We start from the raw sequence: 47209 nt of genomic DNA, 5'->3' as shown, positions 1-47209 counted from the left end.
ACTCTATTGCCTGAATTACCTTCTGGCGTAAGTCGTAACTGTAAGGTTTTGGCATGAGCTTTCCTTGAGCTGAACGCTTCATCTGTATCTAGTTTTACTTTACTCACTAATTATACTGTTTGTCCTAACCGCCTTGGCGCTTGCTATATGTCCTTTTTTATCCCTTGTGGTGATCCTTGAATTCGACCGATAGGGTGAAAAACAATAACATGATATCAACTTGACACTTTATTAGCAAAGCAAGTAAAGTAGCGATGTCTACAACGGGCTACGCCTACGCAATTACTATTTTAGTAATTACAAACTAATAAAACTTTTTAACCCAATCATAAAGCAAGCTTAATAAATGTAAATTCTTCAATAACTTTTTTATAAAAAATAGAAAGATTTTATAAAAAATATAATGAAAATGTTGGCATATTTTCCGTAAATTTACTAACGTAGACTGGAGACATAATTGACAGAAAGCTCCAGGATGAGAATTGAAACCTAAGTTATGAAACTAAGTTTGGTTTTTGCGACTGCTATATCTAGTGTTCTTGTAGCTGTAACCACAGGATTTGGTTTCTCTAGTCAAGCACACGCTTTAACTTTTGCTGGTATCTCTAGTGGGACATGGGGAGAACCTACTCCAGAAAGCACGGATACTAATCCCGTATACACAGGTGTGGGAAATAACACATTTACTTGGGGCGATTCTAATGTATGTCCACCAAGTGCAAATGCTTCTAATGGGTGTCAAATAACAGGTTCAAATAAACTTAACTTTAATGGAAACTCATTTTCAACTGGCATTGATTCTGAATTCAAAATAGGAGATTTAAGTTACTTTAACGGAACAGTACTTAAAGGTACAGCCGTTGAATCTGTACCTTTAAATATTAATGTATCCTTTAACCCTCTTGTTGGAATCAACGAAGTTTTTGACTTCAAATTGTATCTAGTAAATACGCCTAATAACGCAACAGCAACTCCTGAAGACAATGCAGACTTTGTATTTATAGACACAAATTTGAGTAATCGCATTTTCACCTTTGAAGGTAATAACTATACGCTTGAACTAACGGGTTTTAATCCAGACGTTAGTCAGAAAAGTGTTGAGGCCCTTGAAGGAGCCACAACTACCACAGCTGTTTATGCGAGAATCAAAACTATACCCGAATCTTCGCCAGTTGTGGGTTTATCACTTTTAGGGATATACCTGATATCTCGTAAAAATTTTGGGAAAAGAACTATTAAGAGGATAAAAATGTAGAGACGCGATTTATTATCGCGTCTCTACAAGGGTTTACCGTTTTTTGAAACTATGCAGGGTTCGGTTGAGTTCGGCTTTGAAGTAACTGTATAATTGCAGCTTTTTCTAAGATTCCAACTAGCACACCATTCTCACGAATTACGGGAAGCACAGATAGCTTTTGTTGTTCAAGTAGCTGCATAACTTCCAGCAGAGGTTGATTTGATTGGACTGTGGTAGATTCAGTAATTGGTCGCATAACTTCTTTGACTTGAGTTTCTGACCATAGTGCTGTGGGGATGGTTCGCAAATTATCAACTGCGATCGCACCTACTAATTGTCCATCATCATCAGTCACTAAGAACCGATGCCAGTTTTGCCCACTTATGACTCGCTCATCGGCAAACTCTCTGAGGGTAAGATTAGCAGCGACAATCGGGCTATCATGAGTCACTGCATCTTCAGCTGTCAAACCTGTGAGTTTTTCTTGCACTCTGGCAAACTGAGCCGCATTACCAGCATTTTGCAACAAGAAGAAGCCAATTAACAAGTTCCAGAAATTACCGAAGTTGCCAAATAATACTAGGGGAAGTACACCTGAAAGAATTGCTACCCAACCAAAGATTTGCCCAACTCTACTCGCAAAGGTTACACCTTTATAAGGATTACCTGTAATTTTCCAAACAAGAGCTTTCAGTATATTTCCACCATCTAAGGGCAAGCCAGGAATCAGGTTAAACAGAGCTAATGCCAAGTTGACAGAAGCTAAAACACCAAGGATTGCAGCTAACGGCCCTGATGCAGCAGTAGTAACACCAATCGCTGTAACGATACCGCAGAGTAGTAAGCTTACCATTGGCCCGGCGATCGCAACCCAGAAAGCTTCACCTGGGGTTTTCGATTCTTTTTCTAAACTCGCCAAACCGCCAAATATAAACAGTGTGATGGATTTGACATCAATTCCCTGACCAATCGCAACAAAACTGTGGCCTAATTCATGGGCGACGACAGAGGCAAATAACATCAGCGCTGTCATCAATCCTAGTAGCAAAGCTAATCCCGCAGACAATTGGGGAAATTGCGCCGCCAGTCCACTGCTATAGCTCCAAGTTACCAAACCCAGAACTAAAAACCATGACGGATGGATATAGAAGGGAATTCCGAAGAGATTACCAACGCGAATTGTGCCATTCATGTCGTTCACCTTTGATTTCAGCTTTGAGAAGTTTGCTTTTTTCCTTCTCGATGTCTCTAGTGTAACGAAAGGTTAAGAGATTTTAATCTTGATGACGGTAGTGGTGTCCGTCCGTAAAGGTGTGGTTATTGGTAATATTATCCAATAACTCTCACTACGTCTCGATTGGTACATCAGGCAGGCGACTCCATTCATTCCAAGAGCCATCATAATTGCGAACATTGGGATAGCCCAATAAATATTTCAAGATAAACCAGGTATATCCAGAACGCCCTCCGATGGCACAGTAGGGAAACACTTGTTTATCAGTCGTGATGCCTTTACTCTCATAAAGATTTTTCAATTCATTGAATGATTTAAAAGTTCCATCCTCGTTGAAAGTTAAAATATGTTCAAGATGCACTGCACCGGGAATATGTCCAGTACGTTCGCCTGCTTTTGGTGGCTGATTGAAAAACCACTCACCGCAGTATTCTTGCAGTGTTCGGACATCCAACAACACCCTATCGCTTTTACCTATCGATGCTTTAACTTCATCATGTAATACTCTCAGACTAGCATCAGTAGCTTTGACACGGTAATCAGTAGCAGAAAACGTGGATAACTCAGTTGCTAGCGGACGACTTTCTGATTTCCATTTTTGGTAGCCGCCATTGAGAACTCGTATATTCTCATGCCCAAAGACTTTCAATAACCAGAAAATCCAGGCTCCCGTTCCCGGATAACTGCCATAAGCAATCACTGTGGTGTCATTGGTGATGCCTGAACGTGCCATCAGCTTTTCAAAAGCGATCGCATCCCAATTCATCTTTAAATCCGGTAATAGTAAATCTCTAAAGAAGTTCCAGAAGACAGCACCAGGTATGTGAGCATTTTTGTACAGTTCGGGACTCGTATCCACTTCAATAATGCGGATGTTTGGATCGTTGAGATGATTTGCAAGCCACTGGGTATCAACGACAACGGACGGATCAGCGTATTGAGACACTTTTATTTCTCCTGTAATAGCGCGAAAATAATTGAAACTTGTGTTTCCGCAACGATTTAGTCTTGGTTATAGTTGGGAAATACGATGTGCGATGTGCGATGCACTAGGGTTGTGGAAATAGAGAATAAAGAAAAGCCGATCAATGGGTGAAACACTGCTAGAGGGAAAGAAGTCTGCAAATGAATTGTGAGAAATTGCAGTCCCAGTAGCACTGGCATACTTGCTGTAAGGTTTCGCACTCTTCGAGGAAAGGGAATTAAAAACACCCATACCAACAAAATTAGTGAGAGTCCGCTATATCCTCGCACGAGCCAAATATGTAGTTTCCACCAATCAGAGTTGTAAAAGTAAGCCAGTCCAACACTGAATATTTGGATTATTAAACAGAGATTGAAAAGCACTGCTGCGATCAAAAAACTGATTTGAATCCAGCGCCCGGATATCTGTGTGTCATCAATGCCAGAATTTACAGTCATAGTAAAGTAATCCAAAAAACCAAATAAAGGATTTGACTTGATGTGACTAAAGCTAAGATAGGTCTGGTTGCGATACTGCGCCTAGACCTCGAACGAGTACACTTTGCAAATCATGGTTGCCTTACAATCTCTATTTCATGGAATTGCTCAAGCTCAAGATGAAGAGACGTTGCGATCGCACATATCCGTAAAAATGAGTGAGTATTTTTCAGCTACACGATGCGGGCTGTTTTTCTTTGCCCAAATTTCTTTAGTTGACAGCAAGATTCAAAAAGCACTGCAAATTGCATTATCACCTCAACACAATCCAGTTGCACGCTACTTGCTAGAACGCCATGCCCCTGTTCATGAAGCTTTGGTAGTCGAACCTAAGACATGGAAGTTGATTTGTCCTCGTGCTGATCACAGGCACGTTATGGCAGGGCCAATTGTTAGCAATGGTGAATTAGTGGGTGTAGTAGGTTTGACGCGTCAGCAAGGAATGCCTGCATTTGATTCACAAAATCTTACAGATTTGAGTGCGCTTTGTCTACACATTTCTACTTGGGTGGCAATGGCGCGATTGCAACAACCACTATTACAGACAAAGCGTTTAACGCCTCGTGAAATGCAAATTGCTTCCTTAGTGGCTCAAGGACAAACCAATGCAGAAATTAGTGCTGAACTTTGGATTACTGAAAACTCTGTCAAGCAAGCCTTAAAAAGAATGTTTCGTAAGCTTGAGGTTTCATCTCGTGCTCACATGGTTGCAAAGCTTTCCACAGTTTTAAAATAAATGATCTTTTATGTCCTCATTAATCCCGGCTCTCTCTCCTTATCTCACCCTGCCCCCTGATAACGATTTCTATGAAAATTCAAGTGAAACGCTATCAGGGGGGTATTTTCTGGCTTAGGCATTCATGCTGTAATTATTTCCATCTGCTGAGAAGTTTTCTGCAACATCGGGGCAATTATATCAGCAGGAACAGGACAACTGAAGTAAAAACCTTGACCTTCATCACATCCCTGCATTCGCAGGTAGTCGAGCTGTTCTTGGGTTTCCACACCCTCTGCCGTGATACTCAACCGTAGGCTCTTCGCTAAGGCAATAATCGCATTAGTGACGGCAGCGCTATCAGGATTGGACATGACATCCTGTACAAATGACCGATCAATCTTGAGCATATTCACAGGAAAGCGCTTCAAGTAATTCAGGGAGGAATAACCGGTACCGAAGTCGTCTAAAGCCAACCATATACCCAGTTCTCGTAATTGTTTTAAGGTTTTAACTGATCGCTCAATGTCACCCATCAAGAAGCTTTCCGTTACTTCCAGTTCTAGATCAGATGCTTGGAGTCCAGTTTCCTCAAGAATTTGGTTAATGACCTCAACCAGATAAGGTTGTTCAAACTGTCGAGCTGACAGATTCACAGATATCCGAATTGGGGTAAAGCCAGCAAGCTGCCAAGCACGGTTTTGGGCGCAAGCAGTTCGCAAAACCCATTCACCAATTTGTACGATCGCACCATTGGCTTCTGCAATCGGAATAAACTTTGCTGGAGAAATCATACCTAAAGTAGGATGCTGCCAGCGAACCAACGCTTCCATAGCTGTAATGTGTCCGCTGTGTAAATCAATCAAAGGTTGATAATAAACCAGCATTTCGTTGCGCTCAAGCGCTCCATGTAATTCATTTTCTAATGTCAGTCGCTCCTGCAACTGAGTATTAATTTCTGGCGAATAAAATTGGTATTGGCTACGCCCTTGCTGCTTCGCCTGATACAGTGCTATATGAGCCTGTTGCAAGAGTTGATCTACACTATTGCGATCATTTAGTCCGTTAATTGTGATGCCGATGCTGGCGGTGATATGAATCAAGTTACCTTCTAGAGAAAAGGGTTTGCTTAGGGTACTCAAAAGCACCTGAGATAGCTTAATCACATTTTCAAAAGAATGAATCTCCATTTGCACAAGAGCAAATTCATCTCCATTCAAATGGGCAAGAATATGTGTTTGTGTTATGCAGGTTGATAACCTCTGGGCAACTGCTCTTAACAATAATTTTATTGCCTCATGCTCCAACCCATGACTTATAACAGTGAAATCATCAATACTTAGCAAAAAGACAGCTACAAGACGCTGGTTGTTTTCAGGTTTGGATAGAATTTCATAGAGGCGATCGCGGAATAAATCACGATTGGGTAATCCAGTTAGATCATCATAATTACTGATGTAGTGAATTAACTCATCTAATTTGTGAAGAGTTTGTGAGGTATCTGCCATCAATGTACCGGCTTCATCAGCAAATTCCGTAGGCAATTCAGGTAGGGTTTTGGTACTTAGATAATTTTGCAATGCAGCTGATGTCAAAATAACCGGTTTGAGGAGGTGGTGTAGGGCGTAGAGAGTGACGGCCGTACCCGCTAATGTAGCCAACAGAGCAATGATCATAACTCGGATCGCCATCTCTAAAGAATAGGAGTTTGAGATGACGAAACTCAAAAGTAAGGTCAAAAGCGGTACGTGAGTGCCCAAAAATGCCACCAACATGATTTTAGCGGTGTAACTTTTCTTGAGCCATCGGAAACGAGCTAGGAACGAGTAGAGGTAGAGGTTCTGATTGAGTTTCATAAATTCTGTTCAATAGTTGGCAAATTAGTTCCGAGCCATCCTGACAAAAGAATGTTTTGATTCACAATTCTGTTGAATTAGCTCTCATGGAACCCAACCTTGATAAGGTTATATATTTATGCTTCCCAATATAGTTTTCTACTTAATATCTATAACGATAAAGTTTTTGTAAAATTGCACCAAAAAAATCGTCATTTAAACCAACTTGTACTGATGATTATACTGTCAGTATTTATTAGTTTTTCTTCATCTGATATTAAAGCAAATATAGAATTCCGGCTGGTATTTTGAAAGCATACTGAGACTAAACCAGTTCTTGTCCCTTCTTGATTCTCATTTTGTGATAAATTCAGCTTAAGCTCTAAGCCTGATTTTGTGCAGCTTCTTAGATAATTGGCATTATTCGGATTTGCGTAAAAAGTCAATTTTATTGAGTAAATTATAAATATTTTTTAATTTTAGAGATTTTTTGATTTACTCGTATCCATAAAACTTTATTCTTAGAAATGTTGTTTATAGCGAGTCAACTTGTATGAGTAGCGAAAAAACCACAGAATTACCACTCTGGGTACAAGATAGAGATATCGTGATTGCTCATGATGAAGAAGTACAGTGGCGAGAAGGAAAACGCCCGGATTATTCTTACACCAATGAATTTCTTCATCAAGAGAGTAAATTTCAGCATCCAGAAGGTTCTTTAGAAGCCATAGCTCAAAACTTAGTCCGAAATTTTGAGATGGAAGCTTCTAATAAATCTAATCCTCAACAGTGGCTTTCGATTGTTACTGATAAGTTTAAGATGAGTACCAATGGAGGACAACAATACACTGCTGAGGATGTCGCGCTCGAAGGTACTTATAATCTCTTCCTGGGTGAAAGTGAGCAGTATAGCTCGGAAACAGAAACCTTTGAATCTTCATTTCAGGTTTTTCATAATGCTTTTCCTCATGGTTTTCTTTGGGAATTAACAGAAGTTCTTTCGGGGCCACCTAATGTTACTTTTAAGTGGCGGCATTGGGGAACATTTAATGGTTCCTATAAAAACTATGCACCCACAGGAGAAAGAGTAGAAATCGTAGGAATTAGTATTGCTCGCGTGAGTGATGATTTGAAGATTGAGTCTTTAGAACATTATTTTGATAATAATGTTTTTCTTCAGAAATTAACGGCAGGGGGTTGTCCCTTCCATTCCCAAAATCAGTAGCCCTAGCTTGGCTACACGAGGCAAAATCTGCCTTAAAAACTTTAGACTGCGTAGGTTAGTTTGCAATACAGTTCAGTTAAGCATTTCTTTATTCTCTCAGTGCCGCGCCAGTTGCTTCAAGTCGGGGAACCCGCCCAACGCACTGGCTTCTCTGCGTCTCTATGGTTCATAAAAAAAATTGACTTTGGCAAAGAGTTTTAGCCTTAGTTTTAGCCTTAACTGAACCGTATTGGGTTAGTTTGAGGACTGAAACCCAACATTTTCGGGCATTTGTTGGGTTTCACTTTGTTCAACCCAACCTACTATTATCCTTAACCCAAGCGTATTGTCATATAGATGATTTTTCTTCACTTATGAAAACTCCGGGTAAGTGTGCCATTAATTCTGCAACAAAATTATTGCCTATTACCAGAAAAGAGCCGATTTGTAACTTGCTCTAACACCTTTAATGCTGTTAATGAACCTCGAATCAGCCGAGTAGCAGCAAGGGGTTGTCGAAGCATTGCGATCGCTAAAGGGAAAGGCTTTAGGGAGCCATCAGAGTTAATTGCTGGTGTGAGATCGGGGATATTGTGCTGACAATCGTCGCTGACTACTCGCAGCATTGCTACTGCAACTCCAGCCGCATTGAAAAATTCTAAGGCGGTAAATCCTTCCATATCAACAACATCAGCCGCCAAAGTCTTACCTAAATGGCGTTTTTCGACCGCAGACCAAATCACGCGATCGCTTGTCAGACACTTGACTAAAGATACTTTTTGTGATTCTAAAAAGTGCAATTGTGTTGTAAAAGTGCGATCGCACTCTTGTTGCTTCCCCTGATAAATACAATCTTGATACAAGACAATATCGCCAACTGTGTAGCGATCGCTCAAGCTCCCACATATACCCATAATCAGCACTCTCGATGGAGCGATAAATTGTCCTTGTTGCAGATATTTGAGTAAAGGCTTCATCCCAACAGGTATGGCTACTACCGTTGGGATGGAGTCGGTAATGCCGCTTAATCCGCGACACACAGCTTTATATTCTGCTCCTTGAGGCACCAGAATTGTGTTAATGGGCAAAAAATTAGGCACTAGTCTCAATAGTTTCCAGTTTACGTTTGGGTATTAACTCCAAGGTACGGAGGGCGATATTAGCAAGTCTAGGTAGTAATTGCGGTCGGAGTAGTCGAGGATCATACTTGCTCATGCGGCGCTGATTTTCTGATAGACAAATGCTGAGAAATTTTTCGAATGTCAGGTCTTTGGTAAAAATGTCAGTACCGGTGGCAGCAAAGCCAGTCTTACTAGAGTCAGCATTGCCAAAGACGGCAATCAGATTGCTGAGTGCCTTGCCGTAATGCCAGAGGGTTTTTACGCTCCGTAGTGGGGTAAATCCTTGACCACGATGAATTTGTGTATATGTAAACCAGTTGACAAAAAAGACAATATGGCGTGTCTCTTCGTCTATGATCGGATCAAAGATAGTGAAGATAGACTCTGGAAAAACATTAGCTTCACGAGCGATCGCAAATAGCCCGTAAGCAAAGAAAGTATCCAGGCACTCTTCAAAGCCAAAGCGCGTAAAAATTGGCTCAATATTTTGGGGAACTTCAATAGGCTGACGTTCTGGTATTTCGATACCGTAACGGTCAATTAATGTTTGTAGTAGGCGGGCATGGCGCAATTCTTCCTTACCTTGAAGGGCGATCGTAGTTTGTAAAAGGGGATCACTCACCCTTGCTGCGTAACCACTAACTATTGCTCCGGCTTGTCGCTCTGCATCCAGAGCTTTCTCCCAGAAAGGGATACTGCGTAGGAAAGTTAAGGCTGTATCGTCCATATCTGGCCACGGAAGATTTTCAGGCTCGTATTCCCTGTAGCTTTCTATAAAGCTCTGGCAGAATAATTCCTTATGCTCAACAGAACCAAGTTTCATCTTGAAGTTTCCTTTTGTATTAAAGATCGGGTCATATCTGAGTGACAATAAGTAATATTGCTGTTTAGTTGTAACCAGAACTCGCAAACCGAAGGTGATTGCTGTAGCATGACTAAATAATTGTGTCACCCACACGATAATTTTCCAAGATGGTTAAGCTTAATAACTCCAAATCCGCACGAGAACTCTTCAATATTTCCAAATTGGCGATTCAATTTTCGTGGCTGACGGTGAGTTTTTGGATTGCCGTAACAGTAGCTGGCGTTCTGGCTTTCAGTTCTCTTAAGTATGCCTTGTTTCCAGATATTACTTTTCCAGTGGTGGTTGTGAATGCTACAGCCCCTCTAACAACTGCCCTGGATACAGAGACGAAGCTCACTAAACCCCTGGAAGAACGCCTCCGATCTTTAGAAGGACTGGAGAATATTCGCTCATCCACCTATCCGAGTCAAACTGCTGTTGCCCTTTCTTTCGCCGTTGGAACGAATTTAGAAACATCGACCAAAGAGGTTGAAGCTGCCCTCAAGCAGTTGACTCTACCTCAAGGAGCAACTTCCAAAATTATTCCCCTAAATCTAAACGAGTCAGCGGCCATTAGCTATGCCATAGAGAGTCCCAAGCGGAATCTTACAGATTTGACGAAGTTGGCGCAAGATGAGATTGTGAGTGCGATCGCTAAACTCCCAGGAGTCCTAAAAGTCTCACTATTGGGCGGTGCTACTGCAACTCCCCTAAATCCAGCGAATGTAAGTGCAGCAGCCATTCCCCAAGCAGGGGCAACATTAGTCAGGTTTAACGGTCAAGATGCACTCGCATTTCAGGTAATCAAACGCGGTGACGCTAACACCTTAGAAGTAGTGAGTCGAGTTGAAGAAGAAGTCCAAAGACTACGCTCTACCCTCAAGGATGTTAACCTCACCTTAGCTGCCACGCAAGCCGAATATATCCGCCAAGCTACCCAGTCAACAATCGATGCGCTGATGGAAGCCATCGTTTTGTCGATAGTGGTAATTTTTCCTTTTTTATGGAATTGGCGGGCAACTCTCATCTCTGCTTTGGCAATTCCAACATCTTTGTTGGCAACGTTTATCGTCATGGCGATTTTTGGCTTTAACCTAGAGACAATTACGTTGCTGGCTTTAGCTTTAGTCATTGGTAGTGTCATCGATGATGCAATTATCGATGTCGAAAACATCATGCGGCATATTGATGAGGGGGAAACTCCCCGCCAAGCCGCCTTTTCAGCTACAGATGAAATTGGCTTAACAGTTATCGCCACCACTGCTACAGCAGTAGCGGTTTTCTTACCCATTGGTTTGATGGGAGGAGTAATCGGACAGTTCTTCAAGCCATTTGGGATCACAGTTTCAGCAGCCATGATTGCTTCGACATTGGTTGCTCGTACATTGTCACCAGCCTTAGCTACCTACTGGTTAAAACCTGCTACTTTAACTCCCCAACGCCAAAAAGCCAACATCTGGGGGAATTTTACCCAATTTTATAGAAACTTACTTAACTGGTCTTTAAACCACCGCAAAACAGTCATTGCACTAGCCATACTTAGCTTTGTTGCAGGTATGGCACTGAGTCTATTCATTCCCAAAGGGTTTATTCCTAAATTAGATCGCGGTGAGTTCAATATTACCTATACCGCACCCTTGCCGGCTATTCCAAGTGGAGCAGAGGGACAGGCGAGAAATTTCAATCCCCAGTCTCCAATCCCCAATGCCTCATTCCCCATCCCCAATCCATTAAACGATTCTCTAGAGGTTGCCAAGAAACTAGAAGATGTAGTGAGAAAATCTCCAGTAGTGGAAACAGTGTTTACTACTGTTGGTTCTCGTGAGGGTGAGCCAAATAAAGGTACGCTTTATGTGAAGCTCAAGGAAGACCGCAACATCAAAACGGGGGAAGTACAAGACCAATTACGTTCGTCTTTGCCTAATCTGCCTGGTGTGAGTACTAGCGTCGAAGATATTCAATTTGTTGACACTGGTGGACAAAAACCTTTACAGGCATCACTACGAGGCGATAACCTCCAAAGCCTCAGCAAAGCTGCCAAGGCAATTAAAGAGCGGATCGAAAGATTACCGGGATTTGCTGATGTCACTGTGACAAGTGAAACAAACCCGCAGGGTACAGTTTTTCAAATTGAGCGGCTCAACAATCAAAGAGTAGCCTATATCAGCGCCAATCTGGGCAAGGATTTGTCTTTGGGTAGTGCCACAGACCAATTAGTAGAGGAAGCAAAAGCAGTGTTACCTGCTGGTGTAACTTTAGACTTGGGAGGAGATTCTGCCCGTCAAGGTGAAGTCTTTAGTAGTTTTGGTACTACTTTGCTTTTATCAGCACTGTGCATTGTCGTAGTACTAATTTTGCTGTTTAAAAGCTGGATAGACCCGGTAGTTATTGGTGTTTCTTTGCCCTTATCAATTGTCGGTGCCATGTTGGCTTTACTCTTCACCAAAAGTGACTTTGGGATGATATCGCTAATTGGCTTCGTATTTTTGTTGGGACTAGCAAACAAAAATGCCATTTTACTGGTAGATTACATTAACCAACTCCGCAAATCTGGCTTAGACCGCACAGAGGCAGTTCTGACGGCAGGGCCAGTGCGCCTTAGACCAATTATGATGACCACTGCCTCCACACTTTTAGGAATGCTACCGATCGCCTTGGGTTTTGGTGCTGGTTCGGAATTGCGATCACCTATGGCCGTTGCGATCGCAGGTGGACTAGTAACTTCAACTATCCTCAGTTTGATAGTTGTGCCGGTAGTATACACCATTTTGGATGATTGGTTTCCCCGATTTAAGAAGAGGGGGGCAGCTTAATGCAAGCTTTTGTCACAGGAGGTACGGGTTTTATTGGTGCCCACTTGGTACGGTTGTTGCTGCAACAGGGTTACACAGTCAAAGCACTGGCACGCTCAAGCAGCAATTTGGAGAATCTCCGCGGTTTGGATGTGGAAATTGTTAAAGGCGATTTGAACGATCCAAATCTTTGGCAACAGATGGCAGGTTGTCAATATTTATTTCATGTGGCAGCCCATTATTCCCTCTGGCAAACAGACCGAGAATTACTGCATCGTCACAATGTTTTGGGTACGCGCAATGTGTTGGCAGCCGCTCGTAAAGCTAACATTGAGCGCACCGTTTACACAAGTTCAGTTGCGGCAATTGGGGTAGGATCATCTGGGGAAGTTGTCGATGAAAGACATCAAAGTCCCGTAGAAAAGTTGGTGGGTGAGTATAAAAAGTCTAAGTTTCTGGCTGAACAAGAAGCCATGCAAGCCGTTGCTACAGGTCAGGAGGTAGTTATTGTCAATCCCAGCAGCCCAATTGGGTCATTGGATATCAAACCTACCCCTACAGGTGATATAATTCTACGGTTTTTACGAAGGCAAATGCCTTTTTACTTGGATACTGGTTTGAATTTTATCGATGTGCGTGATGTGGCATGGGGGCATTTACTGGCTTTGCAGCGAGGGAAATCAGGCGATCGCTATATCTTAGGTCATCAAAACCTCAGTTTAAAGCAACTACTCGAACAACTCGCCGATATCACAGGTCTAAAAGCACCTCACCAAACTGTTCCCGCTTGGTTGCCCCTTAGCGTTGCCTGGGTTGATGAAAAGATTCTTGCCCCCCTGGGAAAATCGCCCTCAGTGCCATTGGATGGCGTTCGGATGGCGAAACAACCTATGTATTATAATGCTACAAAAGCTGTCCGAGAATTGGGTCTACCTCAATCTTCGCTGAACGCTGCACTCAAGGAGGCTGTGGATTGGTTTGTGGCTCAGGGTTATGTCAAATGAGAAATATAGCAATTAATGTGTAGATGGAATAGGCAGTAGGGGCGCACAGATGTACTCCCCTACGAAGGTTTTATGTTTTCCTGTGGTGTATTTATATCTAAAAGAGGAGCGATCGTAACAATGGCAGTTAATCTACAACAAGCGATGGATATTGGGAAGTATCTGGTTACGCAGCGTTTGAAAGGGCGTAAACGCTTCCCCTTGGTATTGATGTTGGAACCTCTTTTTCGTTGTAATTTAGCTTGTACTGGTTGTGGTAAAATCCAACATCCAAAGGAAATTTTAAAGCAAAATCTCACTCCCGAACAGTGTTTTGCCGCAGTGGAAGAGTGCGGCGCACCGGTTGTCTCAATTCCTGGGGGAGAACCTCTGCTACATCCCCAGATTGATGAGATTGTCCAGGGATTAATTGAGCGCAAGAAATATATTTACTTGTGTACCAACGGTTTGTTATTAGAAAAGAGTCTGGATAAGTTTCAACCTTCCCCTTACCTAACTTTTAGTGTGCATTTGGATGGGATGCGGGAATTGCACGATCAATGTGTCGATCGCAAAGGTGTTTTTGATATTGCTGTCAAAGCCATTCGCGCCGCTAAAGCTAAGGGCTTTCGTGTCACCACTAACACCACCATCTTTGAGGGTACTCAACCCCAAGATATGCAAGAGTTCTTTGACTTTCTGGAAACACTAAATACTGACGGGATGATGATTTCTCCTGGTTACAGTTACGAGTGGGCGCCAGATCAAGATCATTTTCTCCACCGCGAACAAACACGCGCCCTCTTCCGGGAAATTCTGGCTCCATACAGAAGTGGCGAAAAAAACTGGAACTTCAATCACAATCCGCTCTTTCTAGATTTTCTCACAGGTGAAAAAGACTACGAATGCACACCTTGGGGTAGCCCTAGTTATAGCGTTCTCGGTTGGCAAAAACCTTGCTATCTGCTGAACGAAGGTTATTACTCTACTTTCAAGGAATTACTAGCACAAACTGACTGGAGTCAATATGGCCAGAAGAGTGGTAATCCCAAGTGTGCCGATTGTATGGTTCACTGCGGTTACGAACCCACCGCCGCGATGGATGCGATGCAGCCGCAAAATATGGCGCGTGCCCTTGGTAGTGTGTTTGGCAGGAGTTAGTAATTCGTCATGACGCTCGATAGCGTAGCGTTAGCGACGTAGGAGCGTCTGACTCGCTACCGCTACGCTAACGTAATTCGTAATTATGTTTTGTGACGCAATACAGTTCACAATGAGCAACAAAACCCAGATGTAGAGACGCGATTTATCGCGTCTTAAAAAACCAATCATCTACACCAATAACCCTGAACCTAAGCGTATTGTTTTGTGACGGGGTTTTAATCCCCGTCACAAAACAAGCTGTTTATATAAATTGTGGTAAGTAAATGGGCGTAAATAAATATAATATGTTCCGTCATTGCGAGTGAAGCGAAGCAATCGCAAAGTCTCTGGGATTGCTTCGCTTCACTCGCAATGGCATCTTATATTTAATCATGCCTACCTACTTATCAGTTACTGAAAAAGAAAGAATCGGCTACACTTAAATCTGTTGAATAATCTGCATTGTTTCCACGCTGACGGTGCAGACTCTTTGTAATAAATCTATTACCTGTTCTTTGTAATCTGCAAAGCGATATGTATTGAATTTTTCAGCAATTGTCGGGTCTTTAGGTTTCTTTTCTTTGTATTGATCTAATATCCACTCTAAAGCACAACGGTTGCCAAGGCGATATTCCCAAGCAATTTTGGGGACACCTTCTAGGGTTGTGACATCATCTAAAATAATGGTTCCATTGGCTGCATCGGCTTTGAGTTTTGCCTTTGGTATCCTATTTGTAGCGAGAGGTAAATCAATTCGTTTTAAAGGATAGGGTTCGACAGTTTCATAATTGATGTGCAAATCCATCAACTGTTTACCCCAGTTAACCCATTGATGAAAATCATCATAGAAGGATATGCGGGGAAACTCTCGTTTTAGGTTGAGTTCGTATTTGGTGCGATAAGCGGGATTGTGCAAGACTGCGTAGGTGTAGTGGAAAATATCTAATTTGCTAATTGTGGAGTCCTTGTAATGGGTTTGAAATTGGGTTAATCCCCAGTCGGTGATATTGTCGATGCGGTTTCCATCTTTATCGTAATAGTAGAGAGAAAAACACTGAGTTTTCTCAAGAAAATCAAGACAGGTAATCTGATTTGTCATTAGGCATTGAAAGGGTTTTGATGCACCAATTCCAGGCAGACAAATATAGTAATTATTTTCATCTTTTTTGTAAATACTAAACCATTGATAGGTTCTACCATTAAAGTGTTTATCAAAGTACAGTTTTTCTTTATAAAAAGGTCTGTAGAGGCTGGATTTGAGGTTTGCAGCATCAAAATTTTTATTTATTCCTCTTTTCAAATAACTTATTAAATCTTCATCCCATTTGATTTGTTGCGAAACTTCATCACCTTTATGAGCTAACTGATGTTGATAAACTTTGACAAAGTACTTCATTTTATCAGTTAGATTATGCTCACATAAATCATATACCCATTCATCTCTTTGGGTTGCAACTCCTCTAGAAAATAACTTAAAAACTGCTTCCTGTACTTTGCCAGCTTTTACATCTTTATCAACTAATGGTAAAAGATTATCAAAATCATTATCTGTCTGGTTAATCCAGTTATGATTTTTATCCGGTGTAATATGTTCAAAATGAATATCAGTAAATTTAGTTTCAGCTAAAAATTTTAACTTTTCTTCTACTGTATCAAAATCTGGGCGGCGAGTATGAAATATTTTGCAAGGTGTACCGTTATTTACTTGCCTCTTTATCATAAAAATAATCGCAACTCCAGTTTGAATACCAAAAACATTATGTGTCGTACCTGATAGCTTAGGATTTTTCCTAACGTCTCCATGCAAATCAACAATATAAATATCACTAAATTCATCACTAACAACTTTTCTAAGTCCGTCGAATGTTCTAGCATCAATAAAAGATGAATTAGTAATAAATGCTAAAATTCCATTGTGACTTAATCTATCAGTTGCCCAGCGAATAAAACGAGTATACATATCATAAACAACAATTTTATTCTGAGCTTTACTATATTTGATGTAAGTATTTTTTATTAGCTTATCTATTGCTCCATAACAACGATTAGAATTATTGTCGTTAAAATTTTCTTGTTTAGCATTATATGGAGGATTACCAATAATTACTGATATTTTACTTTCATTTTGCCGTTTAATTCGCTCTGTATTCTCTACACTCATAGCATTTTTATTAACTAAATAATCTACACTTTCAATCATGAAGCGCACAATTTCATTTGGCGTGTAAACAATACCTAGCCTGTCAGCCGCTTTCGGATTATATGCTTTATAGAAGTTCTCATAAAGCACTTTTAAAAACTTCTGCTTTTCATGATGATTGTAAATATTCGCAGCAGTTCTTCTAATAACTCCATAGTAACGTTCAATAGTACCAAGAGTATTCTTTTTAGTGCTACCTGTAAAAAAGGTATCGATGATAGTTTTTAATTCACGAGCAATATTATTTTCTCGATGAAACTGAGACTCATTAAAAATGCTGATAAAGATATCTTCAGTTAAAATATGCTGAATCATCATTTCTCTAACATCCAGCAAAGTGACTTCAGGATTAATTGATTCTTTGCAGATACCCCAAAATTTAGCCCTCGCTGTTTGAAAAGCTGCGTTTGTTTCGATTTGACTATCAATTAAGTCACGCAAAGCATTTAAAACAGTCGGTAAGTCTTGCTTAAAAGTTTCAATTGCCTCACGAAAATCTTTAACTTCTGGGCGAACATAATTTATAAAATATGTAATTATCCCATCCAGCGCGTCAGCATCTTTCATCGGGACGCGCATAGTTTCTTGTCCACCCTGAATTAAAACTGCTGTTTGCGAGTCTTCAAACAGAATGTTACTATCTGGATAGCCTTTTATGAGCTTTTTCTCAATTTCTTGGTCTAAATTGTCATATTCATCTTTACTTTCCCAGTAGCCCCAATCTAAACGCAAAGCATCTTTAACAGTGCCATCTGGATAAACAAGTCTGCCACTAGGTGTTTTATAATCTAATTCAGGGATAAGCCTAAATTCTCTAGGTTTGCAATATTCATTAACTAAGTTTTGAAATGCAACCCGAATCGATGTTTCCTTACGTGAACCGCCATATTGGATAATTCTTTCTACTTCTGTGTGATATTGACTAACCAGAAGTTTGGACATACTTTATCAAACTTTTATAATTTTCTAATCTGCCCAATTTAGCTGCTATATCACTTATATAACCTCAGTTTAAATACGAAGAAAAATTCTAGTTGTTTTGGGATGTCCGTAAAAACTAAGAGACGCGATTAATCGCGTTTCTGCAAAAGATATCTATATAAATACACTCAAAATTTTAATGGTCTTGAGTTTTCGTATTATGTCTGTCACACAAACCGTTTTGTGAAGCGATCGCTTTAGCGTTGATAGTGAAAGAAGCCGTCATTTCTATCTTATGCTAGGTGCGAACTTAACATCAGCCGTACTAATCTACCCCTATTGGAACAGGCTTCGCTGTGTTTAGTTGAGCAAAAGATGGATTTTAGTCAGACTCTAATTGCAAAAAGTGATGCCATTCTTGATCAATGGGTAGAAGCAGTTTACCAAGATCAACAAATTGAAGCTACTAATGAGCTTACTTTCAAAGCTGTACGGGATAGCTTACCCCGCGTTTTGAAAGCATTAGCAACAGTACTTTCTGAATCTGAAACAAGCGATTTGCAGACAGTAGTAGATGCAAGTTTAGAACACGGCACACTTCGTGCTGAACAAGGATTTGAACCAGCAGAAATTGCACGCGAGTATCGCTTACTGCGGTTTGTGATTTTTTCTTTTTTAGAAGAAGATTTATTACAGGGATCTGCCCAAGAGGTGTTGAGAGCTGTTCGCCTAATTGATACAGTAATTGATGAAGCGATCGCTCGTTGTTTTAACAGTTACACCCAAGGAAGGCTGCAAGAGCTTGAACAACTCCAAAGTCAGTTGCGGTTGACTAATCAAGAGCTAACTCGTTTGGTTCGCGCTAATAAAGATACCCTCTCTCATTTAGCTCATGAGTTAAAAACGCCTCTAACTTCAATCATTGGTTACTCAGACTTATTTCTGCGCCAGCATCGTGAACAACCGGAATTTAAGGACACGTATTCAAATATTGAAAGTATTGAGCGAGTTCTCAGGAATGGCAGGCTTCTTCTGCGCTTAATCAACGATACTCTCGAAATTTCTCGTTATGATGCTGGAGCGATGAAATTACACCCCACTCTCACTAATGTACCTGAGTTAATAAATTCAGTTATAGAGATGATTGAGCCGCTAGCGCGTGCTAAAGAATTATCCTTAGTTGTAGATTGCGATCGCGCTCCAGAGCAAGTTACCACAGATCCACTCCGGCTTCAGCAAATTCTCACAAATCTGCTGAGTAACGCAATTCGCTACACAGAATTTGGTTCAATTCATTTGCAGTCCTGGACGGTATCTCAACAGCAATGGGCTATCTCCATTATTGATAGTGGTATTGGTATTTCTCTAGATGCTCAAGCACAAATCTTCAATGCCTATTTTCGGGAGATAACTGTTCCCCAAGTGCAAAGTTCTGATGGTACAGGATTAGGTTTAGCAATAGTCTCTCGATTGGTTCAGTTAATGGATGGTGAAATTAAAGTAGATTCACAGTTAGGAAAAGGGTCTACATTTACAGTAATTTTGCCATTAGAAGCAATTGTCCAAGGCTGAATATTTCAGCGAAATTTGAAATTAAAATCGCCGCTTAAAACGGTGCGTTAACGAAGTGTAACGCACCCTAACAATCACCTACTCGTCAATTTGACCAACGCGGCAGATATTCAAAATGTCGCTCATTTTCTTAATTTGGACGAACACTTGCTCTAATTGCGAGCGATCGCGTATATCTATTCCTAAGTCTATCAATGCAGGTTGACCAGCACAGGTTTTCACCTGAGCATGGCGGACGTTGATCCCTTGGTCACTCAACCGTGACAAAATATCTTTTAGCACTCCTACGCGATCCAGGGCTTCAATTTGTACATCCACTGGGTACGTATGCGGACGACCACTATTTTCGGCGACTGGGTTCCACCTAACTGGTACTAAGCGCTCATACTCCACAGTCTCCAGATTATGGCAGCCTTGGCGATGAATTGAGATCCCCCTACCTCGCGTTACTACACCAATAATTGGTTCGCCAGGAATCGGAGTACAACACCCAGCTAGATAATACACCAAGCCCTCCACCCCAACAATTGGCGAATCACTGGCGCGAGAAGTCGTTGGAGGTGCATCTCGCAAAGCTTTTGATGTACTTGGTTCTTTGGGGATAAATAGCGGCACTGTAGAAGCTGGTTGTTGCCCCTTCGCCACTTCTCGCCAACGATTTAGCACTAGGTTTAACGTAATTTCTCCATAACCCAAACCAGCGAGTAAATCTTCCACGCTATGGTAATTACACTTTTGGGCGACAGTCTCCATTGCATCGGACTTCAGCAGACTATCAAAACCAGTTTTACCAAGTTCCTTTTCTAACAACTCCCGCCCACGGGCGACATTTTCTTCCCGGCGCGATCGCTTGTACCATTGTTTTATCCGATATTTTGCCGCCGAAGTTCTGACAAAGTTCAACCAATCTAAACTCGGATGGCAGTTCTTTTGAGTTAGAACCTCTACAATGTCACCATTGTGGAGCCGCGTTGACAGTGGAACCATTCGCCCATTCACCCGCGCCCCTGAACAGTGATTTCCTACTTCGGTGTGAATCCGATAAGCAAAATCTACAGTCGTGGCACCGGGGCTTAAAGGAACAACATCCCCCTTAGGGGTGAAGACATAGACATCATCTTCAAATAGATTATCTTTGACGCTATCAAGATATTCTTGTGCGTCCTTGAGATCAGTTTGCCATTCTAGCAGTTGTCGCAGCCAAGTAAACTTGTCATCTGTACCTGTCAAATGGCTAATACTAGAACCACCTGTTTCTTTGTACTTCCAATGGGCGGCAATCCCATACTCGGCGATATGATGCATTTCGATTGTCCGAATTTGCACCTCTAAAGGACGGCCAGTTAGTCCAATCACCCCAGTATGTAACGACTGGTAACGGTTAGGCTTTGGTAGCCCAATGTAGTCTTTAAATCTCCCAGGAATTGGGCGAAAAGCATCATGAACCACTGCCAACGCCCGATAGCATTCCTCATTGCTTTGAACAATAATCCGCAACGCTGCCAAATCGTAAATTTCATGAAATTCCTTTTGCTGGCGGTGCATTTTTTGGTAAATGCTATAAAGGTGCTTCGGACGACCGCTAATATCCTGAAAGCGGATTCCGGCTTGCTGCAAACGCTGTTGCAACATCTTCGTAGCTTTAGCCAATTTCTCTTCTCGCGCCGTCCGTTTCTCGGAAACATACTCCTGCATTTGGCGAAAAGCTTCCGGTTCCAAATACTTAAAAGCCAAATCTTCCAGTTCCCATTTTATCCGCCAAATCCCCAACCGATTGGCTAAGGGCGCAAAGATATCTCGCGTTTCCTGGGCACTGCGGCGGCGGCTGGCTTCTGACATATATTGTAAAGTTCGCATATTATGCAAACGATCTGCCAATTTCACCACAATTACCCGAATATCTTGCGCCATTGCCAAAAACATCCGCCGGAAGTTTTCCGCTTGACTTTCGGTTTTGCTGGTGAAATTAATCTTAGAAAGCTTGGTGACACCTTCGACCAATTGCCGCACTTCAGGGCCAAAGCGTTCTTCTATTTCTTGGCTTGTAACTTCTGTATCTTCAACTACATCATGGAGAAATCCAGCTGCTATCATAGCAGCACTACCTCCCAAGTCACGCAGCAATTCAGCCACAGCAATGGGATGAGCAATGTATGGTTCTCCCGATTTGCGATATTGACCTTGATGCAGTTGGTAAGCAAATTCAAATGCGCGACCAATTAAGACCGCATCACTATGCCTTCGGTCATCTTCAGCCGCGCCGTTACTTGTCGATGATTCCTTCAAACATTTCTTTAACCATTCCGGAATGGCTAGATCAACTGATGAATTTATAGCTAGACTGCTCATAGAATTAGGTTTGGATAGGATCGGTAGATTAAGTGAATGATAAATAAAAGTGGCAACATCACAGTAAGAAGATGCTGTCGCCCAGAGACGGGTAGAAAAAACAGTGTAAGGATGATTCTCGCATTGTCAACGGTAGGCATCCAGTTTGAGTTTCAAGGATCATAAAGAAAGAAAATTCCTTGATGGCAAACAAAGCCTCAAATAACGATTTGAGGCTTTTAGTGCTAATAAGTCTTTAAGAAAGTTTATTGTAGAAGAAAAATTACTTGACATTAATACTATCTTAACTAGCACTGGATGTCTTTAAACCGTGAGAAATATCTGGCACTCGTAACCTTACTAGAGCAATTACGCTCCGATGCCACAACTACCCAAATTGTTGCACCCGAACTGCGGCGGCGTGTAGCCTCATTGCAGCAATTCTTTGGGCAGCAGATTGTGCCTTTGGCTGATGAAAACTGGCGAGTTCAGTCTTATCAAACGGAGATGAGCAAGCAATTGCGCCTGTTGGAAATGGATGTAATGTTTTTCCAAGGAGCGCGGCAAGCATCTACTGCACAAACGAGACTTCAAACGATTAGCGATCGCTTGACAACCCTCATTCAATATTGTGATGCCATTCTGCAACCAGAAGCGGAGGGAGAAAAATAACAATTGTTCACCTTTTTCTCTAATTTCTCCATCATCTCATTTATGACCTATACTGAAAAGTTATTTTGCTAACAAGTTGGGAATAGGGAATGGAGAAGAAGAATACCCAATCCTACTCCCCACTCCCTACTCCCTTCATCAGAAGATTCATGGTGCGGCGCATATATGCTTCTACTGGTTCGGTTATGGGTTTGAAGATTAGTGCATAATATAGTGACCCGCTCACAAGGTCGATAATTAAGTCCACATCTGCATTTTTGTCAATTTCGCCTCTAGACTTGGCACGCTCAAGTACTTTAGCAAAGGCTTCACATCGGAGTTTTGTATATTTTGTCCAGTAAACCTCGGCAAACGGGGAATTGCTGTGTAACGCCCATAGATCGTCGTTTTACCAACTCCAGCACGGGAAGCGATCGCATCCCCATGTGACAGGACTTAGGCACAGTCTACGAATTCTCGGCGCTCTTGGCGGTTCGATAAATTAAGCTTTTTAGCAATTTTTGCGTAAGTTCTATATAAAATTAAGTAAAAACACGCATATTATATTTTTTATTAGTACACAATGGGTAACTCAATACTAAATTCAGTTCCCCAATCTGGATCAGATATCACATTAATTCGACCATCATGGCTCTCGATAATTTGGTAACAAATCGATAATCCTAATCCTGTTCCTTTGCCAACTGGCTTAGTAGTGAAAAAGGAATTAAATATCTGATGCTGAATCTCAGTAGGGATTCCGCTACCGTTATCCTTGATACGAATTCTAATGTAGCGATCGTTTAGTTTATCTATGCCCTAGAAGAATAAAGTTTCGTACCTGACCAAAGAGGCAAGGAGCAGGTAGCAGGGAGCAGGGGAGAAAAATTCTGGAATTACCCTGCCATCTGGGTTTCAAGCCCCTAAATTTATTTATGCCCAAAAGTAAAAATATTTATTTCAAGACGCGCAGCGCGAGAAATAATGCGTCCTTATTTCAGAGCCAATACATTTATCTATAGGGTTCTCCCCCTGCCCTTTTCCTCTTTTTGACTAAATCTGCCTTCCTGAATCGCTAAATGTGCAATCATTTTGCAGTAAAATTAATCGTCTAGATAGAGGAGGGCTTTGCGATGACTCGTGTCATCATTGTACGCCACGGTCAAAGTGGTTATAACACCGAGCGGCGTATTCAGGGACGTACTGATGCGTCAACATTAACCGAAAAAGGTCGTAACGATGCCAGTAAGGTAGGCAAAGCCCTCAGCAATATTTTATTTAATGCGATTTACAGCAGTCCCCTGCAACGAGCGAAACACACAGCAGATATTATCCATAGTGAGTTAGCTACTCATCCTGAACAATTTGCTGTAATCCAAGTTTCTGATTTGCTGCTAGAAATTGACCTACCTTTATGGGAAGCATTATTGACTGCTGAAGTCAAGCAGAAATTTGCCGAAGACTACCGCACTTGGCATCAACGCCCCGACGAACTGCGGATGGTGCTTAATGATGCACAAGGGACAAGAGAACATTTTCCTGTTCTTGCTTTATACGAACAAGCACGGCATTTTTGGCAAGAAACGTTGTCTCAACATCAAGGCGAAACTATTCTTATAGTGGGACATAACGGAATTAATCGCGCCCTGATTAGCACAGCCTTGGGAATTCCTGCAAGTCGCTACCATTCAATACAGCAATCTAACTGTGGCATTACCGTACTAAATTTTGCTGGAGGATTGGGCGAACCAGTCCAACTAGAATCCTTAAATCAGACGCAACACACTGGGGAAAGTCTACCCTCATTGCGACCGGATCATCAAGGAGTACGATTGTTGCTAGTGCGTCACGGTGAAACTGAATGGAATCGCCAAACCAGGTTTCAAGGGCAAATTGATGTCCCCCTGAATGACAACGGTAGACAACAGTCGCAAAAAGCAGGCAAATTTCTCCAAGAGGTAGAAATTGATTTTGCTGTAAGTAGCACAATGCTGCGTCCTAAAGAAACAGCAGAGATTATTTTAAAACAACATCCCAATGTCAAGTTAGAACTGCAAGATGGTTTAAGAGAAATCAGTCACGGACTCTGGGAAGGGAAATTAGAAATAGAAATAGAGCAAGAGTTTCCCGGAGAATTGCAGCGCTGGCGGATAGTACCGACGCAAGTGCAAATGCCTGAAGGAGAAAATTTGCAACAAGTGTGGGAGCGTAGCGTTGCAGCTTGGCAATCAATTTTGCAAACAGCATCAACTAATCAATTCAAAACTGTATTAGTAGTAGCTCATGATGCTACTAACAAAACATTGCTTTGTCACATACTAGGTTTATCGCTAGAAAATTTCTGGAGTTTTCGTCAGGGTAATGGCGCAGTTAGCGTTATCGATTACCCTTCGGGAATCGATGGTTTACCAGTATTGCAAGCAATGAACATTACCGCTCACTTTGGTGGAGGGGTACTAGATAAAACAGCAGCAGGAGCATTGTGATAAAGAGACGCGATTAATCGCGTTTGTACAAGAGAGACGCGATTAATCGCGTCTGAAGAATAAAGTTAGAAGCGAGGAATTAGAAGTGAGGAATTAAGGTTAGAAGCAATGACACAAATAACTCATAACTCCTAACCCCTAACTCATAACTAAAAACTTTTATGACTGAACTGCTGCAAAAAGTACGGGTAATTGACCCAGTTTCGGAAATTGACGAACAATTTGATGTGCTAATTGCTGATGGTTATATCCAAACAGTGGCGTCGCACATTTCTGACATTAGTTCTGATACTCAAATCAGAGATTGTCAGGGATTAGTTCTTGGCCCTGGTTTAGTGGATTTGTATAGCCACGCTGGTGAGCCTGGTTTTGAAGAACGAGAAACTCTCTTGTCTTTTTTACAAGCTGCTGCTGCTGGTGGCTTTACCAGAGCTAGCATCTTACCCGATACATCCCCGGCTATTGATAACCCTGCACTTGTAGCACAGTTGCAGCAGAAGAGACACGGGGAGATAAGGAAGAAAGAACAAATTAATTCGGCTCCCCCTGCCTCCCCTGCTCCCCCTACCTCTCCTCTCCCCCTGCTTCATATCTGGGGTGCTATTACCTTAGATGTTGCTGGGAAGCAAATGACGGAATTGGCGGATTTAGCGTCTGCTGGGGTTGTTGGTTTTACAGATGGCAAGCCTTTAGAAAATTTGGCGTTGGTGCGGGGAGTGTTAGAGTATATCCAACCGTCGGGCAAACCAGTCGCATTTTGGCCTAGCGATCGCCACTTAGCAGCAAATGGTGTAATGAGAGAAGGGTCAAATGCTCTCCGTTTCGGTTTACCCCCAATACCCGCCAGCGCTGAAACTACTGCGATCGCAGCAATGCTAGAATTAGTTGCAGCTATAGGTACACCAGTCCATATCATGCGTGTCTCCACAGCTCGCGGCGTGGAATTAATCGCTTCAGCCAAGGCTGCTGGTTTACCCATCACCGCCAGCACCACTTGGATGCACCTTTTACTTGATACAAAAGCAGTTAAAAGTTATCACACCAGCTTGCATTTAGACCCACCTTTAGGAAATCCTAGTGATGTGGTGGCGTTGCGTGCAGGAGTACGGGCGGGTGTGATTGATGCGATCGCTATTGACCACACACCCTATAGCTACGAAGAAAAAGTCCAAGCTTTTGCCGAAGCACCAGCTGGGGCAATTGGTTTAGAGTTAGCATTACCACTGCTGTGGCAATATCTCGTTGAAACTGAAGAATTTACAGCTTTAGAATTATGGCGTGCATTGAGTACCCATCCAGCTGAGTGTTTAGGGCAGAAAGTAAGTGCGATTTTACCTCATCAACCAGCAGAACTTACTTTATTTGATCCTCAGCAAACCTGGAAAGTTGAACGGAAAAGTCTTTATACACTTTCACAAAACACACCTTGGTTAGGGCAACAGTTGAAGGGTCGTGTTGTCAAAACTTGGTGTTGAAAAAGAAGGAGTCAGAATTCAGAATTCAAAATACCCCAGCAGTCAAGTCAGGGCAAAGAGTCACGGAAAGAATTTAATATCACCCGCGTTTACAGCAGTTTTCATGTATTTGAACCACATCTGTCGTAGGGGCGCAAGGCCTTGCGCCCCTATCGTGTGGTCTATATTACTCTAATACCAATTCACGAAAATCCTGATACATATAGATTTATCGTAAGGGCATGGCAATGCCATCCCCCTATCAGAGTATCTGTATCATTATTAAAGTGAAATGGTATAAGAGGATGTTTGAAAAGTCCTCTTCTTGATAACAAAACGTTTAGATCCCCCTAAATCCACGCCAGTTGCTCATGGGGGAAACCCCCAAGACCGCACTGGCTCCCCTTAAAAAGGGGGACTTTGAAGGGCTTTTGCCCCCCTTTTTAAGGGCGGTTAGGGGGGATTCAGTGAGTGCCTAAAATCACAGCCAACTACTTTTCAAACAACCTCTAAACCCCGATTCTCTATCCAGTCCCACGAATCCACTCTCAATTCAGGCGGATTTGTTCTGAATTCTTCTTCAGTAAAATAAGAAGTTGTATAAGAATGAATATGTATTGAAGAGTTAATTCAATAGATAATCGTCACAAATACTAAGGAGTTTTTACTTGCAAACAGTCCATCAATTCGGAGAACATTTGGAACAAAAATCAGGACTGAATTTACAGTATTGTTTACCTGTCAACTCGTAAACTGTACAATACGGAAAACTCGTACTTTCAACTTTGGTTGCCTGTAAATTAGAACTATTCGGCAACGCTTCAGTAAGTTTGGTTTTATTAGCTAGAAAGATAGCTAAAAGCTTAGGCAACGCTATGCAAGCAGCAATATTGAGTAGCGTTAGCAATATAGCGTCTATAAAATTCATAGGTAATCATCATCCTGTGAAAAATAGGCGTAGGCGTAGCCCGTCGTAGACATCGCTGTTATTAGATGCAAAGGCAATCATTGCTTGCAATCTATGTAAATTAAATTTAACATAAATTTTTGTAAATATAAACGTGGATTTCCTGGAATTATCATACACCGAGGGGAATGTGGATAATAAGGACGGTTATTGTAGCAGAATAACAAAATAAACTGGAAAACGATCAGTCTACAATATTTAAATAAGGTGTTATGTCAAAAACCAAATCCGCATCTTGTTTTTTAGCTAACATCAGCGATCAAGAACGGCAGTTATTAAAGCGGGTGGTAGATTACACAAATGTGGAATCGCTGCCAGAAATTTGGCCTTTGGCAGCTCAACGATTTGGTGATGTTGTCGCCCTCCGCAGTCCTCACAGTAAACCAGAAGTAGTGATTACTTATGCCCAGCTAGCCAAGCAAATACAACTATTTGCTTCTGGGTTACAGGTGTTGGGAATAAAGTTAGGCGATCGCATTTCCCTAATTGCTGATAATAGTCCTCGCTGGTTTATTGCCGATCAAGGCATCATGACTGCTGGAGGCGTTGATGCGGTGCGTAGTTCCCAAGCGGAAAAAGAAGAACTGCTGTTTATCATCGCTAATAGCGGCAGTACAGCGATCATCGTTGAGGATTTAAAAACACTTAAAAAACTAGAAGACCGTCTCAAAGATTTACCAATTCAAGCGGTAATCTTACTTTCCGATGAAGCACCACCAACGGACGGTACCTTAAAGGTACTGAATTTTACACAGTTGTTAGAAATTGGGAAAAATCATAATTTTGTGCCAGTCAAGCAAAATCGTGATGCCCTAGCAACCCTAATTTATACCTCTGGCACTACGGGCAAACCCAAGGGTGTAATGCTGTCTTATAGCAACTTGATGCACCAAGTAATAACCTTTGGCACAGTATTGCAACCAAATGCAGGCGATATCGTTCTCAGCATTCTACCTTCGTGGCATAGCTACGAACGAACTGTTGAATATTACCTACTATCTCAAGGTTGTACGCAAGTTTATACTAATTTGCGCTCCGTCAAAGCGGATTTGAGACAATTTAAACCCAACTACATGGTGGGTGTACCCCGCCTGTGGGAATCGATTTATGAAGGAGTGCAAAAGCAGTTCCGCGAACAACCAGCGAATAAGCAACGCTTAATTAACTTTTTATTGGGCAATAGCGAGAAATATATCAAAGCACGGCGAATTGCTCAAGGATTGAATTTAAATAATCTTCATGCTTCAGCCGCCGAACGATTAGCAGCTAAGATACAAGCATCGGCTTTATTACCCCTCCATGCCTTGGGAGAACGACTGGTTTATGCCAAAGTGCGCGAAGCCACAGGAGGACAAGTTAAGCAGATGATTAGCGGCGGCGGTGCGCTTCCCAGACACATCGATAATTTCTTTGAAATTATTGGTGTGCAGATTTTGCAAGGCTATGGCTTGACAGAAACCTCTCCTGTTACCCATGTACGGCGTCCTTGGCGGAATTTGATTGGCGCATCAGGGCTACCACTTCCGGCAACAGAAGCTAAAATTGTCGATCCGGAAACAAAAGCGCCTTTACCAATAGAGAAGCGAGGCTTAGTATTGTTGAGGGGGCCGCAGATTATGCAAGGCTATTACCAAAATCCCGAAGCGACAGCGAAAGCAATTGATGCTGAAGGTTGGTTTGATAGCGGCGATTTGGGTTGGCTGACACCACAAGATGACTTAGTGCTGACTGGTAGGGCGAAGGATACGATTGTATTGACTAACGGGGAAAACATCGAACCGCAGCCAATTGAAGATGCCTGTTTGCGATCGCCATACATCGATCAAATTATGCTCATCGGTCAAGATCAGCGCAGCCTGGGAGCCTTAATCGTCCCCAATGTCGAAGCCCTAGAAAAATGGGCAGCAAGCCAGAATCTGATACTGGATACGCAGAATAATCAGGTGATTTCCTCACCTAGTCAAAAAATTGACTTGGAGAGTAGAATAATCCAGGATTTATTTCGCCAAGAATTGAATCGGGAAGTGCAAAATCGTCCAGGTTATCGACCGGATGACCGCATCGGAACATTCAAACTCATTCTGGAACCGTTTTCAATGGAAAATGGTTTGATGACACAAACCCTGAAAGTTCGACGACACGTCGTCACGGAACGTTATCACGATATTATTGACGGCATGTTTGCCTGATGATTCCACCTGCTAACTGTAAAGAGTGAACGTGAAATATTTATGGATGTCTCCAAATCTAACTTGCTCCTGAAACGCGTCGTCAACGTCAAAGTAATTGTAACTCCTCTCTGGAAAGAGGAAGTACAACAGCAGTTGCAAACGCAGATTAATCAACTCGATCAGCAACTGCAACAGCTAGACGTTGAAGGACAAAGAGCGATCGCGGCAATTCAAAAGCAGAGTCTGCAACCACCTGGCCCCCAGACCCTCCAACAAATTGACAATATCCAACTCCAAGTCAATCAAAAGAAGAGTGAATTTCTAGAACAGAAAAATCAATTGCTGCAAAACCTCCAGCAAGTGCAATTTCTTCAACAGGATCAAGAAGTCAACCAATTCCAAATGGAAGGCTTTTTTCGGGTAGAAACCGGTGATAACTTAATTAGCAAAATGCAGGTTGAAATCGTTCTGCGTGATGGCGTTGTCGAAGAAATTCGCGGCGACATTTAACTTTGTCTTTTGTCATTTGTCATTTGTCATTTGTTTTATGACCAATAGTCAATGACTAATGACAGATGTGATTTAAGTTAGTGTGGGGGCGGCTCCCAGCCCAACATTCTACCTGGGAGCCAGCCCAAACAATTTGCCACACTGGAGGAGAGCTAACAAAAAGCGATCGCCCAAAGGTGGTCATCTCAACTCGATATTTAACTGTATCAACTGAATCATCACCCGGCTTGATTTGCGTAATTGTCACAAGGGCCTGATTTCGTTGCGGATAAGCTACCTCTACCTTTCGCGTTCCTACTACTATGTCCTCAAAAGCATTCAAGGCGAGGGTAGCAGGATCGCTACCTTGGAGAGATGAGTTAATCTGTTCTAAAGGTATAGTTTTATAATCGGAACGCTCTGAGTATGCCACAACCTCTTGAGACTGATGTATTGTTCCCACCTGCTGGGTTTGCCCATCATTAATCTCAACAATTGGTGCAGATGGCTGGACCTGAATCATATAAACTCCAGCGCCAGCTGTGGCAAAGATACTTAGTATCACAATTAAAAAGAATTTCAACTTTGCCGACATAAAAGTAAACAGGAATTTCAAATAGGTTTATTACCAATTTTGAATTCTAGATTGAACTGGATTGCACATCCTCTACCTGTGAGAAGCACTTATATCTTAAGTAGTAGTTATGAGGAATATAAATAGCAATCCCATTTAATCTGTGAGAAACTCGTGGTAGTTTTTGCAAGTCAACGATTATAGGATTCCGATTTATTCCTGAATCACTCGTAGAGAGAGGGAACAGGGAATAGGGAATAGTACTGAGTTTTGTTCAAAAATCAAGTAAAAGTCCTATAAAACGAGATCGAGATATTGGCTAACCATTGAGGATAGCTGTGTATTATAGACCTCTAAGCCATATTTAGGTTCCTAGAGTATTAGTCGTCTGTTAAAATCTAATCCCCAACTCCCAACCCCCAACCTAAAATATAAACAGCCTAAAACTCTCCTACCAAGATACAATTCGATCTGACAAAAGCTGTTAAAGTCCATAAACCATTGATTTCCTAACCACCCTATGAGCATTCACGAAGTATTTATGCCGGCGCTGAGTTCCACCATGACGGAAGGCAAAATCGTTTCCTGGGTGAAATCGCCAGGGGACAAAGTGGAAAAAGGCGAAACAGTGGTGGTTGTAGAGTCAGATAAGGCAGATATGGATGTAGAAACCTTTTACGAAGGCTTTCTTGCCCATATCATAGTTGAAGCTGGTGAAACTGCCCCGGTAGGATCTGCGATCGCCTTCATCGCCGAAACGGAAGCTGAAATTGAACAGGCGAAATCTCTTGCCAATTCCGGCGGCGCGGCTGCTACTACTACCTCTTCCCCTGAACCAATCCCTGCCACAGCTACAGCCGCAACACCTGCCTTAGCGTCTCAAAACGGGTCTAACCACAAAGAAGGAAGGCTCGTAGCTTCACCCCGTGCCCGCAAGTTAGCTAAAGAACTCAAAGTAGATTTAAGTACACTCCAAGGCAGTGGCCCCTACGGTCGCATTGTCGCCGAAGATGTAGAAGCATTGTCTAATAAGGGCAAACAACCCGCCCCTGCCCCAGTTGCCCCACCAGCACCTGTACCAACCAGCGCCCCAGTTGCACCCCCAGCACCTCAGACACCAGCACCCGCGCCAGTGGCGGCGGCTGTTCCTGGTCAAATCGTGCCTTTAACTACCTTCCAAAATGCTGTAGTGCGGAACATGGTAGCCACCATATCCGTGCCCGTCTTCCGTGTCGGTTATACAATTACCACCGATGGATTAGACAAACTTTATAAACAAATTAAATCCAAAGGCGTGACAATGACAGCGCTACTGGCGAAAGCTGTAGCGGTAACGTTGCAAAAACACCCATTGTTAAATGCTAGCTACTCAGACCAAGGTATTGTTTATCATTCTGATATCAACATTTCTGTAGCAGTAGCGATGGATGATGGCGGATTAATTACGCCTGTGCTGCAAAATGCAGATGCAGTGGATATATATTCTCTATCGCGTAATTGGAAGTCTTTGGTAGAACGTGCCAGAACCAAACAATTACAGCCTCAAGAATATAACAGTGGTACTTTTACCCTGTCCAATTTGGGGATGTTTGGCGTAGATAAATTTGATGCGATTTTACCGCCTGGACAAGGTTCAATTTTAGCGATCGGGGCATCCCGTCCGCAAGTGGTAGCAACACCCGACGGTTTATTTGGCGTGCGGCAACAAATGCAAGTCAATATTACTTCTGACCACCGCATTATATACGGTGCCCATGCTGCGGCGTTCTTGCAAGATTTAGCAAAATTGATTGAGACAAATCCTCAATCTTTGACACTATAGTTTTGATAAGACACCAAATTTAAGTGTTAGCGCTATCAGCGAATAGCAGTTTATCGTAGAGTAGCGCTAACAAAAACAACACCTAATACCAATTCGCAATTCGCAATTTGCAATGGGCTACGCCCCGCTGCGCTAACGCAATTACGTTTTGTAACGGGGATTTAGCTTGATTCCCCCCTGCCTCCTAATACTAAGGTGACTGATTTAACACCCACTTCAACCACTGTTGAAAGGAACTTATAATATTCAAACGATGGACTCCAGGCGCATGGGCAGCGGCCAGTCCATCAACGGCGACTAATGCGGCATACTGCAAACCTAAGAAACTATCAACTGCTGCATAAGGGCCACCCAAGGTAATAGCACCCGCAGCATACATTTGACCTCTATCACTACGCATTTCTATTAGTTCAAAATTGTTCGCTACAGTCAGTCGCCCCAGGTGGTTAACTGGGAGGTTGTAATGTTTTACCAAATCTGCTATTAGGGGATTAGCATCAACCTTGGCATCCAGTCCAGTAGCATCAACAATAAAATCAGCTAGTAATTTCATTTCCCCGAAGCTTTGCTCTCGGATATGGGTAATAGTTCGGTTTTGGGCATCTCGCTCCACATCCAGCACCTCACCGAATGTAATTTGATACCAGCCTTCGCTTAACCCTTGGGCGGTAATTTGCTGCCAGTCGTGACGGTCGGCGGTGGTAGTTCCACCCCAGTCTGCTAGTAAACGCTTGCGTTCGTCGGGAGTGGCTTTTTCTAACATGACCCGGAGTTCGCCGCCCCAACAGGCTTTGGGCCAGTTAAAGGGTTGGAATTCGTAATGATTTTTAACTAGGCGCGTGGCTTTTTGAAATTTGTTACCTTGGGGTTTAGGCGATCGCATTAAATGCAAAACTGCAATATTCCGATTTTGCTTTCTGGCTTCATAAATCCGCTGCACAATCCGCGAAGCCACAATTCCCCGCCCCCGAATCAACACGGTACCACCTTGTTGCTCTAGTTGCTCATAAACATGATCGTGAGCTTCATAAGCATTAACGACAGATTTAAAATCTTGATATTTTTCCCTATAAGCTTGCAAATCTGGCAAAAATTGAATGGCTGGATACCCAGTAGCTAAATGTAAATAACGACTAACTAAAAAAGCATAATTTCCTGGGCCGCGAGAATAGGCTACGCAATATCTCCCATCATCAGTTTTGCGAATTCCCCTAACTCGTCCATAGCGATAAATTTGATTCCAGCCAATGCGCTTTGCTTCCCTATCTATGGAATCAAAGACGTTACCCGCACGCGGAGTATAAGTTTCTGCAAATGTTGGTTCAGCAAACACTTGCCATAAATACTTAAATGCTGGGTTTATCTGTCCCTTGCTGAAATCGTGCCAAGCTTCACGTAAGGCATAACTAGGCCAGCCCCAAATATTATCAGGACAAGAATCAGAATTAGAACGCAGTCTTTCAGATAAGGGAATTTGCGAATTCAAACAGAGGCGCTTGTAACGAGCATAAGGTTCCGCCTCTAATCCCAAAGCTACAATTTTTTTAGCAGGTACACCGCTAATTCGCAATAAATCAGCCCAAACAAAGCTACCCAATCCCGCCCCGATCGCTAGATAATCAGATTCATCTACTGGTAATCCCGTAGCATGAAGTGCTTGCACAGCGACCTTTTGTGCCTGAAACGCTAATGGCGGGAAATTACTTGCCAAAGGCGTTAACGGCTGGATTACAGGCAACCTGGGGTCTGGGAGATTGGTATTTGGGTTGAAAAAAATTGTTGAAGGAGGGCTAGTATCTGGTGCGGGTACGTTAGCAGCAAATGTCACCGTTATTAAATAAGGGCCAATTTGCAATGTATCGCCATTAGCTAAGACACTGCGCGTTTGTGGTTGACCATTAACATACACACCGTTAACGCTACCTTGGTCAATCACTACTAAATGGTCTTGTTCCCAGTCAATTAGGGCATGGTAGCGAGAAACTTCATTGCTGTTAAGCAATATCCTAGAAACGCGCTGTCCATTAAATTCAGCAGGTAAGCGAGCGAATTCTCGGCCAAAAGCGATCGGCATATTTAACCTTGGTTCTCGCCGTTCACCCGTCGCTGGGTCGTCCCAACTCAATTGGATTTGTTCATTTGTCATTTGTCATTTGTCATTGGTCATTTGTACTGAGCGAAGTCGTTGGCGCAGCCTTTCGTAGAGAAGTATTGGGTATTAGTTATTTTTGCTTCCCCTGCCTCCCCTGCTCCCCCTGCTCCCCCTGCTCCCCCTGTTCCCCCTGCTCCCTCATCCCCCACTCCCTAATTACTCGGTGCTACCAACACACTCACAGCCGCAGCTAAAGATGTTCCACACCAACGACAGCCAATTTGTAGATTCTCTGCTGGGGAAACTTTATGACATTTGGGGCATTCTAAGCCATAAACTCCTGGTGGTGGTGCAGGGGGTATCGGTGAATGTTGGTGATGTCCGATATGTACTGGTGGATGGGGTGGCAGCAAAATTGTTACTGGAATGCTACCCATCGAAACCCTAGTAACATTGAGTTTGATTTGCCCCAAAGAGATACTACTGCCCTCAGTTAAAGGCATTTCACCTTGGACTAATTGCCGTCCATCGACAATGGGGGGATTTTGCGATCGCAAATTCCTGATATAAAAGCGTTGTTCTTGGTGATGAAAAAAGATTTCAACGTGCAGACCAGAGACAGTGAGATTACTCAGAACAATATCGCACCGGAGGGGGTCACGACCGATGCGGACAGTGCCAGGATTTTGACTTGGCTGTTGTTCGTAAATGTCCTGAGTTTTATGTTGACCTGCATCATGCCACTGTAAAGTTAGTGCGTTCATTAGCTACTTCAACTTCTTTCTGTGCGATTCCTAACATGATTTAATCGGTGCAAGCAAGTATTTAGAAAAAACTCAACAAGCTTTATTTCGCCGACGCTAATTTATCAGCAAGGCGTGTGGTTTCTGGCAGCCGATATTTGGTTATGCAGCGTAACACATAGTCAATCGCTGTCGGTAAACTAACTCGATGACCACTGGAAATGTACAGAGGTTTTACCCCTGTGCGCGATCGCAAAACTGCCCCAATAGTTTCACCCTTATATATCAGTGGTTGTCTGCTGCCTTTTGTTTTTGGCACTTCCTCATTCTTACCTACCAATTTTGACTTAGCTACACCAATTGTTGGCATATCTATAAGTAGCCCTAAATGGCTAGCTATACCTAATCTGCGGGGATGAGCAATTCCTTGACCATCACATAGGATAATATCTGGTGTTGTTTTAATCTTTTCTAAGGCATCGAGGACAGCTGGAATTTCCCGAAATGAGAGGAACCCAGGAACATAGGGAAAGGTTGTAGGACGGTGTACTAGGCTTGTCTCGATTACTTGCAAATCAGGAAAACTCAGTACTACGACAGCTGCACGGCTAATTGTTCCATTAGCTTCAAAACCCATATCTACTCCAGCAACGTACTGGATAGGTTCTTGCAGTTGATCGGACGTAATTACTTGATCTCGCAGTTTTTCTTGGATAACTATGGCTTCTGCCACTGTCGAGGGCCAAGCAGAATCTTGAGAAATCTTCATGTTTTGATTGGGAATTAAATTGATTAATATAAATCTTAGTAATTTAGCAAGCGGAGAAAAGAAACAGTAATTTTTGATATTGATACAAAAAAAGCATTTTTTGCAAAAGTCTATAATAGACTATATTTATACTAAATATTTTAACTTCAGTTATTTAATATTTTGCATCATAATGTTATTTAAGGCTGCCAAGAGGGAACCCTGAGAATATAAGTTTATTTTCCCAGATTTTCTCTTTTACTGGTTATGACACAGCCAAATATTCTCAAACTTGCTAAACAGGGAGATACCCAGGCGATCGCATCTCTGATGAATCGCCACCTACACCCGAAAGGGATCACTGCAAAAGTTACCTTTAAAGATGCTTGTTTAGAGGTAATACTAGAATCTGCCCAAGTTCCAAGTCAGCAGATTTTAATTCCATTTATCCACAAAGGGTTAACAGCTTTAGGGGCTACGTCTATTGAAATAGTGCAAGTTTATGGGCAACAAACGGGTAAGGAGTTTCCAGCTTGGAGTAAAGAGTTTAATTTAGGGATAGCAGAAGCTGAACTAGAAGCGGTAAATGATGAAGACTCTTCCAGTAATCCTCAACCCCTAACTATTTGTATTAACTTAAGCGGTGATAGCGCGCAGGGATTAACAAGCCAAGATTTTGAAATGATTGCTAATCAAATCAGTGCTGATATTTTATCATCTTGTTCTGATGTATTTATCCAAAAAGTAAGTATTAGTAATGGAAGTTCTGTGATTACAAAGGAACGTTAGGATTTAACTTACCGTGTAGATAATTAGTCTAAAAATAGAGTTTTTGCCAAAAATTTAATAAACTAAATAGAATTTTCAATATATAATTATCAAGATTTTTGAAAATGTTGGTTTTGCCTGTAAATAGGGAATATTAAGATGGACAATAGTTTATCTTTTTTTGTATTTACTGGTTATGAAACAGCCGAGCCTTCAGGAAGTTAGTAAGCAAAAACTACAAAAGCTTTACTGGCCTTTATGGTTTCCTTATCCTAGTTCTTGGTTAAAAGCATTGATTTTAAATCTATTTTTGAGCGTTATTATATTTGTACTCAATAATCCTGGAAAGGTAGGCTATCGTATCGTCTATTTTGTAAAAAGTCCCGAATTACTTGTTACATTTACAATATTTTTACTCCTATCTCCAATTCCTATCATTTCTTTTACTCACCACTTCTTACACTTACTCATTAGTCGGTTTATATCAGAAATTCAGGCACCAGAAATAGGTAGAACACAGGGATTTTTCCCAGGAATAATGAGTTGGTGGGAAGGATTGTACGCTTGGCTTGTGATTGCATTTTCTACACTAATAGCAGTTTTGTTTTCTACAATACTTCTACCATTGTTTAATTTTAGCTATGCCAGACTAATTGAATACTATGCACAAATACAAAATAATATAATAGTAATATTTAGCCTGTTCCAGATTTCTAGTATGGCACTAATTTACCAAATTCAATATTTGGTAAGATGCAGAATACTATCTATCTATTCTGGCACTAAAAGAACAGATGCAAGTAAACCCAATACTGATTTAAATACAGATCAAGAACTTAATAAGTTACGTGGAGAAATGGGTTTACACAAAATGAAATCAAATATTCCTTTGAATATTCAAGAAACTCCAATTATCAATACCAGACATAAATATCATAATTTAAATAAAAAATGGCTGCTAATTTTTTTGATATTTGCAATTGCTATATTAATATACTTTTCTTCCAAATCCGGAGAAATACTTACCTTTAACTCTAAAATTCCAACTCAAATACCATCAAAGTCTATATTAGCTACACCCTCAGCAGTGATTTCTGAACCTCCGACTGTGTTACTTGAAACTGATACATTCCGAGAGGCAGTAAGTAAAGCAATGAATGCAGCTAATCTTACTCAATCAGCAAAATCTCCAGATGAGTGGAAAATAGTTGTAGCTCAATGGGAAGCTGCGATCGCACTTATGAAAAGTGTGCCATCTTCTAGCCCAAATTATCTAGTGGCTCAACAAAAAATTAAAGAATATCAGAAAAATTTCGACTATGCTGAAAAAAACTCCTTTGTTAGTAAGTAAAGCGATCGCACCTCAAAGTTACACTAGAAAAAGTAGTGCGATCGCCGATGCGATCAACCGTCCATTACAAGCGAACTTATTCCCCACTCCCAATTTTTAAATTATGAGTTTGAGTCTGTGCATGATTGTGAAAAATGAAGCCGCAACACTGCCTAAATGCCTGAACAGTGTAAGAATTGTGGTGGATGAAATGGTAGTATTAGACACAGGCTCAATCGATCGCACTCCCAATATTGCCCAAGAACTTGGTGCAAAAGTCTATCATTTTAAATGGTGTAATGATTTCAGTGCTGCCCGTAATGCAGCTTTAAAATATGTTACTAGTGATTGGATTTTGGTATTAGATGCTGATGAAACTCTAGCTTCAGAAATTGTACCGCAGTTACGAGAGGCGATCGCTACAGATGAATACCTGCTCATCAACCTCGTCCGCCAGGAAGTTGGCGCAGAACAATCTCCCTATTCTTTGGTTTCCAGGCTATTCCGCAATCATCCAGATATTCGTTTTGACCGTCCTTACCATGCCTTAATAGATGATAGCGTGGCAGCAATTTTAACTAAAGAACCCCATTGGCAAATAGGTTATTTACCTGGAGTGGCACTTGTACACACAGGATATCAAAAAAGTGCGATCGCTCAAAATAACAAATATGCCAAAGCAGCTACGGCGATGGAAGGGTTTTTTGCGACTCATCCTGATGACCCCTATGTTTGCAGCAAATTAGGGGCATTGTATGTAGAAACTGGGAAAATTACCCAAGGTATGGAGTTGCTGAGACGAGGAATCACGGTTGCTGAAGAAAACTACGATATTTTATATGAACTCCACTATCATTTAGGCATTGCCTACAGTCGGTTGCAAAAATCTCCACAGGCTATTTCTCACTATCAAGCTGCCATCAAATTGCCAATTTATCCCATGCTCAAACTAGGAGCATACAACAACTTGGGTAACTTACTCAAAGCAGCAGGAGATTTAAACGGTGCGAAAACTGCTTATGCCACAGCTTTGAAAATTGACCCTACTTTTGTTGTTGGACATTATAATTTGGCGATGACATTTAAGGCTTTGGGTTTATTTGCAGATGCGATCGTATATTATCAACATGCAATCACCTTAAATCCCAACTATGCCGAAGCGTATCAAAATTTAGGGGTAGTGTTGCTCAAAATTGGCAATCATCAAGATAGTTTAACAGCCTTTAAAAAAGCGATCGCCCTTCATGAAAGATATAATCCCGAAGAGGCGAAAAGACTACGCCAGGGGTTGCGAGAGATGGAGTTGATGTAGAGGTGAGGGGCATGGAGCATTGGGCATGGGAGAGAATGACAAATGACATTAGGATATTAGTATCAATATTTTAGAGGTTCCTATAAGCCAAACCATTGATGAACAGATACGCTGGACAAGCGCAGACTTAGAGTTATTGCCAGATAACAGTAATCGCCACGAAATTATCGATGGGGAATTATTTGTGACTAGGGCGCCGCATTGGGGACATCAAAAAGCTACTGGTAATTATTTATGCAGAATTAAGAACTTGGTCACTCTCAACAGGTCTTGGTGAGGCTGTACCAACACCGGGAATTATTTTTACTGATGCAGATAATGTTATTCCCGATGTGGTGTGGGTAAGTAAAGAACGCCTCGCCATCTTACTTGACAATGAAGGACATTTAACGGGAGCGCCAGAACTGGTTGTAGAAGTACTTTCTCCTGGAGTCCAAAACGAGCGAAGGAATCGTGAAGTCAAGCTAAAATTATATGCTTCTAGAGGAGTTCAAGAATATTGGATTTTGAACTGGCAATTACAACAGGTTGAAGTGTATCGCCGAGAAAAAGCAGTTCTGAAATTAGCGGCAACATTATTCGCAACAGATGACCTCTCTTCACCTCTGTTACCAAATTTTGTTTGCACTGTAGCGCAGTTGTTTGTGTAAATACGCGGAACTTCAAAAACTTTATGCTGGAAACACAAAACATGAGACTGAAGTATAGTTCAATACAGTTAACTTAACTGTATTGATTTATAGTCTCAAGACTTGCCTCTCCTAGTTCTCCCCGATTGTTACCTAATCTAAAAATATCAACCCAAAAGTTGAAATCAAAACTTTTGGCGGTATCAAACTTTTTAATATTTTATGAATAAAGAGACAAAGTTTTTTCGTATATTTTGTCATATTTGGTGGTCTTGGCAGCAATAACTGCCTTCACGGGCATAATTCTTTAAAGAATACGACAACCTAGATGCAATAAAGATTTGAAGGAGTAATACCTATGCTTGAAACCCATCTTATCCACACCGAAGCTGATTATCGTGCTGCACTTGATGAAATTGAAAGATTGTTTGATGCAGAACTAAATACACCAGAGTTTGACCGCTTGGAAGTTTTAACTACGCTTGTGAAAGCATACGAGCAAAGGTATTATCCAATCGAAGCACGAGATCCTATTGAAGCAATCTTATATTATCTTGAATCTCGTGAGTTATTTCTAGATGACATAGAGCCAATCAAACAAGCGATGTTTTACTAAAAAGCTCTGGAACTTGAGCTTCGGAACTTGGAACTTGAGCTTGAGAACTCGGAACTTGAACTTGAGAACTCGGAACTTGAACTTCGGAACTCGGAACTTGAACTTCGGAACTCGGAACTTGAACTTCGGAACATGAAACTTGAGCTTTGGAACTCGGAACTTGAGCTTCGGAACTCGGAACTTGAGCTTCGGAACTCGGAACTTGAGCTTTGGAACATGAAACTTGAGCTTTGGAACATGAAACTTGAGCTTCGGAACTCGGAACTTGAGCTTTGGAACACGGAATTTTAGAGTTTAAAAATAAACTCCACCTTTCTGAGTCGAAAAGGTGGAGTTAAAAAGTTTAAGAGTTAATAAATTCTCCTCACAAATGACAACCAACTAAATACACGACTTAACAAATTTTTCCAATCTATCCATTCCCTTTTCAATCGTCGCCATATCTGTGGCGTAGGAAAGGCGAATGTTGTCATCAGCGCCAAAAGCAATTCCGGGAATGACTGCAACTTGATGTTTTTCTAGCAAGGCATCACAAAATTCTAGGGATTTTAGACCGGTTTTGCTGATATCAGGGAACAGATAAAAAGCGCCATCTGGTGAGGCGGTACTCAATCCAGGGATGGCGTTGAGTCTGTCTAGCATTACCTGTCGGCGTTTGGCGAAGGCTTGGCGCATTTCTTCGACACAATCTTGAGAATTTTGTAGCGCTGCGATCGCACCATATTGAGCAAAGGTACACACGTTAGATGTACTATGCCCTTGGATGGAACTCGCTGCTTTAATGATTTCCACAGGCCCCGCTAAATAGCCGAGACGCCACCCAGTCATAGAATAAGCTTTCGCAAACCCATTACTAATCAAAGTGCGGTCAAAAATTTCCTTCCCAAGAGAACCGATGCTGATATGTTCTGCACCGTTGTAGAGAATCTTTTCGTAAATCTCATCAGAAACGACAAAGATATCTGCATCAACTACTACTTTTGCCAGTGCTTTGATTTCATCTGGCGTGTAAACCATCCCTGTGGGATTAGATGGAGAGTTGAGGATAAATAACTTTGTCTTCGGCGTGATTGTTTTACGGAGTTGTTCGGGAGTAATTTTATAACCCGTTGTTGCATCTGTTGGGACAATTACCGGAACTCCGCCAACCAAAGTCACCATTTCGGGATAACTTAGCCAGTAGGGTGCAGGGATAATTACCTCATCACCTGGATCGATCAGCGCCACCATTAAGTTGTAGAGAGAATGCTTGCCGCCATTGGTGACGATGACATTCTCAGACTTGTAATCAAGACCGTTATCAATTTTAAGCTTGTGGGCGATCGCTTCCCTTAACTTTGGTTCTCCGGCTGCTGCACCATACTTGGTTTTGCCTTCTTCCAAAGCTTTGACTGCTGCGGCTTTAATATGCGCTGGGGTATCAAAATCTGGTTCTCCAGCGCTAAAGCTACAAACATCTATTCCTTCTGCCTTCAGTGCCTTAGCCTTGGCTGCGATCGCTAAGGTTAATGAAGGTGTTACCTTACTTATTCTTGCTGCCAGCTTCATTCTTACTATTTTTGGCAAATCTTTCACTGATCTAAGGATATCCCAGAATCCCTACCAAGATTTGCTTTTCTGAATTCCTTGGGGATTGGGAAGGTGGGGCCCCCTCTGGAAATAAGGGGTAATGGGAAATGGGGACTGGGAAATAATTAATTTCTAAACCTTGATTATTGACTCTTAACAATGTATTGCATATAACTTTAGTTTTAATGGAAACTAACCGTTTATATGCAGATCAAGAAACTTTTTATCGCATCTTCTCTGTTAATTACTAGTTTTTTTATACCTAATGCGGCCATTGCTCAAAATCGCGGTACTCCGGGGAAATTTGATTTTTATATACTGACACTTTCTTGGTCGCCAGATTATTGTGCGACAAATAATACCCCTGACCCGCAGCAGTGCGCTTCTGGAAGGAAACTTGGTTTTGTACTACATGGTTTGTGGCCACAGTACCAAGTTGGTTATCCTGTTAATTGTTCCACGCAAAAATTGCCGTTAGAAGTAAAGCGGCGGTTTCCCAGTTTGTTTCCTAGCGCTAAACTTTACGATCATGAATGGGAAAAACATGGTACTTGTTCGGGGAAAACTCCTGCGGAATATTTGGCATTGAGTAAAAAATTAAAAGATGCGATCGCTATACCCGCAGCTTACAATCGTCCTGCGAAACCCGTGCGTACCACAATTACAAATTTTAAAAATTCGTTTGTGAGTGCTAATAATAAAATGACTCCTGATGGTATAGCACCTTTTTGTTCTGGTTCGGGAAGATTTTTGCGAGAAGTTTTCTTTTGCTCTTCCAAAAATGGTGAACCTCGTATTTGTAGCGCCGAGATTTTGAAGCGATCGCAAAAAAGTTGTGGTCAGCCAGATTTCTTACTGCGAAACGTTAGATAAGAATGGGGAATGGGAAATGGGGAATGGGGAATGGGGCATTGGGCATTAGTCATTTTTTCTTGCTCCCCCTGCTTCCTCTGCCTCCCCTGCTCCCCCTGCTCCCTCACTTCCCCACTCCCTAAGCTATCGTCACATCTGGCGACAAGTAAACATCTTGAATGGCGTGAAATAGCTTCACTCCTTCCTCAAAGGGGCGTTGGAAGGTCTTTCGCCCAGAAATTAATCCTGAACCACCAGCCCGTTTATTAATTACAGCCGTGCGAACTGCTTCTGCGAAGTCATTTTTACCAGTTGCGCCACCAGAATTAATCAACCCCACGCGCCCAGAGTAGCAATTCAGCACTTGGTAACGAGTTAAATCAATTGGGTGATCAGTTGTCAACTCTGTGTAAACCCGCTCATCGGTTTTGCCGTAACTCTTACCAGTGGCTTTAGCAACTGCACCATAACCATTGTTATTTTCAGCTAACTTTTGTTTAATAATGTCGGCTTCAATCGTCACACCCAAGTGATTCGCCTGTCCGGTGAGGTCAGCCGCAAGGTGGTAATCTTTATCTTGCTTAAAAGCATTGTTCCGCAGATAGCACCAGAGAATTGTCACCATCCCCAGTTCATGGGCGCGTTTAAAAGCTCGGCTAACTTCCTGAATTTGTCTGGTAGAATTCTCCGAGCCAAAGTAAATTGTCGCACCAACGGCAGCTGCCCCTAAATTCCAAGCTTGTTCCACATCAGCAAACAATACCTGGTCAAATTGATTGGGGAAAGTCAGCAATTCGTTGTGATTGATTTTGGCAATAAAAGGTATTTTGTGGGCATACTTGCGCGAAACGATACCTAATGTCCCCAAAGTGGTAGCAACCGCATTGCAACCTGCGGCGATCGCTAGCCTGACAATATTTTCTGGGTCAAAGTAAATCGGATTGGGTGCAAAAGACGCACCTGCCGAATGTTCAATCCCTTGGTCTACCGGGAGAATAGACAGATACCCAGTATATGCAAGACGACCAGTAGAATAAAGTAACTGGAGATTACGTAATACTTGCGGGTTGCGATCGCTGTTGAGCCAGATGCGATCTACAAAGTCTGGCCCCGGCAAATGTAGTAAATCAGTAGGAAGTTTTGCTTTGTAGGTAAGCAAGTCTTCAGCCTCTTTACCTAGCAATGACTCGATAGAATTAGCCTCTATGAGCGTTGTAGTCATAGCGTTTTCCTCAAAAATTGAGCAAATGACCTTTGCCTTTAAGATAGCATCTTTAATATTCCTAACCTGGTTATGGGGGTATTAACTATATGTAAAATCCTTCTGATTAGCAGTTTGAAATTATCTGTAAAAACTTGTTTTACCGATTCAACGTGAGATTTAATTATCAGAATTTGCATTTTCTCTCAAACAAATAACTTCTTGAGATAGATGCGAAGTGATAAGATCGCACCCAAACCAGAATTTTTCTTCGATGTCAAGTTAATAGTCTTTAACAGAGTTGCTTGCTGCAACCACTAACAAGAGCAATTTGCTGTGAGCAACTTGTCTTTGTTAATTTAGATGGTATCTGGATTTACGCTGTGCTGTACTAGAGTTGACAGGAAAGTAAAATCTATCTTCCCCCTATAGTGGTAATAATCGTTAAAAGAACAAAGACAATCTATGAGTAAGTTTCAAATCGATATCGACTTCAGCAATATAGATTTAGCTTCCCTTGAGACAGAAGAAGATTTTCAAAGAGAGGCAAGAACATTACTACCAAAGGTACTAGCCAAACTAGGCGAAAATGTGGGTGAAAAGACCTGGGAAGAATTACAGCAAAAGCTGCAAGGCACTGGAGGCAAACTCAAATCTTCTCCAAGCGAGAAACGCAAGTTTATGCAAGAAACAGCAAGAACTTATCAACGAAATGCCAGCAAGAGAGAAAGGCAAGAACTGGAAGACTATATAGTAGAGCAATTACGCCAGTACAAGCGATAAAGATCCACCTAGGTCTAATGTACGTATATTCTAACTTCTATTTTTAGCAGTAGTTTTGGTAGGGTGCGTTAGTCTCTGGCGTAACGAGTTTTTGATACTCGTGAATGAGTCTTTAAACTCCGTCAACGAGCCTTTGATACTCGTGAACGAGTCTTTGAACTGCGTCAACGAGCCTTTGATACTCGTGAACGAGTCTTTGAACTCCGTTAACGAGCCTTTGATACTCTTGAACGAGTCTTTGAACTCCGTCAACCAACGAGCTTTTGATACTCGTGAACGAGTCTTGGATATCATATCGGGCTGGATACTTGTCATTGCGAGCAAAGCGAAGCAATCCCAACATCCTTGCGATTGCTTCGCTTCACTCGCAATGACATATCATAAATTAATTTACCGAACATGATTCAAACAAACCAACAGCGAATCAACTCCACCTGGAAGCCATAGCCGTCGTCAACTTCCTCAATTAACTCACGTTGCAACAGCAAGGTGAAAGTAATATCAGCATCGGGGAACTGTTGCAATAGAGTTTGACGGCTAACTATAGCCCCTTCCCCTTGAGCAGCGATAAAACGTAGAATAGCTTGTCCAGTCGCATCAACTTGATTGTTTTGAATGTCAGCAAAAAAAAATCCGCCACTTTGCAAAGCTTCTGGTATCGCTGCTTCCACATCCGCTAAAGTTGCAAATCGCCGCATAGAGGGATCTTGCTCGTTCTTAAGGACGATAATTTCTGCACAGAGTAATTGTACTAAGAATGGGTGACAACGGGTGAGTTGTAGAACTCGCTCAACGGCGTTAGGTTCATAGCGGAGAGTAAAATCTTTGACAGGACGTTCAATTAATTGTCGTGCTTCCGCTTCTTTGAGGTACGAGATATGCACTACTTGGACATTAATAAGATAACTAGCCCAGCGCTGATATTCTTCGATAGTATGAGAGCCAGCCAGTAACACCTTGAAGCGGGGACGATGTTGGATGAGGTGACGCAGCATTCCCAAAACATCCTGTTCATCAAAGCGACCTTTGGCTATGGCGTTGTCTAGTACCTCGAATTCATCTAGCGCTAGTAAGGCGGTATTTTGTTCTAAAGCCTGTTCTACTTTATCTAGCCATTCATCGAAATAGGTGAAGGGGTCAGATTTTAACACTTCGCGGGCTAGGGACGGTAGAGTTAAACCTTGCTTTTTTGCTGACTTCTGCATCTCTCTAGCCAGGTTGTAGAGAAAACCTGCATGGTCACTAGCTGATGAAGGTGCGCCTTGCAAGTCTACAAACATGGGGATGATGTTATTAGGTAGTAACTTTCCGATGTTGTTGAGGAGGGAAGTTTTACCCATACGTCTCTGACCGTATAGTAGCAGAGGTGGGCGACGGCGATCGCGCAGTAGTTGCTCAATGCGTAAGCCAATGTCATCACGCCCTGTGAAAATTTCTTGCTCTAGTGCAATGGGATTCCCAGTAATATAAGGCGAGTCAATTTCTTGGCGCAATTCAGTAATCTTAGCCAGTTCATCTACATAGTTGGTGACTATCTCACGCCAACTTTTGATAATGGGGTAGAAACGGGCTGTGTATTTGTCGCTGCGACGATAAAAGTTCTCCAAGTGTAGATTTAATTTATCTGCAACATCTCTGAGGAGTAAGCGCTGGTTATAAGTGCTAGCTTGATTGAGTGCAGCATCAACATCCTCACTGATACGGCTAAAGATTTGTAGTAGATGGCTAACTTCACTCTCTAGTTCACCAGTTACCAGACTACGATGAGCTTTACGAATAGCTTCCACATGGGTACAGCCTTGTAAACTGCGTGCATCCAGTTCAATTTGTGCAGCTTGAGCCGCCCAGCGCTGGGAGCTGGTACTGAGATATTCTAAAGCAGCTTTTCCTTCAACTGGGTTATTTTCGATTATAAAAAGGAGATGTTTATCCAAACCAGGCAGATGTAAATGCTGCCACTCATCCCAAAAGGCGGAGTTAAAGCGCAATAAACAAGAGCTTCTACCATTACGCCCTTTGTCTAATCTATAGAGCAGATAATTCCAGATAATGAGAAATGGAAAGGATAAAATAGGTCGCCATGAATTGATAGTAACTCCCACGCCTACCGCCACGCCTACCGCCACGCCTACCGCCACGCCTACCGCCACGCCAAACGCCACGCCAAACGCCACGCCAAACGCCACGCCTCGTGTCACGCCGAATGCCACGCCGAACGCCACGCCGAACGCCACGCGAAAAGCTATATTTGCGATTGGTTCACCCAATGCCCACAGCACCAAGCCCAATAATAAGTTAGCCAGAATAGGTAAGATAAAGAATCCCTGGATGAGCAGCCGCCACAGAGCAAGGTTTCGCCATC

Annotated in this window: 37 protein-coding genes and 2 pseudogenes (1 of these 39 running past the window's edge); 21 read left to right on the top strand and 18 right to left on the bottom strand. The window is 42.1% G+C overall.

Annotation, left to right across the window (positions count from 1 at the left end):
- Nucleotides 1-496: 496 nt before the first annotated feature.
- On the top strand, nucleotides 497-1255 hold the full coding sequence (locus tag H6G97_RS12225) for a choice-of-anchor K domain-containing protein (protein ID WP_190940867.1): 759 nt from the start codon (nucleotides 497-499) through the stop codon (nucleotides 1253-1255).
- Nucleotides 1256-1304: 49 nt separating this feature from the next.
- Here the strand turns inward: H6G97_RS12225 and H6G97_RS12220 are convergent, their stop codons facing one another.
- The 3 genes from H6G97_RS12220 to H6G97_RS12210 form a co-directional block, all read right to left on the bottom strand.
- Nucleotides 1305-2429, bottom strand: coding sequence for a site-2 protease family protein (locus H6G97_RS12220; RefSeq protein WP_190940866.1), 1125 nt, complete (start codon nucleotides 2427-2429; stop codon nucleotides 1305-1307).
- A 154-nt stretch (nucleotides 2430-2583) separates the two neighbouring features.
- A complete protein-coding gene (locus H6G97_RS12215; protein WP_190940865.1) occupies nucleotides 2584-3417 on the bottom strand; it encodes a rhodanese-like domain-containing protein in 834 nt (277 codons plus the stop codon).
- A 56-nt stretch (nucleotides 3418-3473) separates the two neighbouring features.
- Nucleotides 3474-3893 (bottom strand): DUF6220 domain-containing protein, encoded by a 420-nt coding sequence (locus H6G97_RS12210; protein ID WP_190940864.1) that lies wholly within the window; start codon nucleotides 3891-3893, stop codon nucleotides 3474-3476.
- A gap of 112 nt (nucleotides 3894-4005) precedes the next feature.
- On the opposite strand from H6G97_RS12210, the gene H6G97_RS12205 reads away from it, so the two are divergent.
- On the top strand, nucleotides 4006-4668 hold the full coding sequence (locus tag H6G97_RS12205; RefSeq protein WP_190940863.1) for a LuxR C-terminal-related transcriptional regulator: 663 nt from the start codon (nucleotides 4006-4008) through the stop codon (nucleotides 4666-4668).
- Nucleotides 4669-4790: 122 nt separating this feature from the next.
- On the opposite strand, the gene H6G97_RS12200 is transcribed toward H6G97_RS12205, so the two are convergent.
- Nucleotides 4791-6503: a putative bifunctional diguanylate cyclase/phosphodiesterase gene (locus tag H6G97_RS12200; protein WP_190940862.1), complete on the bottom strand. Its 1713-nt coding sequence runs from the start codon at nucleotides 6501-6503 to the stop codon at nucleotides 4791-4793.
- A gap of 532 nt (nucleotides 6504-7035) precedes the next feature.
- Between H6G97_RS12200 and H6G97_RS12195 the strand changes: the two genes are divergently transcribed.
- Nucleotides 7036-7707, top strand: coding sequence for a nuclear transport factor 2 family protein (locus H6G97_RS12195; RefSeq protein ID WP_190940861.1), 672 nt, complete (start codon nucleotides 7036-7038; stop codon nucleotides 7705-7707).
- 395 nt (nucleotides 7708-8102) lie between these two features.
- Here H6G97_RS12195 and H6G97_RS12190 read toward each other — a convergent pair whose 3' ends face one another.
- Together H6G97_RS12190 and H6G97_RS12185 are read right to left on the bottom strand one after the other, a co-directional pair.
- Complete coding sequence (locus H6G97_RS12190; RefSeq protein WP_190940860.1) at nucleotides 8103-8786, bottom strand: phosphorylase family protein; 684 nt, start codon at nucleotides 8784-8786, stop codon at nucleotides 8103-8105.
- Nucleotides 8779-9630 carry a ferritin-like domain-containing protein gene (locus H6G97_RS12185; protein ID WP_190940873.1) on the bottom strand — a complete coding sequence of 284 codons (852 nt, stop codon included), beginning with the start codon at nucleotides 9628-9630 and terminating at the stop codon, nucleotides 8779-8781. Before H6G97_RS12185 ends, H6G97_RS12190 begins: the two co-directional genes overlap by 8 nt.
- 149 nt (nucleotides 9631-9779) lie before the next feature.
- On the opposite strand from H6G97_RS12185, the gene H6G97_RS12180 reads away from it, so the two are divergent.
- The 3 genes from H6G97_RS12180 (at nucleotide 9780) to hpnH (ending at nucleotide 14587) form a co-directional block, all read left to right on the top strand.
- Nucleotides 9780-12464, top strand: coding sequence for an efflux RND transporter permease subunit (locus H6G97_RS12180; RefSeq protein WP_190940859.1), 2685 nt, complete (start codon nucleotides 9780-9782; stop codon nucleotides 12462-12464).
- On the top strand, nucleotides 12464-13447 hold the full coding sequence (gene hpnA, locus H6G97_RS12175) for a hopanoid-associated sugar epimerase (RefSeq protein ID WP_190940858.1): 984 nt from the start codon (nucleotides 12464-12466) through the stop codon (nucleotides 13445-13447). The genes H6G97_RS12180 and hpnA overlap by 1 nt, the downstream gene beginning before the upstream one ends.
- A 120-nt stretch (nucleotides 13448-13567) precedes the next feature.
- Nucleotides 13568-14587 carry an adenosyl-hopene transferase HpnH gene (gene hpnH / locus H6G97_RS12170; RefSeq protein WP_190940857.1) on the top strand — a complete coding sequence of 340 codons (1020 nt, stop codon included), beginning with the start codon at nucleotides 13568-13570 and terminating at the stop codon, nucleotides 14585-14587.
- A 421-nt stretch (nucleotides 14588-15008) separates the two neighbouring features.
- Here hpnH and H6G97_RS12165 read toward each other — a convergent pair whose 3' ends face one another.
- On the bottom strand, nucleotides 15009-17711 hold the full coding sequence (locus tag H6G97_RS12165) for a type ISP restriction/modification enzyme (RefSeq protein WP_190940856.1): 2703 nt from the start codon (nucleotides 17709-17711) through the stop codon (nucleotides 15009-15011).
- Nucleotides 17712-18065: 354 nt separating this feature from the next.
- Here H6G97_RS12165 and H6G97_RS12160 point away from each other — a divergent pair, with 354 nt between their 5' ends.
- On the top strand, nucleotides 18066-19262 hold the full coding sequence (locus tag H6G97_RS12160) for a sensor histidine kinase (RefSeq protein WP_190940855.1): 1197 nt from the start codon (nucleotides 18066-18068) through the stop codon (nucleotides 19260-19262).
- Between the two features lie 78 nt (nucleotides 19263-19340).
- On the opposite strand, the gene H6G97_RS12155 is transcribed toward H6G97_RS12160, so the two are convergent.
- Nucleotides 19341-21611 carry a RelA/SpoT family protein gene (locus H6G97_RS12155; protein WP_190940854.1) on the bottom strand — a complete coding sequence of 757 codons (2271 nt, stop codon included), beginning with the start codon at nucleotides 21609-21611 and terminating at the stop codon, nucleotides 19341-19343.
- A gap of 297 nt (nucleotides 21612-21908) precedes the next feature.
- Between H6G97_RS12155 and patD the strand changes: the two genes are divergently transcribed.
- Nucleotides 21909-22262 carry a heterocyst frequency control protein PatD gene (gene patD, locus H6G97_RS12150; protein ID WP_190940853.1) on the top strand — a complete coding sequence of 118 codons (354 nt, stop codon included), beginning with the start codon at nucleotides 21909-21911 and terminating at the stop codon, nucleotides 22260-22262.
- 112 nt (nucleotides 22263-22374) lie between these two features.
- Here patD and H6G97_RS12145 read toward each other — a convergent pair.
- Both H6G97_RS12145 and H6G97_RS12140 read right to left on the bottom strand, forming a co-directional pair.
- Nucleotides 22375-22575 (bottom strand): annotated as a pseudogene (locus tag H6G97_RS12145) (TetR-like C-terminal domain-containing protein); the annotation flags it as partial.
- A gap of 239 nt (nucleotides 22576-22814) precedes the next feature.
- A complete protein-coding gene (locus H6G97_RS12140) occupies nucleotides 22815-23033 on the bottom strand; it encodes a sensor histidine kinase (protein WP_338421671.1) in 219 nt (72 codons plus the stop codon).
- A 341-nt stretch (nucleotides 23034-23374) separates the two neighbouring features.
- On the opposite strand from H6G97_RS12140, the gene H6G97_RS12135 reads away from it, so the two are divergent.
- From H6G97_RS12135 to H6G97_RS12120, 4 genes are all read left to right on the top strand, one after another.
- Complete coding sequence (locus H6G97_RS12135) at nucleotides 23375-24727, top strand: histidine phosphatase family protein (protein WP_190940852.1); 1353 nt, start codon at nucleotides 23375-23377, stop codon at nucleotides 24725-24727.
- A 161-nt stretch (nucleotides 24728-24888) separates the two neighbouring features.
- Nucleotides 24889-26202, top strand: a complete 1314-nt coding sequence (locus H6G97_RS12130; RefSeq protein ID WP_190940851.1) for a dihydroorotase — start codon at nucleotides 24889-24891, stop codon at nucleotides 26200-26202.
- A gap of 1158 nt (nucleotides 26203-27360) precedes the next feature.
- Entirely contained in the window at nucleotides 27361-29337 is a 1977-nt protein-coding gene (locus H6G97_RS12125) for an AMP-dependent synthetase/ligase (RefSeq protein WP_190940850.1), read from the top strand.
- A 42-nt stretch (nucleotides 29338-29379) separates the two neighbouring features.
- Nucleotides 29380-29829: a YlqD family protein gene (locus tag H6G97_RS12120; protein ID WP_069072569.1), complete on the top strand. Its 450-nt coding sequence runs from the start codon at nucleotides 29380-29382 to the stop codon at nucleotides 29827-29829.
- A 55-nt stretch (nucleotides 29830-29884) separates the two neighbouring features.
- Here H6G97_RS12120 and H6G97_RS12115 read toward each other — a convergent pair whose 3' ends face one another.
- Nucleotides 29885-30403: a hypothetical protein gene (locus H6G97_RS12115; protein ID WP_190940849.1), complete on the bottom strand. Its 519-nt coding sequence runs from the start codon at nucleotides 30401-30403 to the stop codon at nucleotides 29885-29887.
- A gap of 499 nt (nucleotides 30404-30902) precedes the next feature.
- Here H6G97_RS12115 and H6G97_RS12110 point away from each other — a divergent pair, with 499 nt between their 5' ends.
- Nucleotides 30903-32204, top strand: a complete 1302-nt coding sequence (locus H6G97_RS12110) for a dihydrolipoamide acetyltransferase family protein (protein ID WP_190940848.1) — start codon at nucleotides 30903-30905, stop codon at nucleotides 32202-32204.
- A gap of 190 nt (nucleotides 32205-32394) precedes the next feature.
- Here H6G97_RS12110 and H6G97_RS12105 read toward each other — a convergent pair whose 3' ends face one another.
- The 3 genes from H6G97_RS12105 to nfi form a co-directional block, all read right to left on the bottom strand.
- Nucleotides 32395-34350, bottom strand: a complete 1956-nt coding sequence (locus tag H6G97_RS12105) for an FHA domain-containing protein (protein WP_190940847.1) — start codon at nucleotides 34348-34350, stop codon at nucleotides 32395-32397.
- 158 nt (nucleotides 34351-34508) lie between these two features.
- Nucleotides 34509-35060: an FHA domain-containing protein gene (locus H6G97_RS12100; protein ID WP_190940846.1), complete on the bottom strand. Its 552-nt coding sequence runs from the start codon at nucleotides 35058-35060 to the stop codon at nucleotides 34509-34511.
- 82 nt (nucleotides 35061-35142) lie between these two features.
- Nucleotides 35143-35808 carry a deoxyribonuclease V gene (gene nfi / locus H6G97_RS12095; RefSeq protein WP_190940845.1) on the bottom strand — a complete coding sequence of 222 codons (666 nt, stop codon included), beginning with the start codon at nucleotides 35806-35808 and terminating at the stop codon, nucleotides 35143-35145.
- A 246-nt stretch (nucleotides 35809-36054) separates the two neighbouring features.
- Here nfi and H6G97_RS12090 point away from each other — a divergent pair, with 246 nt between their 5' ends.
- From H6G97_RS12090 to H6G97_RS12070, 6 genes and pseudogenes are all read left to right on the top strand, one after another.
- Nucleotides 36055-36576, top strand: coding sequence for a hypothetical protein (locus tag H6G97_RS12090; protein WP_190940844.1), 522 nt, complete (start codon nucleotides 36055-36057; stop codon nucleotides 36574-36576).
- Between the two features lie 175 nt (nucleotides 36577-36751).
- Complete coding sequence (locus tag H6G97_RS12085; RefSeq protein WP_190940843.1) at nucleotides 36752-37906, top strand: hypothetical protein; 1155 nt, start codon at nucleotides 36752-36754, stop codon at nucleotides 37904-37906.
- Nucleotides 37875-38006 carry a hypothetical protein gene (locus H6G97_RS54735; protein WP_277883291.1) on the top strand — a complete coding sequence of 44 codons (132 nt, stop codon included), beginning with the start codon at nucleotides 37875-37877 and terminating at the stop codon, nucleotides 38004-38006. The genes H6G97_RS12085 and H6G97_RS54735 overlap by 32 nt, the downstream gene beginning before the upstream one ends.
- A gap of 3 nt (nucleotides 38007-38009) precedes the next feature.
- Complete coding sequence (locus tag H6G97_RS12080; protein ID WP_190940842.1) at nucleotides 38010-39197, top strand: tetratricopeptide repeat protein; 1188 nt, start codon at nucleotides 38010-38012, stop codon at nucleotides 39195-39197.
- A gap of 82 nt (nucleotides 39198-39279) precedes the next feature.
- Nucleotides 39280-39847, top strand: a pseudogene (locus tag H6G97_RS12075) (Uma2 family endonuclease).
- 337 nt (nucleotides 39848-40184) lie between these two features.
- Nucleotides 40185-40442, top strand: a complete 258-nt coding sequence (locus H6G97_RS12070; RefSeq protein ID WP_199349354.1) for a helix-turn-helix domain-containing protein — start codon at nucleotides 40185-40187, stop codon at nucleotides 40440-40442.
- A 381-nt stretch (nucleotides 40443-40823) separates the two neighbouring features.
- Here H6G97_RS12070 and H6G97_RS12065 read toward each other — a convergent pair whose 3' ends face one another.
- Nucleotides 40824-41990, bottom strand: coding sequence for a pyridoxal phosphate-dependent aminotransferase (locus H6G97_RS12065; protein ID WP_190940841.1), 1167 nt, complete (start codon nucleotides 41988-41990; stop codon nucleotides 40824-40826).
- Between the two features lie 225 nt (nucleotides 41991-42215).
- Between H6G97_RS12065 and H6G97_RS12060 the strand changes: the two genes are divergently transcribed.
- Entirely contained in the window at nucleotides 42216-42884 is a 669-nt protein-coding gene (locus H6G97_RS12060) for a ribonuclease T2 family protein (protein ID WP_190940840.1), read from the top strand.
- 118 nt (nucleotides 42885-43002) lie between these two features.
- On the opposite strand, the gene H6G97_RS12055 is transcribed toward H6G97_RS12060, so the two are convergent.
- Nucleotides 43003-44085, bottom strand: a complete 1083-nt coding sequence (locus H6G97_RS12055; RefSeq protein WP_190940839.1) for a class I fructose-bisphosphate aldolase — start codon at nucleotides 44083-44085, stop codon at nucleotides 43003-43005.
- Nucleotides 44086-44529: 444 nt separating this feature from the next.
- On the opposite strand from H6G97_RS12055, the gene H6G97_RS12050 reads away from it, so the two are divergent.
- The gene (locus tag H6G97_RS12050) at nucleotides 44530-44847 is read left to right on the top strand and encodes a hypothetical protein (RefSeq protein ID WP_190940838.1); all 318 of its coding nucleotides are present in this window, start codon (nucleotides 44530-44532) and stop codon (nucleotides 44845-44847) included.
- 112 nt (nucleotides 44848-44959) lie between these two features.
- On the opposite strand, the gene H6G97_RS12045 is transcribed toward H6G97_RS12050, so the two are convergent.
- Complete coding sequence (locus tag H6G97_RS12045; protein WP_190940837.1) at nucleotides 44960-45190, bottom strand: hypothetical protein; 231 nt, start codon at nucleotides 45188-45190, stop codon at nucleotides 44960-44962.
- A 61-nt stretch (nucleotides 45191-45251) separates the two neighbouring features.
- A protein-coding gene (locus H6G97_RS12040) for an nSTAND1 domain-containing NTPase (RefSeq protein ID WP_190940836.1) crosses the window boundary here: on the bottom strand, nucleotides 45252-47209 show its 3' portion. 190 nt of this gene lie beyond the right edge of the window; 1958 of the gene's 2148 nt are visible here — the last part of the coding sequence; its start codon lies off the right edge, out of view; it ends in the stop codon at nucleotides 45252-45254.

The organism is Nostoc flagelliforme FACHB-838 (assembly GCF_014698065.1).
Lineage (GTDB): Bacteria > Cyanobacteriota > Cyanobacteriia > Cyanobacteriales > Nostocaceae > Nostoc > Nostoc flagelliforme_B.
This window is presented reverse-complemented; position numbering and strand designations above follow the sequence as displayed.

What these genes read in the sequence shown, in the direction of transcription:
- H6G97_RS12090 (WP_190940844.1), top strand. Translation starts at nt 36,055, where the DNA reads ATGACACAGCCAAATATTCTCAAACTTGCTAAACAGGGAGATACCCAG.
- H6G97_RS12205 (WP_190940863.1), top strand. Translation starts at nt 4,006, where the DNA reads ATGGTTGCCTTACAATCTCTATTTCATGGAATTGCTCAAGCTCAAGAT.
- H6G97_RS12210 (WP_190940864.1), bottom strand. Translation starts at nt 3,893, where the DNA reads ATGACTGTAAATTCTGGCATTGATGACACACAGATATCCGGGCGCTGG.
- H6G97_RS12100 (WP_190940846.1), bottom strand. Translation starts at nt 35,060, where the DNA reads ATGAACGCACTAACTTTACAGTGGCATGATGCAGGTCAACATAAAACT.
- hpnH (WP_190940857.1), top strand. Translation starts at nt 13,568, where the DNA reads ATGGCAGTTAATCTACAACAAGCGATGGATATTGGGAAGTATCTGGTT.
- hpnA (WP_190940858.1), top strand. Translation starts at nt 12,464, where the DNA reads ATGCAAGCTTTTGTCACAGGAGGTACGGGTTTTATTGGTGCCCACTTG.
- nfi (WP_190940845.1), bottom strand. Translation starts at nt 35,808, where the DNA reads ATGAAGATTTCTCAAGATTCTGCTTGGCCCTCGACAGTGGCAGAAGCC.
- patD (WP_190940853.1), top strand. Translation starts at nt 21,909, where the DNA reads ATGTCTTTAAACCGTGAGAAATATCTGGCACTCGTAACCTTACTAGAG.
- H6G97_RS12180 (WP_190940859.1), top strand. Translation starts at nt 9,780, where the DNA reads ATGGTTAAGCTTAATAACTCCAAATCCGCACGAGAACTCTTCAATATT.
- H6G97_RS12165 (WP_190940856.1), bottom strand. Translation starts at nt 17,711, where the DNA reads ATGTCCAAACTTCTGGTTAGTCAATATCACACAGAAGTAGAAAGAATT.
- H6G97_RS12185 (WP_190940873.1), bottom strand. Translation starts at nt 9,630, where the DNA reads ATGAAACTTGGTTCTGTTGAGCATAAGGAATTATTCTGCCAGAGCTTT.
- H6G97_RS12135 (WP_190940852.1), top strand. Translation starts at nt 23,375, where the DNA reads ATGACTCGTGTCATCATTGTACGCCACGGTCAAAGTGGTTATAACACC.
- H6G97_RS12130 (WP_190940851.1), top strand. Translation starts at nt 24,889, where the DNA reads ATGACTGAACTGCTGCAAAAAGTACGGGTAATTGACCCAGTTTCGGAA.
- H6G97_RS12125 (WP_190940850.1), top strand. Translation starts at nt 27,361, where the DNA reads ATGTCAAAAACCAAATCCGCATCTTGTTTTTTAGCTAACATCAGCGAT.
- H6G97_RS12120 (WP_069072569.1), top strand. Translation starts at nt 29,380, where the DNA reads ATGGATGTCTCCAAATCTAACTTGCTCCTGAAACGCGTCGTCAACGTC.
- H6G97_RS12220 (WP_190940866.1), bottom strand. Translation starts at nt 2,429, where the DNA reads ATGAATGGCACAATTCGCGTTGGTAATCTCTTCGGAATTCCCTTCTAT.
- H6G97_RS12060 (WP_190940840.1), top strand. Translation starts at nt 42,216, where the DNA reads ATGCAGATCAAGAAACTTTTTATCGCATCTTCTCTGTTAATTACTAGT.
- H6G97_RS12200 (WP_190940862.1), bottom strand. Translation starts at nt 6,503, where the DNA reads ATGAAACTCAATCAGAACCTCTACCTCTACTCGTTCCTAGCTCGTTTC.
- H6G97_RS54735 (WP_277883291.1), top strand. Translation starts at nt 37,875, where the DNA reads ATGCTGAAAAAAACTCCTTTGTTAGTAAGTAAAGCGATCGCACCTCAA.
- H6G97_RS12050 (WP_190940838.1), top strand. Translation starts at nt 44,530, where the DNA reads ATGAGTAAGTTTCAAATCGATATCGACTTCAGCAATATAGATTTAGCT.
- H6G97_RS12110 (WP_190940848.1), top strand. Translation starts at nt 30,903, where the DNA reads ATGAGCATTCACGAAGTATTTATGCCGGCGCTGAGTTCCACCATGACG.
- H6G97_RS12195 (WP_190940861.1), top strand. Translation starts at nt 7,036, where the DNA reads ATGAGTAGCGAAAAAACCACAGAATTACCACTCTGGGTACAAGATAGA.
- H6G97_RS12105 (WP_190940847.1), bottom strand. Translation starts at nt 34,350, where the DNA reads ATGACAAATGAACAAATCCAATTGAGTTGGGACGACCCAGCGACGGGT.
- H6G97_RS12155 (WP_190940854.1), bottom strand. Translation starts at nt 21,611, where the DNA reads ATGAGCAGTCTAGCTATAAATTCATCAGTTGATCTAGCCATTCCGGAA.
- H6G97_RS12055 (WP_190940839.1), bottom strand. Translation starts at nt 44,085, where the DNA reads ATGACTACAACGCTCATAGAGGCTAATTCTATCGAGTCATTGCTAGGT.
- H6G97_RS12225 (WP_190940867.1), top strand. Translation starts at nt 497, where the DNA reads ATGAAACTAAGTTTGGTTTTTGCGACTGCTATATCTAGTGTTCTTGTA.
- H6G97_RS12045 (WP_190940837.1), bottom strand. Translation starts at nt 45,190, where the DNA reads ATGTTGGGATTGCTTCGCTTTGCTCGCAATGACAAGTATCCAGCCCGA.
- H6G97_RS12160 (WP_190940855.1), top strand. Translation starts at nt 18,066, where the DNA reads ATGGATTTTAGTCAGACTCTAATTGCAAAAAGTGATGCCATTCTTGAT.
- H6G97_RS12065 (WP_190940841.1), bottom strand. Translation starts at nt 41,990, where the DNA reads ATGAAGCTGGCAGCAAGAATAAGTAAGGTAACACCTTCATTAACCTTA.
- H6G97_RS12085 (WP_190940843.1), top strand. Translation starts at nt 36,752, where the DNA reads ATGAAACAGCCGAGCCTTCAGGAAGTTAGTAAGCAAAAACTACAAAAG.
- H6G97_RS12115 (WP_190940849.1), bottom strand. Translation starts at nt 30,403, where the DNA reads ATGTCGGCAAAGTTGAAATTCTTTTTAATTGTGATACTAAGTATCTTT.
- H6G97_RS12080 (WP_190940842.1), top strand. Translation starts at nt 38,010, where the DNA reads ATGAGTTTGAGTCTGTGCATGATTGTGAAAAATGAAGCCGCAACACTG.
- H6G97_RS12070 (WP_199349354.1), top strand. Translation starts at nt 40,185, where the DNA reads ATGCTTGAAACCCATCTTATCCACACCGAAGCTGATTATCGTGCTGCA.